The sequence below is a fragment of the Micromonospora sp. DT178 genome, from assembly GCF_049841695.1.
GTDB lineage: Bacteria > Actinomycetota > Actinomycetes > Mycobacteriales > Micromonosporaceae > Micromonospora.
In genome coordinates, this window is the sequence record NZ_JBNCKV010000029.1 from 1 (window position 1) to 56,866 (window position 56,866).

Annotated in this window: 51 protein-coding genes, 2 pseudogenes and 1 riboswitch (1 of these 54 cut by a window edge); of the genes and pseudogenes, 26 read left to right on the plus strand and 27 right to left on the minus strand. The window is 71.6% G+C overall.

The window, feature by feature from the left end; translation table 11 throughout:
• Positions 1 to 435 precede the first annotated feature (435 nt).
• From ACLQ22_RS30825 to ACLQ22_RS30835, 3 genes and pseudogenes are all read right to left on the minus strand, one after another.
• Entirely contained in the window at positions 436 to 750 is a 315-nt protein-coding gene (locus ACLQ22_RS30825) for a hypothetical protein (RefSeq protein ID WP_425695405.1), read from the minus strand.
• Positions 751 to 867: 117 nt separating this feature from the next.
• Positions 868 to 1,002 (minus strand): annotated as a pseudogene (locus ACLQ22_RS30830) (IS256 family transposase); the annotation flags it as partial.
• 635 nt (positions 1,003 to 1,637) lie between these two features.
• Positions 1,638 to 2,150: a hypothetical protein gene (locus ACLQ22_RS30835; protein ID WP_425695406.1), complete on the minus strand. Its 513-nt coding sequence runs from the start codon at positions 2,148 to 2,150 to the stop codon at positions 1,638 to 1,640.
• A 608-nt stretch (positions 2,151 to 2,758) separates the two neighbouring features.
• On the opposite strand from ACLQ22_RS30835, the gene ACLQ22_RS30840 reads away from it, so the two are divergent.
• Both ACLQ22_RS30840 and ACLQ22_RS30845 read left to right on the plus strand, forming a co-directional pair.
• The gene (locus ACLQ22_RS30840; protein WP_425695407.1) at positions 2,759 to 3,331 is read left to right on the plus strand and encodes a hypothetical protein; all 573 of its coding nucleotides are present in this window, start codon (positions 2,759 to 2,761) and stop codon (positions 3,329 to 3,331) included.
• Between the two features lie 154 nt (positions 3,332 to 3,485).
• Positions 3,486 to 3,701 carry a hypothetical protein gene (locus tag ACLQ22_RS30845; protein ID WP_425695408.1) on the plus strand — a complete coding sequence of 72 codons (216 nt, stop codon included), beginning with the start codon at positions 3,486 to 3,488 and terminating at the stop codon, positions 3,699 to 3,701.
• Positions 3,702 to 3,981: 280 nt separating this feature from the next.
• Here the strand turns inward: ACLQ22_RS30845 and ACLQ22_RS30850 are convergent, their stop codons facing one another.
• The 5 genes from ACLQ22_RS30850 to ACLQ22_RS30870 all read right to left on the minus strand — a co-directional run bounded on the left by ACLQ22_RS30850 (position 3,982) and on the right by ACLQ22_RS30870 (position 8,955).
• The gene (locus ACLQ22_RS30850; RefSeq protein ID WP_425695409.1) at positions 3,982 to 4,119 is read right to left on the minus strand and encodes a hypothetical protein; all 138 of its coding nucleotides are present in this window, start codon (positions 4,117 to 4,119) and stop codon (positions 3,982 to 3,984) included.
• Positions 4,120 to 4,424: 305 nt separating this feature from the next.
• Entirely contained in the window at positions 4,425 to 4,682 is a 258-nt protein-coding gene (locus ACLQ22_RS30855) for a hypothetical protein (RefSeq protein ID WP_425695410.1), read from the minus strand.
• A 308-nt stretch (positions 4,683 to 4,990) separates the two neighbouring features.
• The gene (locus ACLQ22_RS30860; RefSeq protein WP_425695411.1) at positions 4,991 to 5,632 is read right to left on the minus strand and encodes a hypothetical protein; all 642 of its coding nucleotides are present in this window, start codon (positions 5,630 to 5,632) and stop codon (positions 4,991 to 4,993) included.
• A 552-nt stretch (positions 5,633 to 6,184) separates the two neighbouring features.
• On the minus strand, positions 6,185 to 6,952 hold the full coding sequence (locus tag ACLQ22_RS30865; protein WP_425695412.1) for a DUF3800 domain-containing protein: 768 nt from the start codon (positions 6,950 to 6,952) through the stop codon (positions 6,185 to 6,187).
• Positions 6,953 to 8,553: 1,601 nt separating this feature from the next.
• Complete coding sequence (locus tag ACLQ22_RS30870) at positions 8,554 to 8,955, minus strand: winged helix-turn-helix domain-containing protein (protein WP_069088172.1); 402 nt, start codon at positions 8,953 to 8,955, stop codon at positions 8,554 to 8,556.
• A gap of 375 nt (positions 8,956 to 9,330) precedes the next feature.
• On the opposite strand from ACLQ22_RS30870, the gene ACLQ22_RS30875 reads away from it, so the two are divergent.
• Positions 9,331 to 9,549, plus strand: coding sequence for a flavin reductase (locus ACLQ22_RS30875; protein ID WP_327030197.1), 219 nt, complete (start codon positions 9,331 to 9,333; stop codon positions 9,547 to 9,549).
• 600 nt (positions 9,550 to 10,149) lie between these two features.
• Here ACLQ22_RS30875 and ACLQ22_RS30880 read toward each other — a convergent pair.
• Positions 10,150 to 10,992, minus strand: coding sequence for an SGNH/GDSL hydrolase family protein (locus ACLQ22_RS30880; RefSeq protein WP_425695413.1), 843 nt, complete (start codon positions 10,990 to 10,992; stop codon positions 10,150 to 10,152).
• Positions 10,993 to 11,391: 399 nt separating this feature from the next.
• On the opposite strand from ACLQ22_RS30880, the gene ACLQ22_RS30885 reads away from it, so the two are divergent.
• Entirely contained in the window at positions 11,392 to 11,796 is a 405-nt protein-coding gene (locus tag ACLQ22_RS30885; protein WP_425695414.1) for a hypothetical protein, read from the plus strand.
• A gap of 302 nt (positions 11,797 to 12,098) precedes the next feature.
• Entirely contained in the window at positions 12,099 to 13,817 is a 1,719-nt protein-coding gene (gene argS, locus ACLQ22_RS30890; protein WP_425695415.1) for an arginine--tRNA ligase, read from the plus strand.
• 291 nt (positions 13,818 to 14,108) lie between these two features.
• On the opposite strand, the gene ACLQ22_RS30895 is transcribed toward argS, so the two are convergent.
• A complete protein-coding gene (locus ACLQ22_RS30895; protein WP_425695416.1) occupies positions 14,109 to 14,573 on the minus strand; it encodes a DIP1984 family protein in 465 nt (154 codons plus the stop codon).
• A gap of 213 nt (positions 14,574 to 14,786) precedes the next feature.
• Here ACLQ22_RS30895 and ACLQ22_RS30900 point away from each other — a divergent pair, with 213 nt between their 5' ends.
• The 3 genes from ACLQ22_RS30900 to ACLQ22_RS30910 all read left to right on the plus strand — a co-directional run bounded on the left by ACLQ22_RS30900 (position 14,787) and on the right by ACLQ22_RS30910 (position 16,701).
• Entirely contained in the window at positions 14,787 to 15,806 is a 1,020-nt protein-coding gene (locus tag ACLQ22_RS30900; RefSeq protein WP_425695417.1) for a zinc-dependent alcohol dehydrogenase family protein, read from the plus strand.
• Positions 15,807 to 15,837: 31 nt separating this feature from the next.
• On the plus strand, positions 15,838 to 16,380 hold the full coding sequence (locus tag ACLQ22_RS30905) for a cyclophilin-like fold protein (RefSeq protein WP_425695418.1): 543 nt from the start codon (positions 15,838 to 15,840) through the stop codon (positions 16,378 to 16,380).
• 90 nt (positions 16,381 to 16,470) lie between these two features.
• Entirely contained in the window at positions 16,471 to 16,701 is a 231-nt protein-coding gene (locus ACLQ22_RS30910; protein ID WP_425695419.1) for an SDR family oxidoreductase, read from the plus strand.
• Positions 16,702 to 16,903: 202 nt separating this feature from the next.
• On the opposite strand, the gene ACLQ22_RS30915 is transcribed toward ACLQ22_RS30910, so the two are convergent.
• The 4 genes from ACLQ22_RS30915 to ACLQ22_RS30930 form a co-directional block, all read right to left on the minus strand.
• Positions 16,904 to 17,578 (minus strand): hypothetical protein, encoded by a 675-nt coding sequence (locus ACLQ22_RS30915; RefSeq protein WP_425695420.1) that lies wholly within the window; start codon positions 17,576 to 17,578, stop codon positions 16,904 to 16,906.
• 154 nt (positions 17,579 to 17,732) lie between these two features.
• Positions 17,733 to 18,209 (minus strand): MerR family transcriptional regulator, encoded by a 477-nt coding sequence (locus ACLQ22_RS30920; RefSeq protein WP_425695421.1) that lies wholly within the window; start codon positions 18,207 to 18,209, stop codon positions 17,733 to 17,735.
• A complete protein-coding gene (locus tag ACLQ22_RS30925; RefSeq protein ID WP_425695422.1) occupies positions 18,209 to 19,708 on the minus strand; it encodes a SulP family inorganic anion transporter in 1,500 nt (499 codons plus the stop codon). The genes ACLQ22_RS30920 and ACLQ22_RS30925 overlap by 1 nt, the downstream gene beginning before the upstream one ends.
• Positions 19,709 to 19,848: 140 nt before the next feature.
• Positions 19,849 to 20,712, minus strand: a complete 864-nt coding sequence (locus ACLQ22_RS30930) for an SDR family NAD(P)-dependent oxidoreductase (protein ID WP_425695423.1) — start codon at positions 20,710 to 20,712, stop codon at positions 19,849 to 19,851.
• A 119-nt stretch (positions 20,713 to 20,831) separates the two neighbouring features.
• On the opposite strand from ACLQ22_RS30930, the gene ACLQ22_RS30935 reads away from it, so the two are divergent.
• The gene (locus ACLQ22_RS30935) at positions 20,832 to 21,449 is read left to right on the plus strand and encodes a TetR/AcrR family transcriptional regulator (RefSeq protein ID WP_425695424.1); all 618 of its coding nucleotides are present in this window, start codon (positions 20,832 to 20,834) and stop codon (positions 21,447 to 21,449) included.
• 122 nt (positions 21,450 to 21,571) lie between these two features.
• Positions 21,572 to 22,078 (plus strand): hypothetical protein, encoded by a 507-nt coding sequence (locus ACLQ22_RS30940; protein ID WP_121397180.1) that lies wholly within the window; start codon positions 21,572 to 21,574, stop codon positions 22,076 to 22,078.
• On the opposite strand, the gene ACLQ22_RS30945 is transcribed toward ACLQ22_RS30940, so the two are convergent.
• Both ACLQ22_RS30945 and ACLQ22_RS30950 read right to left on the minus strand, forming a co-directional pair.
• On the minus strand, positions 22,022 to 22,513 hold the full coding sequence (locus ACLQ22_RS30945) for a GNAT family N-acetyltransferase (protein ID WP_425695425.1): 492 nt from the start codon (positions 22,511 to 22,513) through the stop codon (positions 22,022 to 22,024). The two genes, ACLQ22_RS30940 and ACLQ22_RS30945, sit on opposite strands and share 57 nt — an antisense overlap.
• A gap of 32 nt (positions 22,514 to 22,545) precedes the next feature.
• Positions 22,546 to 24,861, minus strand: a complete 2,316-nt coding sequence (locus tag ACLQ22_RS30950) for a glycoside hydrolase family 65 protein (protein WP_425695452.1) — start codon at positions 24,859 to 24,861, stop codon at positions 22,546 to 22,548.
• 263 nt (positions 24,862 to 25,124) lie between these two features.
• Here ACLQ22_RS30950 and ACLQ22_RS30955 point away from each other — a divergent pair, with 263 nt between their 5' ends.
• Positions 25,125 to 25,763 (plus strand): phosphatase PAP2 family protein, encoded by a 639-nt coding sequence (locus ACLQ22_RS30955; RefSeq protein ID WP_425695426.1) that lies wholly within the window; start codon positions 25,125 to 25,127, stop codon positions 25,761 to 25,763.
• Between the two features lie 61 nt (positions 25,764 to 25,824).
• On the opposite strand, the gene ACLQ22_RS30960 is transcribed toward ACLQ22_RS30955, so the two are convergent.
• Positions 25,825 to 26,583 (minus strand): prepilin peptidase, encoded by a 759-nt coding sequence (locus tag ACLQ22_RS30960; protein WP_425695453.1) that lies wholly within the window; start codon positions 26,581 to 26,583, stop codon positions 25,825 to 25,827.
• 601 nt (positions 26,584 to 27,184) lie between these two features.
• On the opposite strand from ACLQ22_RS30960, the gene ACLQ22_RS30965 reads away from it, so the two are divergent.
• The 12 genes and pseudogenes from ACLQ22_RS30965 to ACLQ22_RS31020 form a co-directional block, all read left to right on the plus strand.
• Positions 27,185 to 27,751: a hypothetical protein gene (locus tag ACLQ22_RS30965; protein ID WP_425695427.1), complete on the plus strand. Its 567-nt coding sequence runs from the start codon at positions 27,185 to 27,187 to the stop codon at positions 27,749 to 27,751.
• A gap of 95 nt (positions 27,752 to 27,846) precedes the next feature.
• Positions 27,847 to 28,734, plus strand: a complete 888-nt coding sequence (locus ACLQ22_RS30970) for a hypothetical protein (RefSeq protein ID WP_425695454.1) — start codon at positions 27,847 to 27,849, stop codon at positions 28,732 to 28,734.
• A complete protein-coding gene (locus ACLQ22_RS30975) occupies positions 28,731 to 29,390 on the plus strand; it encodes an SAF domain-containing protein (RefSeq protein ID WP_425695428.1) in 660 nt (219 codons plus the stop codon). Before ACLQ22_RS30970 ends, ACLQ22_RS30975 begins: the two co-directional genes overlap by 4 nt.
• Before the next feature lie 2 nt (positions 29,391 to 29,392).
• Positions 29,393 to 30,193, plus strand: coding sequence for a ParA family protein (locus ACLQ22_RS30980; protein WP_425695429.1), 801 nt, complete (start codon positions 29,393 to 29,395; stop codon positions 30,191 to 30,193).
• Entirely contained in the window at positions 30,183 to 31,718 is a 1,536-nt protein-coding gene (locus ACLQ22_RS30985) for a CpaF family protein (RefSeq protein ID WP_425695430.1), read from the plus strand. The genes ACLQ22_RS30980 and ACLQ22_RS30985 overlap by 11 nt, the downstream gene beginning before the upstream one ends.
• A 3-nt stretch (positions 31,719 to 31,721) precedes the next feature.
• Positions 31,722 to 32,624 carry a type II secretion system F family protein gene (locus ACLQ22_RS30990; RefSeq protein ID WP_425695431.1) on the plus strand — a complete coding sequence of 301 codons (903 nt, stop codon included), beginning with the start codon at positions 31,722 to 31,724 and terminating at the stop codon, positions 32,622 to 32,624.
• Positions 32,625 to 32,801: 177 nt separating this feature from the next.
• A complete protein-coding gene (locus ACLQ22_RS30995) occupies positions 32,802 to 33,671 on the plus strand; it encodes a type II secretion system F family protein (RefSeq protein WP_425695455.1) in 870 nt (289 codons plus the stop codon).
• A 26-nt stretch (positions 33,672 to 33,697) separates the two neighbouring features.
• Positions 33,698 to 33,901 carry a hypothetical protein gene (locus ACLQ22_RS31000; RefSeq protein ID WP_121397189.1) on the plus strand — a complete coding sequence of 68 codons (204 nt, stop codon included), beginning with the start codon at positions 33,698 to 33,700 and terminating at the stop codon, positions 33,899 to 33,901.
• A gap of 210 nt (positions 33,902 to 34,111) precedes the next feature.
• Entirely contained in the window at positions 34,112 to 34,519 is a 408-nt protein-coding gene (locus ACLQ22_RS31005) for a TadE family protein (protein WP_425695432.1), read from the plus strand.
• Positions 34,504 to 34,983: a TadE/TadG family type IV pilus assembly protein gene (locus ACLQ22_RS31010; RefSeq protein ID WP_425695433.1), complete on the plus strand. Its 480-nt coding sequence runs from the start codon at positions 34,504 to 34,506 to the stop codon at positions 34,981 to 34,983. Before ACLQ22_RS31005 ends, ACLQ22_RS31010 begins: the two co-directional genes overlap by 16 nt.
• Complete coding sequence (locus ACLQ22_RS31015) at positions 34,980 to 35,411, plus strand: pilus assembly protein TadG-related protein (RefSeq protein ID WP_425695434.1); 432 nt, start codon at positions 34,980 to 34,982, stop codon at positions 35,409 to 35,411. Before ACLQ22_RS31010 ends, ACLQ22_RS31015 begins: the two co-directional genes overlap by 4 nt.
• Positions 35,412 to 35,426: 15 nt before the next feature.
• Positions 35,427 to 36,602: pseudogene (locus ACLQ22_RS31020) on the plus strand (LysM peptidoglycan-binding domain-containing protein); the annotation flags it as partial.
• A gap of 505 nt (positions 36,603 to 37,107) precedes the next feature.
• Here the strand turns inward: ACLQ22_RS31020 and ACLQ22_RS31025 are convergent.
• Complete coding sequence (locus ACLQ22_RS31025; protein ID WP_425695435.1) at positions 37,108 to 37,959, minus strand: Rieske 2Fe-2S domain-containing protein; 852 nt, start codon at positions 37,957 to 37,959, stop codon at positions 37,108 to 37,110.
• Positions 37,960 to 38,068: 109 nt separating this feature from the next.
• Entirely contained in the window at positions 38,069 to 38,698 is a 630-nt protein-coding gene (gene bluB / locus ACLQ22_RS31030; protein ID WP_425695436.1) for a 5,6-dimethylbenzimidazole synthase, read from the minus strand.
• A 39-nt stretch (positions 38,699 to 38,737) separates the two neighbouring features.
• Positions 38,738 to 38,935, minus strand: a riboswitch (cobalamin riboswitch).
• 108 nt (positions 38,936 to 39,043) lie between these two features.
• Here bluB and ACLQ22_RS31035 point away from each other — a divergent pair.
• The gene (locus tag ACLQ22_RS31035) at positions 39,044 to 39,961 is read left to right on the plus strand and encodes an EamA family transporter (protein WP_425695437.1); all 918 of its coding nucleotides are present in this window, start codon (positions 39,044 to 39,046) and stop codon (positions 39,959 to 39,961) included.
• 40 nt (positions 39,962 to 40,001) lie between these two features.
• The gene (locus ACLQ22_RS31040) at positions 40,002 to 40,766 is read left to right on the plus strand and encodes a crotonase/enoyl-CoA hydratase family protein (RefSeq protein ID WP_425695438.1); all 765 of its coding nucleotides are present in this window, start codon (positions 40,002 to 40,004) and stop codon (positions 40,764 to 40,766) included.
• A gap of 116 nt (positions 40,767 to 40,882) precedes the next feature.
• Here ACLQ22_RS31040 and ACLQ22_RS31045 read toward each other — a convergent pair whose 3' ends face one another.
• From ACLQ22_RS31045 to ACLQ22_RS31080, 8 genes are all read right to left on the minus strand, one after another.
• Positions 40,883 to 44,575, minus strand: a complete 3,693-nt coding sequence (locus ACLQ22_RS31045) for a discoidin domain-containing protein (protein WP_425695439.1) — start codon at positions 44,573 to 44,575, stop codon at positions 40,883 to 40,885.
• 179 nt (positions 44,576 to 44,754) lie between these two features.
• Complete coding sequence (locus ACLQ22_RS31050) at positions 44,755 to 47,631, minus strand: discoidin domain-containing protein (protein WP_425695440.1); 2,877 nt, start codon at positions 47,629 to 47,631, stop codon at positions 44,755 to 44,757.
• 141 nt (positions 47,632 to 47,772) lie between these two features.
• Positions 47,773 to 49,449: a glycoside hydrolase family 13 protein gene (locus ACLQ22_RS31055; RefSeq protein ID WP_425695441.1), complete on the minus strand. Its 1,677-nt coding sequence runs from the start codon at positions 49,447 to 49,449 to the stop codon at positions 47,773 to 47,775.
• 99 nt (positions 49,450 to 49,548) lie between these two features.
• Complete coding sequence (locus ACLQ22_RS31060; protein ID WP_425695442.1) at positions 49,549 to 50,436, minus strand: carbohydrate ABC transporter permease; 888 nt, start codon at positions 50,434 to 50,436, stop codon at positions 49,549 to 49,551.
• 12 nt (positions 50,437 to 50,448) lie between these two features.
• Entirely contained in the window at positions 50,449 to 51,405 is a 957-nt protein-coding gene (locus ACLQ22_RS31065) for a carbohydrate ABC transporter permease (protein WP_425695443.1), read from the minus strand.
• Positions 51,406 to 51,484: 79 nt separating this feature from the next.
• Positions 51,485 to 52,864, minus strand: coding sequence for an ABC transporter substrate-binding protein (locus tag ACLQ22_RS31070; protein WP_425695444.1), 1,380 nt, complete (start codon positions 52,862 to 52,864; stop codon positions 51,485 to 51,487).
• A 365-nt stretch (positions 52,865 to 53,229) separates the two neighbouring features.
• Entirely contained in the window at positions 53,230 to 54,231 is a 1,002-nt protein-coding gene (locus ACLQ22_RS31075) for a LacI family DNA-binding transcriptional regulator (protein WP_366641329.1), read from the minus strand.
• A gap of 112 nt (positions 54,232 to 54,343) precedes the next feature.
• The gene (locus ACLQ22_RS31080; protein WP_425695445.1) at positions 54,344 to 55,801 is read right to left on the minus strand and encodes a dihydrolipoyl dehydrogenase family protein; all 1,458 of its coding nucleotides are present in this window, start codon (positions 55,799 to 55,801) and stop codon (positions 54,344 to 54,346) included.
• 92 nt (positions 55,802 to 55,893) lie between these two features.
• Between ACLQ22_RS31080 and ACLQ22_RS31085 the strand changes: the two genes are divergently transcribed.
• On the plus strand, positions 55,894 to 56,866 hold the 5' portion of the coding sequence (locus ACLQ22_RS31085; protein ID WP_425695446.1) for a serine hydrolase domain-containing protein. 92 nt of this gene lie beyond the right edge of the window; the window shows 973 of its 1,065 coding nt (coding positions 1-973); the start codon lies at positions 55,894 to 55,896; the stop codon falls past the right edge of the window.

The window sequence follows — 56,866 nt, forward strand, 5'->3', positions numbered from 1 at the left end:
ATGCTGGCGGTGACTCGGCCGGTTGAGCTGGTCCGGTGTCGGTGACGGTATGCCGGCCGGGGCGGGGACGGGGTCCATCCGCGAGGCGTGCCGGTCGACCAGGAGCCGGCTCCACAGCCGCTCAGGGTCAGATCAACCGCTCACCTGGGAGGGGGAGGGGTGGCCGCCGGCGGCCAGCTCCGACCCCCGGGAGCCGGGTCCGTGCCGGGCGAGGTTGGGTCAACTGCGCCACTGTGGCGGTGTCCGCCGGGGGCGCGGTCCGTGACACGAGAGCCGACACCGACTCAGGCTGTTCCGGCAGCGTCCGTCCGTGCGTCAAGGTCCGCTTGACGTGGCGGACCGGGCGGCGGCCCCTCCCCAGGAGGGCGGGTCGACGGCACACGGGATGGCGAGGCATCTCGGGGCTGCGAGAACGCAGCTGGGCGATCGTGGGCATCACGGCCAGTCGATCCGACCTAAGTCATCGATTTCCGCCTCGTCTTCCTCCAGTCGGTCGGCAATGTCGTCCAGCATCTCCGCCACATCTTTCCATTGGGCCAATGCGTCACCGGCCCGATAAAACTCCATCACGCAGCCGTTCTTTGGGCCGCCGCGTAGGTCCACGAATAGATTCCCCCCGCCGTGGTTGGTGGCGACGGGCAACCAGGCAGGCAGCCAGGTCTCGCAAACCGTTCCGGCCGGACGGTTGTTTTCCGAATTCACGAAGTCGTCCCACTGGTCGAGGGGTGTGACCTTCCGAGCGGAATCCATCCATAAGCGGCGACTCTGCAACGCTTGAGCGATCGGGTAAGGCACGAAGCCTGGCGGATTAGGGCCACGTCCGCGCTGGTGGTGTAAGAGACGGCCATCGCGGGATCCGGTCTGATGCTATGCGGCGATCGGTGCAGCGTCGGGCTGGTCGGTGTCGTGTTGGCCGGTGTCGATCGTGATCAGGCGGGCTTTGGCGAGTAGTTCCAGGCCCATGTAGCGACGTCCTTCGGTCCACTCGTCGGTCTGTTCGGCACGGAGAACTCAGGCATGGCGGCACGGTGCAGGGCTTGGGCGTCACGGCCGCTGGCAACGCCGGGACGGAACAGGTCGAGGGGTGTGGACACGACTCTCCTCACGGGGTGGCAGGGACGAAGACGAAGCACCACCAGCCGTGGGCGTTTGTCCGCTGGTGGTGTTCGTCGTGTCTCCTGGCACCGCCGGAAGGGCGGCTCACGCCGGAGGGCGGCTGGCTGGTGACGCCAGTTACCGCCGATAGGTCATGTCCTTTGCGCTCGTGGACTCGGTAATGAGGCCGGCACGGGTGGGCGCCTGGGATGTCGGCATCCGGTGGGTCGCCGCAGGCTGCCCCCACCCGTGGACGTGTAGCGAATCCGGGCCATCGTGGACGGCAGAGACGCCGTACTGGACCGCTCAGCGGATTCGGGGAACCGGCACAGCGGCCGGTGCGATCGAGAGCCGGCGGGACAGAGCCCGCATCAGCGGCAGGAAGGCCGCTCGGAATCTCCGACGCCGAGTCCAGCGGTCCGGCCAAAGGGCCGCGCTGGCGTAATCGACGAGCGTCAGAGTAGCACCGGGTACCGACACGTCAACCCGCCGTCACCGCGCCTACCGGATTGGCGAGCTTGATCCACCTTACGTTTTTGGTGTCAGCAGACGCACTCGAAGGACAAGCCGCTACTCGCTGGGGTCGCGATCCAGGCTGCACGGACAGGGGGATGCTGTTGCGTCTCCGCCCAGGTATCCGCCAGCGCGGCGGCGCGTAGCGGTCCAGTGGGAGCAAACCTGAACCCTGTGTCCCGAACGTCAAGGCTGTCCAGGTCAATCAGATCAGCGTCATCGTCGAAAGCCAATTCCAAATCGAGCTGCCATAGTTCGAGCTGCCCGTGAGAGTCGTCATGATCACGGACATCAGCGATGGCGACCTGCCGGGTGAAGGTCAGAATCAGACGGTTGTCGCTCCAGGACCGTCGGCCCCACTGGACGATGAAGCCGTCAGCATCGGAGTCCGGAGTCGGATCGATGCCGTCAATGTCCAGTTGCAGAAACTCAGCGAACGCACTCCATGCCGCCTGCACGTCGGTCACCGAGGCCTGCTCGATGCCATGCCGCCGCAGGATATGTGCGAACGCGTCAAGGCTGCTCCGCCAAGGGATCTGCATGTGCCCAGCATGCCCCGACGGGAAGCCCGGCTGCCGGCCGGTGTGGGAGGACTTTCTGTACGTCTATCAAGGCGGCCCTTGACGGGCCGCACGCGCCGCCGCCAGGGCGCGTGTCCGTCGCTGCGCTGGCGCTCCGACTCCGGCCACGCAGAACGCCCGGCGGCTGGCGCGGAGAGCGGGTAGCCCGGTGGGCCGCCCGATGACGACAGCAGGGTTGACCGGGTGGTGGGCCGGCAGCCGGCCGGGCCGCGCGGCCACGAGCCCGCGCGGCGTAGGGGAGCGCACGCCGGCCGCGTCGGCGAGTTGGCGGCGGTTTCGGGGTTGCGGTTACTGCGCCTCCGGCGGGGGCGCTCCGGCTCCAGGATGGCCGGGGCTCCGTCGGCGGCTCGCGGTCCGTGGGTGGTTGCGGTAGGCCATCCCGCCTGCCATCGACCCGGGCAAGCCGAGCAGACCACCGCCCGACCCGCCAGCGTCCGAACCTGCGTCAAGGTCCGCTTGACATGGCGGGTCGGGCGGCGGGTCGCTCCCCCAGAGGGCGGGTCGACGGCAGACGGGATGGCAGGAGCAAGTCTGTGGAGTCTTTGCCCTCCAAGTGGCAATCTCACATCATGGCCGACATTGCCCCCCACGCCGAGCTTGTTGAAGGTCTCTACCGAGCTATCGGACGGGTTGTCTCCGAAAGTGCGAAGTTAGAAAGAGTGCTGCGCAATACTTTATCTGAACTCGAATACACCGATCGTCTCATTATTTTATTCGAAGGCCAGTCGTGGGAGTGGCTAGCGCAGAGCGTGAAAGTTGTGCTTGATCAGTTCGTCTGCATCCATTGGGAGGGCGAGCGTAATGAAATGATTGGCCTGATAAACGAGATGACCGAGCTTCGCGATATGCGGAACTGGGTGGCTCACTCGACATGGCGAATCGACTGCTACTTCGAGGGTAGCGACGATGAAGAGTGCCTTCCGTCCGAAAGGGCGAGGTTGAGTCCCGAGAGTGCGTTCCACTTCAACCGAAGCAGATTTCGGAAGTGGCGCGCAGAAAGACAGCTTACAATTGAAGACGTCGAGGAAATCGCCGACAGGATACGAGATCTCCGTGAAAGGCTGTCTGACTGCAGTCGGCGGATCGACTTGCGACGACGGCACCTGCCAGACGTCGAGCCAGCAGCGGAGGCCGCTGGGTGACTAACTCTGGTGACGACGGAGGCAGGAAGGGACAAACACCGGTGGACGCTGGCGGACTGTTCGGCCAACTCGGCACGGCCGTTTCCGCAGTTCACCGACGTGTGATTGTTCCTTCACACCGAACAAACCGCCGTTCCAGGGAGGGAGTCGAGCAATGGAAGAGCGTGAGCTTCGTGCCAGGTGCCTCATCCTGGTGCGGCTGATACGAACGGCGACCGGATCCGAAAAGGACGGTGATGGGTACTTCCAAGAGCTGGAGCGCCTCAAGCCCAATCCGAACTGGGTCGACCTCATGTTCTACCGAACTCCGGATCTGTCTGACAAGGAGGTCGTCGACGAGGGGCTCGCCTACCGCCCAATAGCTCTTTAGGCCGGTGAGGCCGGCGAAGGGTGTGGCCGGCCTGTGAGGCGAGTGCCCAACAACCAGGGTTCGCGCCCCGTGTGATGTAGGGGTCTCTCAGACAGATGGGTGACTATTTGGGTGACGATCGGGACGGACACCAGCGGACTGTCGCGGACACTGGGGGATCATCCTGGCAGCTCAGCGACTTCAGAGCCGCAGGTCACCGTCCGGTGTTGGTTGCCTGGGGGTCAAACGCCGGCTTGACGGCCCGTAGGAGATCATCGGATGGCGACCAAACCCGAACGCATCAATCCCAGAGCGGCGGCTGGACAATTTCGCCGTTACTCTCGCGTCTCATGCGCGCCGTCAAATCCGAGGTCTCTCGCTCCCCCAATTGCAGGAGCAGCTTGATGGCGGCTGGGCCGAGTTCACGGATGGTGAACATGGCGTTTGTGTGGCCGGTAGCGGTTCCCGTAATGAAGTCCGCAATTAGATTGCGTCCACTCGTCATCGCTATTGCTGCACTATTCGCAATAGAACCACCCCGCGAAGCTAGGTGGCGGCCGCGGTCGGACGAGTGTGGACGGGGGCCGTCTTGGAGCCGGGCCCATCGGCGTCAGCGGACACTGGGGCCTTTGCCGAATCCGCCTTGTGAGCGAGACGTCACGGGGACGATCCGGCAAGCGCCCGTTGCGTGTAGGTCCCGCCGGCGAGCGCCAACGGCGATCAGGGACGAGATCGGGGAGATCTCTACTGTTTGGCCCAGTAGCGGAAGACCTCCTGGACCGAGCTGTGCCACGGAACGCCGCCGTCGTCGTAACCCTTGCCCGGTGCCCCTGTCTTCTCGTTGACTACCAGGGCTGCTAGCGAGGGTTCGCCCGCAGCGATGCACAGATCCGAGAGTTGATCGAGTACTGGTGGCATCTGGTGACCGAGAGGCACGCCAATCATGCCGATCGCTACGCCCAATTCCTTGTACGTCACCAGCGAGCGGCGGCGGGCTGCCATGATCAGGGCCCCTCGCGCCTGGAGGACCTGCTGTTGTCTCGTCGTTAAGGCCACAAGGGACATACTGCCGTCCGTGGCTCGTGCAGGGAAGGCCACTAACCTTCGGGCCCGCCGAGCAGCCAATCGAGCAGCCAAACCGGCGAGCAGCAGCGGACGATCGCGGACTGGGGCGCCAGGTCGAGGAGAAGGACCGGGCGGCGGACCAGCAGGCGGGACCGACTCGTAATGCGTAGATCGACGGTTGGTTGCCCTACTTGCAGCCAGGCGAGGAGCGGAAGTGCCGGTCAGGCGCCTGCGGTCGAGGGGCGTCAGACCCGCACCCAGTTGCCGCAGCCGCGGCTGGTGAACATCTCGTCCGACGACCGGATGGTCACCCGGACCTTCGTCGCCGCGGTGATGAAATTATTGGCGATGATCCGCCCGTTGGCGCCGGTGCGCTCCCAGTAGCAGTCGATCACCTTGCCGTCGAGCAGGTGCGCGGTGGTCTGGTAGGTGCCGGGCTTGACTTCGGATCCGACCTCGAAGCTGCCCTCGTCCATGCCGGTCTGCGCCTTCTTCCAGGTCGGCAGGAACTGCGGGCAGTCCTTCAGCCGCTTCGCGTCGACGAAAGTCTTGTTCTCAATGTAGGCGTCGAGCAGGCTGCCCTGCTTGTGGGAGGAGTATGAGGCGTCGCAGGCGTCGCCCGCGATGAAGTCGTCGTCGCAGCCGCCTTCGTAGTGCTCCAGGCTGGTGTCGCAGGGCGTCCACGCGGGGGTGGGGCTCGGCGGCGCCGGTGGGCTCGTGCTGACAAGAGGCGAGGGGGAAGGGGTGGCCAGAGGGGACGGACTGGCCGAGGTGGTCGCGGTAGACGGCTTCGACGCGGTGGCCGCTTGCGGCTCCCCGTCCGCGCCGCAGCCGGCGACGGCGAGCAGTGTGAGCGCAGTCGCCAGCACGGTGAGGTGTCGCTTCATGCCGTGATCATGGCTGTTTGGCCCGTTGTTTTGGGTCGCCCATCCGACTCGTGCCGAGCAGCATTCGGCGTGGCGGGAGTTCACACGTTAGGTGAGCAGCCGACAGATTGAGGCCGCCTCCCCCCGGCGGGGCCACCTTCAGTGGGCAGGGGGGCCGACAGCAGCGGCCTGACATCAGTCGTTGACATCAACGGTGGAGGCCGACGCTGGACGAGTGCGGACGGATGCCGTCGCCGAGCCGGACCCGGTGGATGCCAGCGGACGCTGCGACCTTTGCCGAAAGCGCCTTGTAAGCGAGATGTCGCCGGTTTGATCCCGAAAGAGGCTCTAGCGAGAAGACATGGCCGTCGGTCAAGGCAGCCGTGGCCTGTAGAGGGTCGAACAGCGCACCGGCGAGCCCAAAGACAGATGCCCCGAGCCTAGGCTCGGGGCATCTGCGTGCCTATGCTGTCGCTGCAGACCCGAAGTCCACGCGACTAGGCGCGGAGCGGCTGTCGCCGCTGGCGCTACAGACCCGAAGTCCACGCGCCTGCGTCAAGGATGCAGCCTCTGTCAAGACTTGTCAAGTTGACTCGATTGCAGGTCGTGGGCAGGCGATGGCTGTTGAGGGACGTTCGCCTGCGAAGCCAACCAACTCTGATGTTCATACACTCTCACACCGAAGTCTCTGCTCTTGTGGCCCTGCTGCAAGCTGACTATGCCCAACTCGGCCCTCAGATGCGCCGCAACTCGTCCCTTCAAGTTGTTGTGTTTCGCTAGCCCGCAATCGGCTCTAAAGCTATGCGCGACCGCACCAGTAAGAATGTCCACCAGTTGCAGGCCCTCGGTTGCACCCGAATCTACTTGGACAACAGAGACCACAGCTAGCCGCTGAAGTCGTCTGTTGCACTCTTCGCGCACAGTTGTCTCGAACGAGATGTGGTTCGGCGCTGAGTAATTGTCCGCGAGGACTGACACGAGTTCGTAGGGGCGGATGCTGCCTATTAGTAGCTGAGTCGCTAGCTTTCCGTAGGCTGCGAAGGTGTCACCGAATCGGGCTACAGGATCGGCTGTGTGTCGATCCGCTACGAAGCACGAGAAAGTGGCGGAGCTTAGCAATAAGTCAATCAGATCCGTCACCGCAGTTTTGTTCGACGCTTTTATGCTGGACCATTTGAACTCCTCCCAGTATTTGTGCGCCTTCCGTAGCTGCTTCACTTGCTTCAGTAGTGCGGAGTGGTCGGGAACGCGAAGGAGGCCCACCGTGAAAAAGCGATCACTGGAGATGGCGCCAGACTCATCGAAGAACGCGACCGACGTAGGGTGGCTTCTGTGGAGCATGCAGGGACGTCGGTGAGCCGGCGGCTTCGAGGGCACAGCACGCTCCTAGTCTAGGCAGTGTCCATTGTGGTCAGCAATCTAGCATCGCCCCTCAGCCGAGGGAAGCATCAGCTCGCTTGCGAGACCTGCGTCCCCGGATTCTGTTGCCCTGGCGCCTGCGCAGGCTGCTCGCGGTCGGGCATCTCCGCCAAAGAGTCAAGTCGGCTCAGGTCTAGGTGGTAGACGTTCCTAAAGCGCCTTAGCTCGAAGACGTCATTAGAGACGGGCCGGCGTCTTACTGTCACAAGTCCTGATCGTTTTAACTCGCCAAGACCAACGCTGCGCGTGTCTTCCGACAGTGAGTATCTTTGATCGGCAACTCTCGGACTGAACCATATCTCCCCTGCGGCGGACCCGCTATGCTCAGTGAGTAACACGAGCAGCATGGATAGTGCAGGCGCCGACAATGTTGCGAGCCATCCATTCGTGAAGAAATGTGGTGGAAGCTGAATGTATCGGTGTCTCGCTAGAATTTTGGGTTCTGCGCTTCTGCTCTTGGCGCGATTGTATGCCGCTCCTGGAACCCGATAGCTGCGTCCTGTTCCAGTCTCTTCCAGAAGAGTAATTCTGTTCGGGTGGCCGGGAACGCCTTCGACGGTTACAAACCTGTTTTCTTCAAGCCACACTACAGCGTCGTTGATCCGTCTTGCTCCCCTGCCGGAAGGGTCAGGCAGATCCAGCAGCGTTGCCCAAGCCCTAGCCGGGTAGGACACGTCGTGTGGCGGGGCTGCGGCAAGCCAGATTATTGAAAGGTACAGCTTCAGGCGCACAGCTCCACCGCGGCCGCCCCTCATCATCCGGGCGAGGGGAGTAGGCGCTGAGACGTCGGGCCGCTGGACGAAGAGTCGTCGTACTTGGGCAGCACGCGACCTGTTGCGGCGGGCTACGGCTTCGGCCGCTGCCAGCGCGTCAGGGCTGGGTCGTCGCATCGCCGGATCCTCCAACTCGTGTCGCCTGTGCCCGGGCGTGCGGGTATCTGAGGAGTGATTTACGGGTAATCATTAGGGGCTATCACATACTCCCGGTCACCAGAACTACCCACCTCCGGAGTGAAGGTGGGGGTATCTCCGGCCGCAAGACCACCGGCACCGGCCCAGAGGGGGGGCCTAAGCCGTTGTGACCGGGGGCCCCATCAACGGTACGCTACGAGCAACGACCTCAACGGCGGACCTAGATTGCTGAGTCCCTCGTCAGGCCAGTGGGCACGCTTGCTGAGATCGGGAGCAACGGAGCAGCTGTCGAACGGATCACGGTCTCTGCACGGGCGGAGCCGCCGGACGTACAGTCCGGGAGCCTCGCGGTGCCAGGGACCAAGCCCTAGCTTGGGAGGCTCCCGGCCGGTGTGCAACTGGCCTTGCCCGGAAGCCCAGGAGTAGTAGGGCGGGCCGCCGGCAGGGGCGAGGCAGCGAGGAGGCAGCAGAAGCCTTGATCCGGCTCGGTGCCGGATGCCAAAGGACAGCGGCCCACACCTGCTAGCCAGCATGATCCGCTAGGAGACGGCAACAGTCGGCAACTTCGGTCCGCATCCCCCCGACGGGCGTCGCTGGCGGTTGGGGACAGCGTCAGCGGCCGACGCGAATGCGGTCAGCGGCGTACAGCTCGCGTGAGCCGTCGGCGCGGAAGATCACGATGACCGGGATGCCCTCGCCCATCTCCAGCTCGCGTCGCTCGACGGGTGTGGGCATCCGAGCGGTGGCGGTGTCGCCCTTGAGGAGCGTCACCGTCTCGGTCGGCTCGACGGCGCGGACGAACGTGCCGCGCGGTGGTTCCACGATCACGAGCCCTTCCGACCGGAGTAGCGCTACCGCCTGTCGGACGCTCGTGCGACTCAGCCCGTACTCCTGAGCCAACCGCAGCTCACTGGGCAGCGATGCCCCGGGCGCTAGGTCGCCAGACGTGATCCGGTCTCGCAGGAGGTCCGCGAGCTGCCGGAACACGGCACGATCCGCACTGGGGTCGATCACGAACTTGACGCTATGCGTCCAACAGCCCTACATCTTATTGTATCTACAGTCCTACGTCATTACGGTGACGTGGCCTGCGGCATTGCACCGAGGGCCCGCCCAACGTGCTGTCCGCGATGTTGACCGACACCCGAGGAGAGACCTGGTGCCTCGCGTCTCGTACGAGGAGTACTTGGTAGCCGTCGCGCTCACTCTCGCCAGACGGCACCGGCCGGTCTGGTCATGGCGGCGATGGCGGAAGGTCTGCCGATGTGGAGGCGAGCTGCCCTGCCACACCAGGCATCGAATCCCGATCAACAGAGGGCACTGGCCGTCAGACCACGACCGGCAAGGCGCCCCGGCATCGAAGTGGCGGGCAGCGCGGAAGACGCTGCGATGACGACACACCTTCCGGTCACACCGGCTTGGGCGTGCGGCGACTGCGGTGCCGACTGGCCCTGCCAGCCCCGGCGGCGCGAGCTGCGAGCCGAGTACGAACGCGCCCCGGTGTCGTTGGCCCTCTACCTCGCCGCCCAGCTCGTCGACGCCGCCCAGGACCTGGCCCACATCCCCGCCAACCACCTGCACCACCGATTCCTCGGCTGGACCCGATGAGCATCCTGCGACCCGGCGACGAGAAGTTCCACTACAGCGACGGCTCCCACAAGTGGATCCCGCCAGACCCCCGACTACGACCAGGAGGTCTGGGACGAGCAGGTCCGCCAACACAAGGAAGGCCACCTCAGAAACGAGCAGCCCAAGGTCCGCATCCAGCGCCTCGTCTGACGCCAGCAGTACAGCAGCGAAGTACAGCAACCGTGCCAGCCGAACCGGACCGAGATGCGCGTCAACAGGCCGGACAACCTCGAACGACACACGATCCAACCGGCTCGCCGGCAATCCATAGGTTCAGGGTTCGAGTCCCTGGCGGCCCACCACAAACCGCCTCGGAGCTGTGAGAACGCCGGACGAAGATCATCGGGCACAATCAGGGCACAACTCAACTCCGATCTTGGTGCAAGTGGCGGTGCCGGAAGTACCGGTCCGACCACCGAGCCAGCCTGCCGGGTGACCAGACTGCGCGCGGCGCGGTTCACCACGTACTCGGTCTCGGCGGGCCTGACCGGATCCCTCCGGGTGGGACACGAACCGACCCTCCGGGGCGGCTGGCCGACCCGTGGGTGCCGGCCAGCCGACACCCACGGGTCACGCGACTCAGTCGACGTCGAAGACGCCCTGTCGGACGGCCTCGTCCCAGGCGACCTGGGCGATCTTGTTCTGCCCACTGATCGACGGGTGGAAGCCGTCGAGGACCGACAGGTCCGACGCCGTGAACGCGGCGTTGTGCACCGCGCCGTTGTCGTAGAACACGTTGGCCCGCTCCGCGGCGAGCTTGGCCAGCCGCTGGTTGTACTCGTCGACCCGTGCCTCCACTGCGGCGCGCCGCGCGTTCGCGGCGGACGAGGTGTCGGTCGGGTTGGCCAGCATGACCTCGCAGATGCCGATCAGGTTCCAGCGCGTCCGGATCAGGAAGTTCTGCTGGCCGATCCGGTAGAGCGACATCATGCTCGGCACCGAGGCCAACAGCACCCGGGTGTTCGGGTTCTTGGCCCTGATGATGTCGAGCGCCTTACGCACGTTTGCCTCGAAGGCGTCCGGCGGGGTGGTGCCCGACGGGGTCGAGGCGTAGCAGATGTCGTTCCCGCCGATCAGGATGGTCACGTAGTCGGCGTTGGCGTTGGCGAGGGCGTTGGTCGCCTGGGTGGCCAGGTGGACCGAGCGTTCGCCGCCCTTGGCGTAGTTGCCGCCGGTCATGTCGACCCCGTACGCCTCCAGGCGCCGCAGGTGCGAGTTGACCGCCGTACTGGTGCCGGTGGACCAGGAGTTCTGCGGCTGGGCGTTCTGGGTCCCGTCGGCGACGGCCGCCCGGGTGATGGAGTCGCCGAGCGCGACCATCCGCGCGCTCGAGGGCACTGCCGCCACCGCGGCCGGCGGGGCCAGGATCGCGGCGGTCACCACTGCCGCGACACTGGAGAGGAGGGTCCGGTGAGAGATCACATGGGCTCCGGAAGGTGGTCGAAAGGCTTGCCGCCGTCGGCCGAACCGCTGGTCCGGGGCGGGCAGCGATTGTCACCCGCGAGCGTAGAACTAGACGATCATCGCTGCCAGCAGTCGATGGCGATCGTTGGGCCGTGTTACGGAAACGACGCCAACCGGGCGTGTCCCGCCCCGGCCGTCGGCTTCCTCGGGCTGGTCACGGGTGAGCCGAACGGGCTGGACCGGCGGTAACCCCGGTACCCCCGGCGGTCGATCTCTGCGATACAAAGCCGGTCCACTGGCAGGACGGCTCCGCGAGGCGGGCGAGTCGTTGACGCATCTGGTCGACCGGAGCGTCAGGAACGCGTGACCTCGTGGCAGGGTCTTGCCCACCGTCTGGACCTGAATCCGAGGAGAACCATGTCGAAGGACGTCACCGTCGATCTCATCCGGTCGTTGATCGAGGCCATGGACGGACCGTCGTTGGCCAGGGAGATGCGCGGGCCTGTGAAGGGCTGGGAGTCGCTGGCGATGATCCTGGAGTTCGGCGAGGGCTATCGCAGCGCGCACGGGTACGCGTACTCGCCGGATGGCGTCATCACGGCCGTGTCCTGTGGCTGGTCGAGCATCGAATCGGCGGTCCAGGCGTACTTGGGGAGCCACTACGAGCCCGGTGATCTGCTGCCCGTGAAGATCCTCGTGCAGTTCGACCGGACGACCGGCAGGTACCAGGTGACGTTCGAGGACTCGGACGAGGAACGCTGGGCGGTGAAGCCGGCCAACTTTAGGGAGATGCGCGAAGCGCTGCGCCCGAAATTCGACTGACACAAGTCGTGACCTGGGCGTACTGCGTCCAGGTGTGCCCGCTCGCTGAGGGAACGGCGTTGCGCAACCCCCGCGCCGGCCGGTTAGGCTGCTGCCATGACCAGCTCGCCCGCGTACCCGATGACGTCCACCGACGTCCAGATCGGCGCGCGGCGACGCCGGCGGTTCCGCGACCGCCTGCGCTGAGTCTTCTTCTCCTGCGACCGGCGGATCGAGCCGCCGGTCATCGTCGATCGTCCTCGGTCCGCCCGCATCCCATCCGGTGATCCGCGCGGCGGATCCGAGCGAGATCGGCGTACCCCATGGATCTGGAAAAACTGCTGGCCGACCGGCTGGCGCCGGCGTTCGCGACGGTGGCCGGCGGGCCGGTGGACCCGGTCGTGCGGCGCTCCCAGCGCGCGGACTTCCAGTCCGACGCGGCGCTGGCGCTGGCCCGGCGGCTCGGCCGGCCGCCGCGCGCGATCGCCGCCGAGGTGCTGGACCGCGCGGAACTGGCCGACCTGTGCGGCGCGGCGGAGGTCTCCGGGCCGGGCTTCCTCAACCTGACGATCGCCGATCGGGCCCTCGGCGGACTGGTTACCGCGCTGGCCACCGATCCACGGCTCGGGGTGCCGATGGTCGCCGAGCCGGAGACGGTGGTGGTCGACTACTCGGCGCCGAACGTGGCGAAGGAGATGCACGTCGGGCACCTGCGGTCGACGGTGATCGGCGACGCGGCAGCCCGGCTGCTGGAATGGCTGGGGCACCGGGTGCTGCGGGCCAACCACCTGGGTGACTGGGGCACGCCGTTCGGCATGCTGATCGAGCACCTGGTCGACCTGGGCGGGGCCGAGGCAGCGCGCGAGCTGTCCATGGGTGACCTGGACTCGTTCTACAAGGCCGCCCGGGCCACGTTCGACGCGGATGAGGCGTTCCGGGAACGGTCCCGGCGGCGGGTGGTGGCCTTGCAGAGCGGCGATCCAGGGACGCTGCGGCTGTGGCGGTTGCTGGTGGAGCAGTCCGAGCGGTACTTCATGACCGTCTACGACCTGCTCGACGTGACCCTCACCGAGCGGGACTTCCACGGTGAGAGCAGCTACAACGAGCTGCTCGGCCCGGTGGTCGAGGAGCTGGACCGCCTGGGGCTGCTGCGGGAGAGCGAGGGTGCGGCCTGCGTGTTCCCGCCCGGCTCGGTGGGCCGTGACGGCGAGCCGCTGCCGCTGATCGTCCGCAAGTCCGACGGCGGGTACGGCTACCCGGCGACCGACCTGGCGGCGATCCGGCACCGGACGGGCACGCTGGGCGCCACCCGGCTGCTCTACGTGGTCGGGCTACCGCAGCGGCGGCACTTCGACATGGTCTACGCCGCCGCCACGCAGGCCGGCTGGCTGGCCCCGCCGGCCCGGGCCGAGCACGTCGGGTTCGGCTCGATCCTCGGGCCGGACGGGCGGATGCTGCGCAGCAGGGCCGGCGGCTCGGTGAAACTGGTCGGACTGCTGGAGGAGGCGATCGTCCGAGCCACCGCGCTGGCCCGGGAGCGGAACCCGAACCTGGGCGAGGCGGAGGCGTGCGAGGTGGGCCGGGCGGTCGGCATCGGCGCGATCAAGTACGCCGACCTGTCCAGCGACCGGCACAAGGACTACGTGCTCGACTGGGAGCGGATGCTGTCGCTGGACGGCAACACCGCGCCCTATCTCCAGTACGCGTACTCGCGGATCCGGTCGATCTTCCGGCGGGCCGGGGTGGCGGCCCGGCCGGAGGTGGCGATCTCGCTGGCCGATCCGGCCGAACGGGCGCTCGCGTTCGAGCTGGTCGGTTTCGGCGCGGTGGTCGGCGAGGTGGCGGACAGCCTGGAGTTCCACCACCTGACCGGATACCTGTACCGGCTGGCCGTCGCGTTCAGCGCGTTCTACGAGCGCTGCCCCGTGCTGCGCGCCGACGAGCCGGTCCGGGAGAGCCGGCTGGCGCTCTGCGACCTCACCGCCCGGGTGCTCCAGCAGGGGCTGTACCTGCTCGGCATCAGGACTCCCGAACGCATGTGATCCGTCCTATGCCGTACGCCCGCCGCGCCCTGCCGCTCAGGTCGATGTCGAGGCAGCAAGCTGCCGTACGAGGTTGCGGAAGTCCCCTGTCCCACCCTCGCCGTCGTGGATCTGCACCCGGTGGTGTGCCGTGCCCTGTGCGCCGTCACCTGTGTCCCGTGCTGGGCGTGCGATGTGTGTCGGGGAATCGAACCCCCGCGCCTGCCCTTGGCGCGCCAGGAGTGAGCCGGGTTACCCGCCGACTCTCGGGTTCGTGCACGCCTCCACGTCGGCTACCTGCTCCGCAACTCGTCAGTCCAGCAGGTCGACCTCCCAGTTCGTCCGCTGGATCAGCGTGTCGACCTCGCGCAGCTGCCGGGCGAGGTCGTCAGCCTGCCTGCGCAACTCCGCCACCGGCAGCGCCGGGACCATCTTCAGCTCCGACCGCAGCTGCCGGTACCCGCGCTGGCCCTCGCCGGCCGCGGCGTCCGCCGCGGAGGTGACCACGCTGTGCCGCATGCGGAGCACGTCGCGGCGCGCGAGCGCGTCGGTGAGCGTGCCACCCTCCACCAGGGTGGCGGCGTTGGTGCGGTTGATCCGCCGGATCAGCGCCTCCAGCTCGCCGAGCACCTCGCCCGCCTCGACGAGGAGAGCCGAGGCGTCCTCGGCGGGCGCCTCACCCTCCTGGTAGCGAGCGCTGGCAGCGATGCGGGCACGGAGTTGTTCGGCGCGACGCGCCGCATCCGCACGCAGCGCAAGTGCCTCAGCAAGCTTCATGGGCACCAGTATGGCCAGCGAAGATCAGCGCCGCTCCCCAATTCTTCCCGGGCCTCAGCGTCCATGCATCGAGCGTAGGCCGCGCGACACCGGGTAGGGGTTCCCTGTCAGTACACCCACCACCAGGGACTTCTCCCCGCTCGGGCGGGCACGTTGACTGGTTGCAGTGGCCTTGCGGGGCCGTCCCGATCGAAACGAACGGAGCGCACCAGGATGCGTCAGGTTGTCATGTACAAGCCCGGGGACGTACGCGTCGAGGAGCGCCCGGACCCGACGATCATCGAGCCGACCGACGCGATCATCCGCCTGGCCGCGACCTGCATCTGCGGCAGCGACCTCTGGCCGTACCGTGGCGCCGAGCCGGTCGACCACCAGGTCATGGGCCACGAATACGTCGGCGTCGTCCAGGAGGTCGGGTCCGAGGTTCGCACCGTCAAGGTCGGCGACTTTGTCGTCGGCTCCTTCTGGGCGTCCGACAACACCTGCGACATCTGCAAGGCCGGCTACCAGGCGTACTGCGTGCACCGCGTCCTGATGGGCGCCATCGGCACCCAGTCCGAGCTGGCCCGCATCCCGCTCGCCGACGGGACCCTGGTGGCGACCCCCGGCCAGCCCGACCCGGATCTCATTCCGTCGCTGATGGCGGCCTCCGACGTACTGGGCACCGGCTGGTTCGCGGCCGTCGCTGCCGAGGCCGGACCCGGCAAGACCGTCGCGGTCGTCGGGGACGGCGCGGTCGGCCTACTCGGCGTCCTTGCCGCCCGGCAGCTCGGCGCGGAACGCATCCTCGCCTTCAGCCGCCACCCCGACCGGCAGGCGCTGGCGCGGGAATTCGGCGCCACCGGCATCGTCACCGAACGCGGCGACGCCGGCGTCAAGAAGGTCAAGGAGCTGACCGGCGGCCTGGGCGCCCACAGCGTCATCGAGGCCGTCGGCACTCAGGAAGCCATGATGCAGGCCATCCACTCCACCCGCCCCGGCGGCCACGTCGGCTTCGTCGGGGTGTCCCACGATGTCGCCATCCCCGGCGACGAGCTGTTCATGGCGGGCGTCCACATCCACGGCGGCCCCGCCCCGGTCCGGCGCTTCCTACCCGAGCTGATCCAGCTCATCTGGGACCGCACGATCGACCCCGGCAAGGTCTTCGACCTCACCCTGCCGCTCGATCGGGCCGCAGAGGGCTACCAGGCGATGGACCAGCGCACCGCCACCAAGGTCCTACTCACCCTCTGACCCGGTGCCGGACCCAACACCGGGAGATGCCATGCCAGCCACACGCGCAGCCGTCCGCACAGCGCTGTCGGCGATCCTCGGCCTGACCCTTGCCGGCTGCGGCGGCGACGGTCAGCCCGGCGACACCGGCGAACGACCGTCCGCCACATCACCCAGCAGCGCCGGCCGGTCCACGGCACCAGCGAGCGGCACCGCCGCCTCCCCGGGAGAACAGGTGAAGATCCAGATCACCATCAACGACCAGCGCTTCCAAGCCACGATCTTCGACAGCGCCGCCGGCCGTGACCTGCTCGCCCAGCTGCCGCTGACCGTCAACATGATCGACCACGGCTCCGTCGAGAAGACCGGCCCGCTGCCCGCACCGCTGTCACTGAACGGCCAACCAGACGGGGCGGATCCCGACGTCGGCGACGTCGGATACTACGCGCCCGGCAACGATCTCGTCCTCTACTACGGCGACCAGTCGTACTTCCCCGGCATCGTGATAATCGGCCGCCTCGACGGCGATTCCGCCAGCCGCATCGCCGACCTCGACGGCGCCGTCACCGCGACCGTCGAGCCCTTCGTGGCCTGATCTCCACCCGAGCGTGCCGCCGGGAGACACAATGAACCCCACCTACGACTTCACCGGCCAGGTTGCCCTGGTCACGGCGCCAGCTCCGGCATGGGGCTGGCCACCGCGCAGGCGTTCGCCCATGCCGGAGCCGCGGTCGTCCTGGCCGACGTCAACGACGCGGCCCTGCAGGCCGCCACCGCGGCACTGGCCAACCAGCCCATCGGCCGATTCGGTCAAGCCGACGAGATCGCCTCCACCGTGCTCTGGCTATGCAGCCCCGGCGCCAGTTTCGTCGTCGGCGTCGCCCTCCCCGTGGACGGCGGATACACCGCGCAGTAGGGAAGACCGGCAACAGCCACACGGGGCACGTCCGTCCCCCGTTGCTCCAACCCCTGCTGCCGGATAGCGGCCCCTTCCGGATCCGGTGGGCTGTTCCATGCTGGAACAGCCCACCGGCAGGGCGGGTGCAGTCGGACGACGCACCACCGCACCCGCCCCCCACCGGCGCGGCGACGACACCCGCCGCGCGGGGTTGGAAGCCTCAGGGCGTGTACGGCGTGTCCGTGCGGCTGATCTCGACGAGCCGGCTGCCGCTGAGCTCGTAGACGGCCGTACGTCGCACGGCGACCTCCGCCGAGGACGCGTCCTCGGGGCGGGTCAGGTAGACCACCGTCGCCCGTCGCGACTTGATCGAGACCGACTCGACCGGCGTCCGGTCGCCGATGTCGACCATGGTGACGTAGACGGGCTGACCGTCGATGTTGCCGTACATCACGACCTGCCAGAACTTGCCGGTCCCGCCGCCGTCCATCAGCACCGGGACCAGCGCGTCGGCCGCCTCGTCGCCGGTCAGGTCGCCGACGGCACACGGCTGTTGCATGTGCACGACGGTGCCGTCCTCCCCGGACCACATGCCGTCGACCAGCGGGATCGGTTCGGCGTAGCCGTTGTACCGCTCGGTTCCGTTGCCGAGCGCGGCGGTCTTGAGCTGCTCGCAGGTGAGGGCCCGGAGCGTGGCGGGCGCCCCCGATGTGTCGGGTACGGCCGACGGCGCCGGGTCCGGGTCCGCTGTCCCGTCGTCCGCGCCGGCGGGGCTGGCCGTCGGCCGTGCGGAGGCCACCGGGTCCGGGGCGTCCGGCGGCGTGGTGATCGTGACGCATCCGCTCAGCGCCGCCACCAGGGCGAGTGCCGCGACGGGCAGCAGGGTCCTACGCATTGATCTTCTCTCTCCTCGGGTGGCCCGGAGCGTAGTGCGCCTCCGCCACGGTCAGCGGCCAGCGGACGGAGGGCGGCGCTGTCGGCTCCCGCCGGAGCGGGGAGGCTGACGGTAGGAGAGAGCGGGAGCTGGGCCGGGCCCGACGAGGTCCCGGTCAGGTGGGCGGGCCGCCGTGCTGGTCGAGCCTGTCGCGGAGCGTGCCGGCGAAGTCCTCGGCCATCGCGAGCTGGTCGCGCAGCGCGCCGACGCGTGCGGTGGCGGCGGTGTGGAACATGCCGAGCCGGTCGAGCAGGGCGGCCCGCTCGGCACCCCCGGCCGTGTCGAGGGCGTCGAGGACGGCGAGCAGGTCGCGCATCTCGTCGAGGGTGAAGCCGAGGGGCTTCATCCGCTTGACCACGGCGAGCCGGTCGAGGTCGGGCGCGGTGTAGAGGCGGAAGCCGCCATCGCTGCGGGCCGACGGGACGATCAGGCCGACGTCCTCGTAGTGCCGGATGGTGCGGATGCTCAGCCCGATCCGCTCGGCAACCTCGCCGATCTGCATCAGCCGCCCGCCGCCGGCGCCGGGGGCGGGCACCGACGCCGCGCCCGGGCCGGGGACGGGCTCCGGTTCGGCCGTACGGTCGCCGGCCATCAGTGGCCGACGCCGAGCCGGCCGGCGAGGGTGCCGTGGATGTGGGCGCTGGGGCGGTTCAGCTCGACGATCTCCACGGTCTTGCCGCGGGCGGCGTACTTGGTGGTGACGGCGTCGAGGGCGGCCACGGAGGAGGCGTCCCACACGTGGGCGTGCGTCATGTCGATGATCACGCTGTCGGGGTCGTTCGCGTAGTCGAACCGGCCGACCAGGTCGTTGCTGGAGGCGAAGAAGAGCTCGCCGTGCACCGAGTAGATCCGGGTCGTCCCCTCGGGGTCTAGGACGCTGGTCACCTCCACCAGGTGGGCGACCCGGCGGGCGAAGACGACCATCGCGGTGAGCACGCCGACGACGACGCCGACGGCGAGGTTGTGGGTGGCCAGGGTGGTGACGACGGTGGTCACCATGACGATCGTCTCGCCGTACGGCATCCGCCGGAGCGTGGCCGGGGCGACCGAGTGCCAGTCGAACGTCGACACCGCGACGATGACCATGACGGCGACCAGGGCGGCCATCGGGATCACCGCGACCACGTCGCCGAGCGCGACCACCAGGATCAGCAGGAAGACGCCGGCCAGGAAGGTCGACAGCCGCGTACGGGCGCCGGACGCCTTCACGTTGATCATCGTCTGGCCGATCATCGCGCAGCCGCCCATGCCGCCGAAGAACCCGGTGACGATGTTCGCCACGCCCTGCCCCCACGACTCCCGGGTCTTGCTGGAGGGGGTGTCGGTGATGTCGTCGACCAGCTTCGCGGTCATCAGCGACTCCATCAACCCGACCAGCGCGATGCCCAGGGCGTACGGGGCGATCAGGGTCAGGGTGTCCATGGTCCAGGGGATCTGCGGCAGGCCGAGCGTGGGCAGGCTGTCCGGCAACGCCCCCTCGTCGCCCACGGTCGGCACCGCCGCGTGGGTGGTCACGGTGACCACGGTCAGCACCACGATGGCGACCAGCGGCGCCGGGACGGCCCGGGTGAGCCGGGGCAGCCCCACCATGATCGCCAGCGCGACCGCCACGAGCGGGTAGACCAGCCACGGCACCCCGAGCAGGTGCGGCACCTGGGCGACGAAGATCAGGATGGCCAGGGCGTTGACGAAGCCGACCATCACGCTGCGCGGGATGAACCGCATCAGCTTCGCCACCCCGAGCACCGCCAGCAGGATCTGGATCGCGCCGCCGAGGATCACCGCCGCGACGAGGTGATCGAGGCCGTACTCCTTCGCGAGGGGCGCCACGACCAGGGCGACCGCGCCGGTGGCGGCGGAGATCATCGCCGGCCGCCCGCCGCAGATCGCGATGGTCACCGCCATGGTGAACGAGGCGAAGAGGCCCACCCGGGGGTCGACCCCGGCCAGGATCGAGAAGGAGATCGCCTCCGGGATCAGCGCCAGGGCGACAACCAGGCCGGCGAGGACCTCGGTGCGGAACACCTTCGGCGAGAGCCAGGACGGGCGGGGCAGGCGCGGACGGGAGGCCGCGGACAGCACAGACGACATACAGCCATTTCCACTGGGGGGACGGGCTCGCGCGGCGCGGCGGCCCAGCGGACCCTACTCTTCCGTTACGGAAGAGTTCCCGTCCGCGTGGCGATCGTCACGACCGCCGCGGGCACGCCCCGCCGAGCGCGCCCGGCCGGTCAGGTCGGCCCGGTGCCCGGGGCCGGGACCGCCTTCTCGGCGGCGCGGCTCACCTCTTCCCAGCCGGCCCAGACGTCCATGCGTCGCTTCGAGACGTCGAAGGCGAGGTCGTAGACCATGCTGCCCAGCAGCAGCCGCAGCGGCGGGTCGTCGCTGGAGACGAGCTTCATCAGCGCCTCGGCGGCCAGCCGGGGTTCGCTGTCGATCGACCCCGCCCACTGCCGTGCCAACTCCTCCCGCAGCGGGTCGTAGGCGGGCTGCGGGGTGGCCGCCGTGCTGCTGGTGTAGAGGTCCGTCCAGTAGCCGCCCGGCTGGACGATGGTGACCTTGACGCCGAATGCTGCGGCCTCGGCGGCCAGCGCCTCGCTCATGCCCTCCAGCGCGAACTTGCTCGCGCTGTAGAGCCCCGTGCTGGGAAAGCCGCCGAGGGCGCCGATGCTGGATATCTGCACGACGTGCCCGCCGCCCTGGGCGCGCAACTGCGGCAGGACGGCCTGGCTGACCCAGAGCGCGCCGAAGAAGTTGAGGTCCAGTTGGGCGCGGGCCTCGGCCTCGGTGAACTCCTCGACCATGCCCATGAAGAGCGCCCCGGCGTTGTTCACGACGACGTCGAGCCGGCCGAAGTGCCGCACCGCGCGGGCGACGACGTCGAAGACCGCCGCGCGGTCCGTGACATCGAGGCGCAACGCCAGCAGGCGGTCGGGATGCCGGGCGGCGAGGTCGTCGAGCGGCGAGACGTCCCGGGCCGCGCCGACGACCATGTCGCCGGCGGCGAGCGCGGCCTCGGCGAAGGCGCGACCGAGGCCACGGCTGGCGCCGGTGATGAACCAGACCCGCGGTGCGGCGGTGGCTGAGGCTTCCATGGGAACTCCTTCTCTGGCGAGACGGACCGTCTCGTCTTGTTGGCGCGAGTGACCCTACCCGATCGGGCCCCACTGTCAAGACGGACCGTCTCGTCTCATCTTCTTGCTAGATTGGGCCCGTGCCCACGCAGAAGGTCGCCCCCGACTCCAGCCGTCGCAGCGAGACGGCACGCCGCGCCATCCTCGCCGCCGCCTTCGACCTCGTCGGCGAGGTGGGCTACGCGAAGCTCAGCATCGAGGGCATCGCCGCCGCCGCCGGCGTCGGCAAGCAGACGATCTACCGCTGGTGGCCCTCGAAGGGCGCCCTGCTGTTCGACGCCTTCCTCGCGCTCACGACCGACGGCGGGCAGGACGGGCAGAGCGGAGCCCTGCCCGACACCGGCGACCTGGCCGCCGACCTGAAGCTGGTCCTGCGGTCCATCGTTGACGAGCTGAACGATCCGCGCTACGACCTGCCCATGCGCGCCCTGCACACCGAGATCGTCCACGACCCCGCCCTGGCCGCCGACTACGCGGAGCGGCTGGACGGGCCCATGCGGGAGCTGAAGAAGGAGCGCCTGCGCGCCGCCCGGCGCGCGGGGCAGCTCGCCGAGGACGTCGATCTCGACGTGGCCGTCGACCTGCTCTTCGGGCCGGTGCTCAACCGCTGGCTCCAGCGCACCGGCCCGCTGACCCACGAGTACGCCGACCAGGTGGTGGACACGGCGCTGCGCGGCCTGCGGCGGCACGAACCGTAGGCCCGGCGGCCGATCCCGCGTCACCGGGCGGACAACACCTGACCCCCGGTCGTCGTTGATCCGGTCGTACCCGCCCCACCCGCGTCGACGGTGCGGGCGCCGACCGTGGAGGAGGCACGCCGATGACCAGTCAGCGCGAGACCGTGGAGGTCGACCCGGTCCTGTTCCGGGCCGTCTACGACTCGCCCGCCTCACTGCCCGGCAGGCACCGGTGGACGACCCCGGAGTCCGACGTACGGCGGATCGAGAAGCTGCTCGGCATGCCGCTGCGCAGCATCGGCGCCCCGCTCTGGGTCAGCGGCGACGAGCCGGACTGCCCCAAGTGCGGCCGACGGGTGAACTGGTACGACATCGTCTCCTCCGCACTCTCCGGCGTACACGACCGGATGATGATCGCGACGGTCATCCTCGGCGACCGCAGGTACGTCAACACCGAGGTCCCGGACGCGATCGCCGGGGTGCGCTGCACCGACTGCCGCACCGCGATCGAAGGGCTGCGCAGCTTCAAGTGCCACAACTGGGCGTACGCCTTCGAGGCGCTGGAGACCGTCCGGCAGCGGATGTCCGGCGCGTCAGTCGTCGGCCGTCAGCTCTCGGGCGAACCGCAGCCCGGGGCGCCCGTCGAGTGACACCTCGCCCACCGGCGTGAACCCGGTGCGCCGGAGCACCGCGAGCGAGCCCGCGTTGTCCAGCGTGGTCCCGGCGGTCAGCCGGCACAGCCCGTACGCCCGGCGGGCCAACGCGGCGACGCGGCGGACACCGTCGGTCGCCACCCCGCGCCCGGCGGCCCGCTCGGCCACCCGGTAGCCCAGCTCGGCCTCGCCGTCGGCGACGTCGACCAGGTTGAACCGGCCCAGCACCGTCCCGTCCGCCTCGACCAGGACGTGGAAGTGGCAGGCGCTGGTCTTCTGCTCGGCGAGCAGTCCCGCGTGCCGCGCCGCGAAGTCGGCGAAGTACGCGTCGCCCCGGTCCGGCACCGACCGCGCGAACCACTCCCGGTTCTCCCGCTCGAAGCGCAGCAGCGCGGCGGCGTGGTGGGCGGCGAGCCGCTGGAGATCGGACACCGCGCCACCCTACCGAGCTGCGCCCGTACGCCTCAGCGGTCGCCGGCGGAGCGGCGGGCGGGTCGGCGGCCGGGCGGGGAGGGCGGCTCCGGCCCCGGGTCGGGCACCTCGGGCATCGGCCGGGTGACCGGCCCTGCCCCGGTGACCCGGAGCGGCTCGCCGTGGTGCCACACCTCGATGCCGGTCCCCGGGTCGGCGTCCGGCAGCTCGTAGCGGGCCTCGTCGGAGGTCAGGGTGACCCGCAGCCGGTGGCCGTGCCAGCGCAGGCTGAAGGCGAGCCGGTCGATCGCCGCCGGCAGCCGGGGGTCGAAGGAGAGCACCCCCCGGTCGTCGCGCAGCCCGCCGAAGCCCTGCACCAGGGCCAGCCACGCCCCGGCCAGCGACGCCAGGTGCAGCCCGTCGCCGGTCTTGTCGCCGAGGTCCGCCAGGTCCTGGAGCACCGACTCGGCGAACAGGTCGTACGCCAGGTCGAGGTGGCCGACCTCGGCGGCGAGCACGGCCTGCGGGGAGGCCGACAGCGACGAGTCCCGGACGGTCCGCGCCTCGTAGTAGGCGAAGTTGCGGGCCTTCTCGTCGGCCGTGAACTCCCCCGGGCAGCGCTGCATGGCGAGCACCAGGTCGGCCTGCTTGACCACCTGCTTGCGGTACAGCTCCAGGTAGGGGAAGTGCAGCAGCAGCGGGTAGTCGTCGTCGGAGGTGTCCGCGAACTCCCACTCCGGCTGCTCGGTGAAGCCGGCCGACTGCTGGTGCACCCCGCGCTTGCGGTCGTACGGGACGAAGACCGCGTCCGCCGCGGCGCGCCAGGCCGACACCTCGGCCGGGTCGACCCCGAGCCGGCCCGCCGCTTCCGGGTGCCGCTCGGCGGCGTCGGCGGCCCCGCGCAGGTTGCGCCGGGCCATCAGGTTGGTGAAGACGTTGTCGTCGACCAGGGCGCTGTACTCGTCGGGGCCGGTCACGCCGTGCAGGTGGAAGGTGCCGGTGTCGGACCAGTGGCCGAAGCCGTGCCAGAGCCGGGCCGTCTCGACCAGCAGTTCCAGCCCCGGGCCGGCGAGGAACTCCTCGTCGCCCGTGGCGGCGACGTAGCGCAGCACCGCGTCGGCGATGTCGGCGTTGAGGTGCAGCCCGGCCGTGCCGGCCGGCCAGTAGCCGGAGCACTCCCGCCCGCCGAGGGTCCGCCACGGGAAGGTCGCCCCGGTCAGCCGCAGCTCCGCCGCGCGCTCGCGGGCCTCCGGCAGGTGGGCGTGCCGCCAGCGCAGCGCCGAGCGGGCCAGCGGCGGGTCGAGGTAGGTCAGCACGGGCAGCACGTAGCCCTCCGTGTCCCAGAGCACGTGCCCGTCGTAGCCGTTGCCGGTCAGGCCCTTGGCGGGAATGGTCCGGTCGCCGTCCGCCCGGCCCGCCTGGAGCAGGTGGAACACCGAGAACCGGATGGCCTGCTGGAGTTCGGCGTCGCCGTCGAGCTGCACGTCGGCGGTCTGCCAGGCGACGTCCAGCGCCGCGCGCTGGCCGGCCAGCAGGGCGTCGAAGCCCTCCGCGCGGGCCGCGTCGGCCTCCGCGACGACCAGGCGGGCCAGCTCCTCCGGGGGCATGGCGTCCACCGGGGTGCACTCGTACGCGGCGAACTTGGTCAGCTGGAGCCGCTCGCCGGCGCGCAGCGTCCCGGTGAACGTGAGGCGGAGCCGGTCCGGGGTGCAGTCGACGCCGGGGGCGAAGCCGTCCGGCGCCGACACCTCGTGCGCGACGGCGACGGCGACCCGCTGCCCGCTGTGCCCGGTGCGGTGGACGAGGACGCCGTCGTGCCCGTTCCAGTGGCGGTACTCGGCGGTCAGCGGGTCGGTGATGACGGAGGCGGCACGGGGGTCGTCGGCGCGCTCGGGCACCCGCTCGTTGGCGAGCAGGTCGGCGCAGACCCGCACCTCGACCGTGCCGTCCAACGGCTCGACGGACCACCGCACGGCGGCCACCGGACGCCGGGGCAGGGAGACCAGCCGGACGCTGCGGACGCGTACGCCGTGCCCGGCCGGCGAGATCCACTCGGTGTGCCGCTCGACCACCCCGGCCCGCAGGTCGAGCACCCGCTCGTGGGTACGCAGCGTGCCCGTGCGCACGTCCAGCGGCTCGCCGCCGACCCAGAGGCGGATCAGGGCCGCGTTCGGCGCGCTGATCACCGTGTCGCTGAACTGCGGAAAGGCGTAGCCGTCCTCGGGGTAGTCGAGCTCCCGCCGCTCGTGGAAGCCGTTGAGGTAGGTGCCGGGCATGCCGTAGGGCGTGCCCTCGTCCAGGGTGCCGCGCCAGCCGACCCAGCCGTTGCCCAACGCGAAGATCGACTCGGTCTCGGCGAGGCGGTCCATGTCCGCCTCCGTACGCCGGATCCGCCAGGCCTCGTCGTCCCCCGTGACCTGCCCGGTCGGCGGCCGATCGGCGATGGGGGTGTCGTGCACAGCGCCTCCAGTGGAAGTCCGACGTACCGGGCTAATCGAAGCAGATGGGGCTGAGAGGTCGCTGAGACGAAAGTCGGGGTCGTCCCCCGACCAATGCACACTGCGCCCGACTTCCAGGTATTCCAGGGTTGTCTGGGAGCTAAACGAGGTATGAACGATCGGTGAGGTGAAACATGGTTGATGTGGACACGCCGGATGTTCCGAAGATCAGTGTCGAGTGGTACCAGGACATCGTCGACTTCGCCGCCGACACCCCGCAACCGGTGCAGTGGTTCGCCGAGCACTTCACCGAGGGCGCGATCCTGCTGCTCGGCGCGCTGTGGCTGATCGCGGCCGTGTCCCGGCTCGGGGGCGGGGCGCGCGACCGCGCGTACGCCCTGGTGTCGCCGGCGCCGGTGGTGCTCGCGTACGGGTGCAGCGAGTTGTTGAAGACGGTGGTGGACCAGGAACGCCCCTGCCGGGCGCTCGCCACCGAGCTCGCCATCATCGCCGGCGAGTGCCCGCCGACGGGCGACTGGTCGTTCCCCAGCAACCACTCCACGATCGCGGGCGGTCTGGCGGTGGCGACGCTCCTGCTGTCCCGGCGGGTCGGCCTGGTGGCGCTGCCGCTGGCGGCGCTGGCCGCGTTCTCCCGCACCTTCGTCGGCGTGCACTACCCGCACGACGTGGTCGCCGGTGTCCTGCTCGGCGCCCTGTTCGCCGCGCTGCTCACCCCGCTGTTCGCCCGCCCCGCCGCCGGGCTGCTGCACCGCCGCGCCCGGCAGGCCGAGCGCCCCGTCCGCGACCCGGCCACCCCGACGTCCCGCCGCTGACCGCTCACGGGGACGGTGGAACCGGCCCGGGCCGGGGGGCCTGAACGGGAGGCCGCCCGGGTCAGGCGAGGAGGACGGCCAGGGCGGCGAGGGTGCCGAGGACGAGGAACGGGCCGAAGGGGAGGTGGCTGCGCCAGCCGACCCGGCGGGCGGCCAGCAGCGCGACGCCGACCAGCCCGGACAGCAGCAGGGCGAACACCAGCCCGGCGACCAGCGCCGCCCAGCCGTACCAGCCCAGCAGCGCGCCGACGCCGAGCGCCAGCTTGGCGTCGCCGAGGCCGAAGCCGCGCCGGCCGAGCAGCAGCGTGGTGGTGGCGAAGAGGAGGGCCAGCGCGACGCCGGCGGCGGTGGCGCGCAGCCAGGGCGCCGGACCGGCCCCGGCGAGGGCGGCCAGCCCCAGCAGCAGCCAGGTCCCGGCCGCGGCGGGCAGGGTGAGCCGGTCCGGCAGCCGGCGCACGGCCGCGTCGACGAAGACCAGCGGGATCGCCCAGCCCAGCCACCACGCCGTGGCGGCCAGCACGACGCCGGGCGGCCCGAGCAGCACCAGCGCCCCGACGGCCGCCGCGAGGGCGAGTTCCACCGTGCCGGGCGGCGGTCCGACGCGCGCCCCGCACCGCCCGCACCGCGCCGTCGGACCCAGCGCCGGCCAGGGCCGGGCCAGCCCGACCGGGGCGGCGCACGCGTCGCACCCGGTCCGGGTCGCCACCCCCGGCGGTACGGCGTGCCGGATCACGGCGAGCCGCAGCGCCGGGGCGAGCGCGAGCACGGCCAGCAGCCGCGCCCCGCGTGCGGCGACCTTCGGTGCGGTCGGCTCCGCCACCGCCGGCGGCCCGGTCAGCGTCACGATCGCCCCCGGAGGCCGGCGCCGGCGGCGACCACGCTGGGTAGTGCGGCGACTGTCGGCCGGTAACGGGCGGAACGGCCCGCGCCCCTGCCGGACAAAGCGCGGCATCGCGCGCGGAAATGGCGCGTCCACATAGACGGGAATCCCATCCTGGCGGAATGTCGATGCGTCGGCGCGGGGGACGGATCGGACCAGACGCCACGTCCGGGACAACCGCCCGCCACCGCGACGACACCTCCCCCACCGCGCGCGCTTCCCACGCCGCCGATCCGCCGATCCCCGCCGACCGACCCGCCCGCACCAGCCGAGACCACCCGCCGCCACCACCTCTCATCACTCACAGTATCCGAACGAATTGCCTCTGTTGCATCGGCGAGCGTCAGCCTATGCTCGCCCCTTGGGTGTGGTGCAACCCACAGCGAAAAGACGGGACGACGCGGGACATCGCTTTTGTAGAGATCAGTAACGGCAAATGCATCGGCGCTTTCCGACAGGTCCGGATGGCCCCATCCGGGCGCGCCGTCGCATGCCCGGAGGCCGCCAGACCGGCCCCGGGCGGCCACCGAGGAGGCACGACGTGCGCGGACGGCGATTCAGCCGATGGGCAACCTGCCTGCTCGCCATCGCGGCGCTCGGCGCGTCCCCGGCCTGCGGCGCCGAGCCGGGAACGGCCCCCCGGGCGGCGACCGCCGGGGACGCTCCCGCCCCCACCCACCGGGCCGCCGACGAGCAGGCGGCGAAGAAGGCGGCGCTGACCGCGTACGCCGGATATCTCGCCGCCTCCCGCAAGGCGAGCGGGCGCGGCGACCCCCACCACCCGGAGCTGTCCCGGTTCCTCGCCGACCCGCTGCTGACCCGGGTCCGGCTGACCATCCGCAAGGCGAAGGAGCACGGTGCGATGCGTACCGGCACGTTGGTCTCCGACCCCACCGTGACCTCGGTGAGCCTGGATTCGAGCCCGCCCACCGTGGAGATCCAGGACTGCCTGGACGCCACCGGCTACCGGCTCGTCTACGCCAGGGACAAGCGGGTCGTGCCCGGCACCGGCGGAACGCGGCACCTGGCCACCGCCACCGCCACCCGCTTCCCGGACGGCCGCTGGCTGATCAGCGCCGGCGCCGCCCACGAGGACCTGCCGTGCTGACGCGGGCGGGACGGGACGCCGGGCCGGACGTCGTCCGTACCGCCGACGGTGGTGACCGGAGCGGGACGGCCCGCCGGTCGCTCGCGGGCGTCGGCCTGGCCCTGCTGCTGGCGCTCGGGGCGGCCGTGCCCGCGATCGCCGCGCAACGCGCGGACCCCGGCGCGGAGTGCCCGCCGGGGCAGAGCGACTGCAGCGTCTGGGACGACGATCCCGGCGCCCCGGGCGATCCCGGCGGTGGCGGGGACGACGGCGGGGGCGGCGACCCGGGCGGCGGAGGCGGCAGCGCCAAGTGCCAGTGGAACGGCCGCACCGTCAAGTGCTACGACAGCGTGCTCGGCTGGTTCAACAACGGCGACGGCTGCTACTACAAGCTCGCCGAACCGCAGCCGGAGGCGCCCGAGGGCCAACAGTGGTACGTGCGCACCTGCAACGGCGGCGACCTCGGCTCCCAGACCACCGTCCTGCGCGACGCCCCGCCGCCCGGCTTCGGCGCGCCGCCCGACCCGGAGGAACTCGCCCGCAGGGCGCTGGCCAAGATCACCATCGCGGCGCCCCGGATCGCGGTCGCCCCCCGCCGCAGCAACGGTCCCGGCCTGGTCGGGCTGCCGGTCTGGATGTGGGGCCGCAACGACGACCGGAAGTACTTCGGGCCGACCCAGGAGGCGTCGGAGAGCGAGCGGGGCCTGACCGTACGGATCACGGCGAAGTTCGACCGGATCGTCTGGAACATGGGCAACGGCAGCACCGTCACCTGCTCCGGCGCCGGCACCCCGTACCGGGCCGACGGCCCGCTCGCCGGCCGCCCCTCCCCCGACTGCGGCTACGCCAAGGGCTACCCGAAGGCCGGCGACTACCGGGTACGGGCCACGACCTACTGGACGGTGACCTGGGCGGGCGGCGGCCAGAGCGGCGTCATCCCGGTCAACCGGACCACGGGAACCGTCCCGGTCCGAATCAACGAACTACAGGTGGTGGCTCAATGAGTGTGGCGACCAGGAACGGGACCGGGCCGGTGGACGCGCCGGTCGCCCCGCCCCGGGTGGTCCGGCAGCGCCGGATGCGTCCCGGGCTGCTCGGCCTGGCCGTGCTGCTGATCGCCCTCGGCGGCCTGGGGGCGGCGTTCGCGGTCACCTCGGTACGCGCCACCGGCAGCTACCTGGCGGTGGCCCGGCCGGTCGAGGTCGGCCGGCAGGTCAGCGCCGACGACCTGGTCCCGGTGCAGGTGGCCGGCGGCCAGGGGCTGTCCCCGGTGCCCGCCGGCCGGCTCGACGAGGTGGTCGGCAAGCGGGCCGCCGTGTCGCTGACGCCCGGCACGCTGCTGACGATGGCCCAGCTCACCGACGACCCACTGCTCGGGCCCGGCCAGCAGCAGCTCGCGCTGGGCCTGGGCCCCGCCGAGGTGCCCGCCCGCAGGCTCCACCCCGGCGACAAGCTCCTGCTGGTCAGCACGCCGGACGGCGACGACGACCGCCCGGCGGGCGCCGCCACCCGGTTCGAGGCGACGGTCATCGACGCCGTCACCTCCGACGACGACGACGAGGTGGTGGTCTACCTGGCGCTCGCCGTCCGGGACGTGCCGGCCGTCGTCGCGTTGTCCAGCCAGGAGCGGATCGCCCTCGTACTGACCGAGGCGGCCTGACCGTGGCGATCATCGCGCTGGTGTCGGCGAAGGGCTCCCCGGGCGTCACCACCACCGCCCTGGCCTGCGCCCTGACCTGGCACCGGCGGCTGGTGCTCGCCGAGTGCGACCCGGCCGGCGGGTCGATCCTCGCCGGCTACCTCGGCGGCGCGCTCGACGGTCCCCGGGGCATCGGCGAGCTGGCGGTCGGCGAGTTGCGCGACGGCAACCTGGAGTCGGCGTTCTGGTCGCAACTGGTCGACCTGGACGCGCCGAAGCGGGAGCGGCTGCTGCTGCCCGGCGTCGTCGACCCCGCCCAGGCCGGCAGCGTCACCCCGCTCTGGCAGCGGTTCGCCGACTTCTTCGGCAGCCTGGAGGGCGGCGACCCGCCGTACGACGTGGTGGTGGACTGCGGGCGGCTGCACGTCGTCGGTCCACCGTGGCCGATCCTGCGCGCCGCCTCGGTGGTGCTGCTGGTCAGCGGCGCCCGGCTCCCCGACCTCTCCGGCACCCGGGCCATGGCCAAGACGATCGAGCGGGACTTCGCCGAGCACCGGGTGCCGCCGGGCACCCTGCGGCTGCTGCTGGTCGGCGACGGCCACGGCAGCGGCGAGATCAGCAAGGCGCTGCGGCTGCCGGTCATCGCCCGGATGCCGCACGATCCGCGTACGGCCGAGGTGCTCGGCCTCGGCGGCACCGTGCGGGCCGGTCGGCCCCTGATGCGCGCGGCCGGGGCCCTGGAGGTGCCGGTCGGGGCGCTGCTGGAACGCCGGCGCGCCCGGCTGGCCTGGCCCGTGTCGCAGGGGGTGCCGGGTGCGGTTTGAACCGGTCTCCGGCGACCCGCGCCGGCAGCCGCCCGGCGCCACCTCCACGGCGCCGCCGCTGACCCCGCCCAACGGCCGGCACCACCCCGTCCCGCTGCCGGTGCCGGTCACCGCGCCGCAGCCGGAGCAGCCGCCGCCCCGGCCCCGGGTCGACTTCCAGGTGGTCCGCGAGCTGCGCCGGGAGCTCAGCGAGCGGCTCGCCCTGTGGCAGCGCGGCCGGGAGTTCACCGTCGACGAGGAGGACACCGAGCGCGCCCGGCTCGCGGTGACGGTGGTCGCCGAGTACGCCGACGCGGTGCGCCGGGCCGGCACCCCGATGGCGGCCGGCGAGGAGCGTCTCCTGCTCGATCAGGTGACCGCCGAGCTGGCCGGGCTCGGCCGCCTCCAGACGCTGCTGGTCGACGACACCATCGAGGAGGTGCACATCCTCGGCTGCGACCAGGTGCGCGTCACCCGCCACGGCGGCGGGGTCGACTGGGTGGAGCCGATCGCCGACAGCGACGACGAGCTGGTGGAGATCCTCCAGGCGGCGGCCCGCCGGGCCGGGGCCACCGAACGCTCGCTGTCGACGTCCAAGCCCACCCTCGACCTGCAACTGCCCGACGGCAGCCGGCTCGCCGCGGTGTTCCTGGTCAGCCACCGCCCGTACGCGGTGATCCGCAAGCACAACACGCTGGACGTGAGCCTCGACGACCTCGCCGGGGGCCGGGGCGACCTGGACGAGATGATCGACCCGCTGGTGCGCGACTTCCTCCGCGCGTCCATGCGCGCCGGGCTGAACATCATGGTGGCCGGCCTCGCGGGCGCCGGGAAGACCACCGTGATCCGGGCGCTGATGGACGAGATCCCGGCCGACGAGCCGTACGTGCTGCTGGAGGAGAGCCGCGAGCTGCTGCCGGCCCGCCGCCGGCTCAAGCACCGGGCGGTGATGAGCTTCGAGTCCCGGGAGGGCCACGGCGAACGCGGGGCGGACGGCCGCCCGGCCGGCGAGGTGAGCATCGCCGACCTGATCCCGGTCTCCCTGCGGATGGGCGTGCTGCGGATCATCGTCGGCGAGGTCCGGTCCCGGGAGATCGTCCCGATGCTCCAGGCCATGACGACCAGCCGCGGCTCGATGTGCACCATCCACGCGCGTACGCCCGCCGGGGTGAGCGAGCGGATCATCGAGCTGGCGCTCGCGCACGGCCGGGAGATGACCGTCGACCAGGCCCGCCGGATGGCCGGCAACGCGCTCGACCTGATCGTCTACGTCACCGTCGAGGACGAGACCGCGATCGGCGGGCGCAAGCACCGCTTCGTCTCGCACGTCGAGGAGGTCATCGGCGTCGGCGACGGCAACCGGATCACGACCACCCAGGTGTTCGGGCCCGGGCCGGACGGGCGGGCCGTACCCCGGCACCTGCCCGAGCGGGTGCGCGCCCAGCTCCTCCGGGTCGGCTACGACGCCCGGCTGCTCAGCCGGTGGATCGAGGCCGGCACGGGCGCGTGGCGGCGGCCCCGGCACACCCGGCTCGGACGGCGGTGACCGGTGCTGGACAACGTCGAACTCGTCGCGGTGGCCTCCGGTGCCGCCTGCGTGGCCGGGCTGCTGCTGGCGGTCGTCGCGCTGGTCGGCACCCGACGGCCTCCCGGCGGCGGGCCCGGCGCGGGCCGTGGGCTCGACCGGCTGTGGAAGGGCCCGGGCACCACCCCGCGCGAGCAGCGGGCCCACCAGGCGCTGCTGGTCGCCGCCCTGGTCGCGGGCGCGCTGGCCTTCCTGGTCACCGGCCTGCCGGTCGTCGGCCTGCTGGTCGTGGTGGCCGTCCCGGGCACCCCGTGGCTGTTCTCCGTCGGCAAGGCCGAGCAGCGGGCCATCGCTCGCATCGAGGCGGTCGGCGAGTGGACCCGCCGGCTCAAGGACGTCTCCGCCACCGGCCAGGGACTCCAGCAGACGATCATCGGTACGGTCGCCACCGCTCCCGAGGAGATCCAGGAGGAGGTACGGCTGCTCGCCGCCCGCCTCCAGGCCGGCTGGCTGGCCCGCTCCGCGCTGCTCGCCTTCGCCGACGAGATCGGCGACCCGGTCTGCGACCAGGTGGTGGCCGCGCTGATCCTGCACGTGACCGACCGGGGCGAACGCCTCGGCGACGTGCTCGGCTCGATCGCCGGAGCGGCGGCGGCCGAGGTGGCCACCCGCCGGGAGATCGAGGCGAAGCGCACCCAGCCCCGCTTCGCGGTCCGCTTCCTCACCGGGATGACCCTGGCCACCGTCGCGTACGGGCTGCTCAACACCGAGTACATCAGCCCGTACGGCACGCCCTTCGGGCAGCTCGTGATGGCGGCGCTCGGCGCGGCCTTCGTCGGCCTGCTGGCCTGGGTGCGGTCGATGAGCCAGCCCCGCCGGCCGGCGCGCTTCCTGCCCGCCCCGGACCCGGAGGAGGTGCTCGGGTGAGCGCGAGGAGTGAGCTTGCGAGCCCCGCAGTCGCGAACGAAAGGCCGGCCCCGTGAGCGCGAGGAGTGAGCCTGCGAGCCCCGCGGTCGCGAACGAAAGGCCAGCACACGTGAGCGCGAGGAGTGAGCTTGCGAGCCCCGCAGTCGCGAACGAAAGGCAAGCCCCGTGAGCGCCATGATCCTCAACTGGCAGCTCGCCGTCGCCGTCTGCGGCGGGGCGACGGTCGGGCTGGGCGCCTTCCTGGTGGTCCGCGAACTGGTGCCGGCCACCCCCGCGCTCGGGCCCGCGCTGCGCCGGCTGCACCAACCGGCCGGCGCCGGGCAGCTCGCCACGCCCGCCGACCGGCGGCTGGAGTGGCTCACCGGGCTGTCCCGCTGGCTGCGGCCACCGCACCGGCAGCTCGCCCTGATCGACCGGACACCCGAGCAGTACGCCCTGTCGATGCTGCTCTCCGCGCTGATCGGGCTCGCCGCGCCGACGCTGCTCGGCGTCACCCTGTTCGCCGTCGGCATCCGGCTGCCGGTGGTCGTACCCGTGCTCGGCAGCCTCGGGCTGGCGCTGCTCTGCGCCCTGATCGCGCACCGGTCGGTGCTGGACCGGGCGGACAAGGCGCGCGACGAGTTCCGCCAGGCGGTCTGCACCTACCTCGACCTGGTCGCCCTCCAGCTCTCCGCCGCGCACGGGCCGGTGCAGTCGCTGGAGCGGGCCGCGGCGGTCTGCGACGGCTGGGTCTTCGACCGCATCTCCGAGTCGCTGCGGATCGCGCAGATGCAGATGCACTCGCCGTGGGACGAGCTTCGCGACCTCGCCGAGCGCATCGGCATCGCGGAACTGGGCGACGTCGGGGCGATCATGCGCTCCTCCGGCAGCGAGGGCGCGCAGGTGCACGAGACCCTGCGCAGCCGCGCCGACTCGCTGCGCGACCAGATCCGCACCGACAACCTGGCAAGGGCCGAGGGGGTGACCAGCCGGCTCGACATCCCCGGGGCGCTGCTCGTCTTCGTCCTGCTCGGCTTCGCCGTCTATCCGTTCATCGCCCGCCTGTGATCCGCCCCCGAGAGAAGGAGCACGTCATGTCCGTCATCACCCGCCTGCACGTCGCGCTGTCGACACGCCTGGCCGAGCTGCGCGAGGACGGCGAGCGGGGCGACAGCCCCGTACCGACCGCAGTGATCATCTTCGGTCTGGTCGCCGTCGCGATGGCGGTCACCGCCGCCGCCCTCGGTGCCGCCAACGACTGGATGGACAACATCCCGACCCACCAGGACCCGAAGTAACGCCGGGCCGTGCGCCGAGCAGACTCCGTCCCGGGACACCGGGCGGCCACCGCCGCCCGGCGTCCCGTCCCGGCTGCCGCCCGGCTCCCCGGCCCGGCCGCCGGCCAGCGCCTTGTGCCGGGGGCCGGCCGGGGCCCTGTGCCGGGGGTCGGCCAGAGCCTTGCGCCGGGTGCCGGGCGGGGTCCTGCGCCGGGGGCCGTCCGGCGCCTTGTGCCGGCCGTCCGGCGGCGGCTCGTGGTCGGCGGGGTCGACCGGGGGGCCAACCCGGTCGAGTTGGCGGTGGTGATGCCGGTGATCCTGCTGCTGCTCTTCGCCTCGATCCAGACCGCGGCCTGGTTCGTCGCCCGCTCCACCGCGCTCAACGCCGCGCAGAGCGCGGTCAACGCGCAGCGGCTGCACCAGGCGCCAGCCGGGGCCGGTGAGGCCCGGGCCGTCCGGTTCCTGCGGGCAGCCGGCGGCTGGCTCGTCGGCTGGGACGATCCCGCGCCGAGCTGCCAGACCACCACGACGGAGGTGACCTGCACGGTGCGCGGGCGGTCCCTGTCCGTCGTACCCGGGGTCAGCTTCCCGGTGCACCAGACCGCGCACGGAACCGTGGAACGGTGGACCACGCCGTGAGCCGTACCGCCGAGCGGGGCTCGGTCTCGATCGAGGTGGCGGTGCTCGCCCCGGCCTTCATCGCGCTGATCGTGCTGGCCGGCGTCGCCGGGCGTACCGCCGTGGCGGCCGAGGCGATCGACGCCGCCGCCCACGACGCCGCCCGCGCCGCCTCGATCTCCCGGGACGCCCGCACCGCCCGCGCCGAGGCCCGGGACGCGGCCCGCCGGCAGCTCGGCTGGCGCGGCCTGAACTGCGCCGGCACTCCCGAGGTGACCTTCAGCGGCGCGGTACGCGGCGCCCCCACCAGCTTCGACGCGGCGTTCCGCAGCCCGGCCGGGCAGGACGCCTCGGTCACCGTCCGGGTCGCGTGCACCGTCTCCTACGGGGACCTGCACCTGTCCGTCCTGCCGGGGATGCCCGCCGGCAAGCGCGTGTCGGCGAGCTTCACGTCGCCGCTGGACCGCTACCGGAGCCGGGGATGACCGCCGTGGCCGGCCGGCACGACCAGGGCCGGGTGAGCATCTTCCTCGCGGTGGCGATGGTCGGCGTCCTCTCCGTCATCGGCCTGGCCTTCGACGGCGCGGGCCAGCTGCGCACGTTACAGCGGGCCGACAACCTCGCGGCCGAGGCCGCCCGCGCCGGCGGCCAGGCCATCGACCGGGCCACCGCCATCGAGGGCGGGCCGACCCGGATCAACCGTCCCCAGGCCCGCCGGGCCGTCGCCGACTACCTCGCCGCCGCCGGCGCCGCCGGCCACACCGTCAGCTTCCCGGTCGTCGACGGGGAGACCCGGGTCCGGGTACGCGTCACCGTCACGCACCGCAGATCCATGCTCGGCCTGTTGGGCTTCGACGAGACCGTCACCGTCTCCGGCGAGGCGACCGCGCGGCCGCTCACCGGGGCACCGTAGGAAGGGAAGGCAGCCATGGCCGCATCGGGGCGTTCCGCCGTACGGCGGACCGGACGCATCCTGACCGGGTTCGGCGCGCTCGTCGTGCTCTGCGCGGTGCTGGTCGGCGCGCCGGTGGCGCTGCTCGCCCTCGCCGGCAACCCGTTGCCCGATCACCTGCCCACCGTCGCGGAGATCGGCTCGACGTTGACCAGCCGCGACGACGGGCGGCTCTTCCTGCGGGCGCTGGCGCTGGCCGGCTGGTTCGGCTGGGCCACGTTCGCCTTCTCCGTCCTGGTCGAACTCGGCGCGCAGGCGCTGCGCCGACCCGCGCCCCGGCTGCCGGGAATGAGTCGCCAGCAACGGGCCGCCGCCGCGCTGGTCGGTTCGGTCGCGCTGATCCTCGCGGCCAGCCCGGCGGCGAGCGCGGCGACGGCGGTCGCCGGCCCGTACGCCCTGCCGGCGGCAGCGGCCGCGACCGCGCAGCCGGCTGTCGCGGAGGCCGCCTGGCCTGGTCCGGCCGCGCACACCTGGTCCGCCTCGGCCGCCCAGGTCGCCCGGCCCGCCTCGGCCGCTCCGCCCGCCCTGCCGCTGTCGGCCGCCCGGCCTGCTCAGCCCCCGACGACTGTCCCGGTTGCACGGCCGGCATCGGCCGCCTCGTCCGCGCCGGCCGACCTGTCCGCGCCGGCCGACTCGGACGACGGTGTGGCGGTCTACCGGGTGGCCCGGGGCGATCACCTGGGCGCCGTCGCCCAGCGCTACCTGGACGAGTTCGCCGACTACCGGGAGTTGGCAGAGCTGAACCGGCTCGGCGACCCCGACCGGATCCACCCCGGCCAGTTGTTGAAGCTGCCCGGGGACGCCGAGGACCGGGGGGCCCGCCGGCACGCCACCGGCCGCCTCGTCGCGCGCCCGACCCCGCCCGCTCCCACCCGGCCGGCCCCGCAGCCGGCGCCGGGGAAGGTCGCTCCCGAGCGGGCGACGCCGCCCCCGCCGGCCGCCGAGGCCCCGGTGCCGCCGCCAGCGGAGTCGGATGCCGGTCAGGCCCCGACGGTGACGGTGGGAGCCGCCCGGGCCGGCGAACCCGATCGGGTGAACAGGCCCCTCGCGGTCTCCGCCGTCCTGGCGGTGGCGAGCATCGTCGGCGCGCAGATCGGCGCGGTCCTGGGCCTACGCCGCCGACCGGGCCACGTACCGGCCGGCGCCGCCCGGACCACGGCCGCCGCCCGCCGTGGCACCGCAGCACGCGGCACCACCACGACCAGGCGCGGCCCGGGTCGCCGGGACATCGGCACCACCCCGCGCGGCAGCGCGACCTCGGCAGACCGGGGCGGTACGGACACCGGCACCCACGACTCCGCACACCCGACCGGTCACGGCTCCGCGTACGCCAGCGGCATCGTTCGCGCGGGCACGACCGCCCCCGGCACGGCCACCGGCGCCGGCACCTACGACGGCGGGCTGACCGCTGGCGCCCGCGACGGCGATCTGACCGGCCACGGCCGAACCCACCCGGGTCCGTCCCGCGACACACCGATCGGCCGCCACCGCCGCCCGTGACCCACCCACCCGGCTCGCACCTGCCCAACCGATACCGCTCTGGTGATCAAGAGGTTTGGTCACGGCAGGGAGATCGAACTCGACCCAAACCTCTTGATCGACATCGGAGGCCAGGGCCGGAGAGCACGGGAGCCGGGCGGGCGGCGCAGGGTGTTGGTCAGGGGAGGCGGGTCTCCAGGACGCCGTTGACGACGCGGGTCGGCAGGATCTGCTGGTCGTTGCCGGACGGGCCGTGCACGACCTCGCCACCGTTGAGGCGGAACGCGCTGCCGTGCCACGGGCAGACCACGCACGCGTGCCCGTCGATCTCCTGCACCTCGCCCTCGCCCAGCGGGCCGCTCTGGTGCGGGCAGCGCTCCAGCATCACGGTGACCTCGTCGCCGTGCCGGTAAAGGATCACCGAGACGTCGTCGACCTCCCGGGTGATCAGCTTGCGCTCCGGCAGGGCGGCCATGTCCGCGATCGAGTGCCAGCCGTCGCTCATCCGGTGCAGCTCGGAGATGCTCTGGTTGACCTGCGCGCCCTGCTTGTACGCCAGGTGCCCGCCGAGGTACGCGCCCATGCTGGCGGCGCCGAGCCCGAGGAAGCCGAGCGTACGGCCGAGGTTGTGCCGGCCGGTCATCCGGGCGGCCACCGAGCCGGCGTAGAACGCCAGGCCGACGCTGTTGGAGGCGGCGTGCACCAGGCCGACCCGGCGCTGGTCGCGGGCCAGTGCCGCCCAGTCGTTGAGGCCGGCGACCGCGGCCGGGAGGGCGCTGACGGTGCCCACCGTGCACAGGGTGGTGGCGGCCCGGCGCTGTCCCGGCATGAGGTCCAGCACCGCCGTGCTGATCCACGCGCCGACCGGCACCTGCACCATCGCCGGGTGCAGCGGATGGCCCAGCCAGACGCCGTGCAGCAGGTCGCGGACCCGCTGCGGTCGGAGGGTGGCCTGGACGGCGCGCTGCAACCGGTCGCCAACCCGGTCCAGGCCGGATGCCTGCTCGATCTTCGTCAAGAGTGCTCGCACCCGTACCGACTTCCCGGCAGGAGCCGCCGCAAACCGGTCGGCGGTGACGGATCCGCAGCCGTACGTGATCGGGCCCCCGCAGGCCCGTAACGGGACGCCCTCACCGAGGTCAGCGCTCCCGTGCCGCCCAGCGGTCGTGGTGGATCGCGTCGGCCAGCGGGCGCTTCTGCCGCCAGCCGTGCCGGGCCAGGTCGGGTACGGGCTCGAAGTGGGTGACCGGCCCGAGGCAGAGCCACGCCACCGGCCGGATCCCGTCGGGGATGCCGAGCAGCTCGGCGAGCCAGGGCTCGCGGTAGAACGACACCCAGCCCACCCCGAGCCCCTCGGCGGTGGCGGCGAGCCAGAGGTTCTGGATGGCGAGGCAGGTCGAGTAGAGCCCGGTGTCGGCGATGGCGTGCCGGCCGAGCACGGCGGGGCCGCCCCGGGACTGGTCGTGGGTGACCACCACCGACAGGGTCGACTCCAGGACGCCGTCGATCTTGATGCGGGCGAACCGCTCGGCCGCCTCCCCGTCGAGCGTCGCGGCGAACGTGTCCCGCTCGGTGCGGACGTGCTCGTGGAACCGGCGGCGCAGCTCCGGGTCGCGCACCAGGACGAAGTCCCAGGGCTGCGAGTAGCCGACGCTCGGCGCGGCGTGCGCCGCCGCCAGCACCCGGTCCAGCGTCTGCTCGGGCACCGGCGCCCCGGTGAACTGGGCGCGGACGTCCCGGCGGCGGTGGATGACGTCGTACAGATCCAAGGCAGGCTCCCGCTGCGCTCGGCCCACGCCACACCTGACGCGGGCACCGGACGCGAGGCCGGTCTTCGGACTCCCGGATCGACGCCTGGCCGTCCGCCTTCCCGGCCCGGGCGGGCCAGTGGCTGCGCGTACGCGTGGACGGTGGCTCCCCGGTCACCGCGGCGGGCCCGTGCCGGATTCGCACCGGCTTCCCGATTCTCCCCGCTCGCGCGGGGCACCTCACATGATCGTGCCATCGGGATGCTAGCGCCGCCCGGCCCGTCCCGGTCCGGCGGGCAGCGCGGTGCACCCGCGGCAGTGGAAATCCGGTCGCGGGCCGCCCGCCGCGGTACCACTGTGGTCCGGGTGTACGCACTCTCCTCCCGCCCGCTGCCGGCCGGTCGACCGGCGACCCGACTGACTCTCGCGCTGGGACAGCCCCGGGCCGTGCCGCCCCCGTTGCTGATGCTGCTGGGCATGCTCTCCACCCAGGTCGGGGCGGCCGTCGCCAAGCAGCTCTTCGGCAGCACCAGCGCCGGCGGTACGACCACGTTGCGGCTCGGCTTCGCCGCGCTCATCCTGCTGGTCCTGGTCCGGCCGGGGCTGCGCCTGGGCTGGCGCACCGCCGGTCTGGTCGGGGCGTTCGGGCTGGCCCTCGCGGTGATGAACCTCGCCTTCTACGCGGCCCTGGAACGGGTGCCGCTGGGGGTCGCGGTCACCATCGGCTTCGCCGGGCCGCTGCTGGTGTCGCTCGCCGGCAGCCGCCGGCTCGCCGACGTGGCGTGGGCGGCGCTGGCCGGCGGGGGCGTGCTGCTGATCAGCGGGCTCGGCGGGACGGGGGTGGACCGGCTGGGGCTGCTGTGCTGCGTGGCCGTCGCGGTCGGCTGGGCCGCCTACGTGCTGCTCGGCAAGGCGGTCAGCGCCCGGGTGCCGGGCAGCCGGGGCCTCGCGCTGGGGATGGCGGTCGCCGCGCTGGCCGTGCTGCCCTTCGGGGTCGCCGGCAGCGGTACGGCGCTGCTCGACCCGTGGACCCTCGCGCTGGGCGCGGCGGTGGCGCTGCTGTCGTCGGTGCTGCCGTACTCGGCGGAGATGGCGGCGCTGCGCCGGATGCCGGCCCGGGTCTTCGCGGTCCTGCTCAGCCTGGAGCCGGCGATCGGGGCGCTGGTCGGGCTGGCCCTGCTCGGCGAGCTGCTGGCCTGGCCGCAGGCGGTCGGCGTGGCCTGCGTGGTCGGCGCCGCGCTGGGCGCCACCCTGGTCCGCCCGGGCCGGTCCGCCCCGCACTGACGCCTGGCGCCGCCGGCACCGCCGGGGGCATGCTGTCGCAATGGGGGTACGCGTCGAACGCGCCGCGGCGGTGACCACGGTGATCCTGGACCGCCCGGCGGCCCGCAACGCGGTCGACGGGCCGACCGCCCGGGCGCTGGCCGACGCGTTCCGCGCCTTCGAGGCCGACCCCGACGCCTCCGTGGCCGTGCTCTGGGGGGCCGGCGGCACGTTCTGCGCCGGGGCCGACCTGAAGGCCATCGGCACCCCGAGCGGCAACCGCGTCGAGGCGCAGGGGGACGGCCCGATGGGCCCGACCCGGATGACGCTCAGCAAGCCGGTGATCGCCGCGATCTCCGGTCACGCGGTTGCCGGCGGGTTGGAGCTGGCGCTCTGGTGCGACCTGCGGGTGGCCGAGTCCGACGCGGTGCTCGGGGTGTTCTGCCGGCGCTGGGGGGTGCCGCTGATCGACGGGGGCACGGTCCGGCTGCCTCGGCTGATCGGCGAGAGCCGGGCGATGGACCTGATCCTCACCGGCCGGCCGGTGCCGGCCGAGGAGGCGTACGCCATGGGGCTGGTGAACCGGCTGGTCGGGCCGGGCGAGTCCCGGGCGGCGGCCGAGCGGCTGGCCGCCGAGCTCGCCCGGCACCCGCAGACCTGCCTGCGCAACGACCGGGCGGCGCTGCTCGCCGGCGCCGGCCTGCCGGAACCGGCGGCGCTGGAGGTGGAGCTGGCGTACGGGATGGAGTCGCTGGCCGCCGACGCGGCGGCCGGCGCGGCCCGGTTCGCCGCCGGCGCCGGCCGGCACGGCACCCCGGCCCACTGACCGGGCCGAGGCCCGACCAGCGCGACCCGAACGACGGGTCGGGCGGTGCGGCCACCGGATGTCCGGTGACCGCACCGCCCGAAAGATCGGCCGCCGCCCGGGGCGACCGGGGTGGGTCAGTTGCGGTTGATGGTGAACGTCGAGGTGGTGTTCTGGATGTCCACCGCGTTGTTGCTCAGGCGAAGGTTGTTGAAGGTGACCGACCCGACGGCCGGGCCCTGCCCCGACTCCGGCATCGGGTTGGCCCAGATGCCGAAGCCGGACTTCGCGTCGTAGGCGTCACCGCTCTTGCGGGCGCCGCTGATGGAGACGTTGGTGAAGACCGTGTCGGTGATCGGGAACTGCGGCTGCCCACCCACGTAGTTGGTCTGGAACATGATGCCGCTGTAGGTCGGGTCGACGATGTCGACGTCGCTGACCCGGATGCCCTGGAACACCTTCGAGGCGGAGAAGACCCAGATCGCCGGGAAGGTCTGCGCGCCCCAGAAGTGCCCGCCGGCTCGCACGATCGAGATGTTCTCGAACCGCGTGGGCGGGCTGGCGCCGAAGCCGTTCATCGGGTAGCCGAAGTCGAGCGAGCTGATGGTGATGCCGGAGTAGACCAGCGTGTCCGCGATGTAGATGTTGCGGAACGTGTTGCCGTAGCCGCCATAGACGGCCACGCCGGCGGCCCGCCAGGTCAGGGTCGAGGTCAGGTTCTCGTAGATGTTGTCCTTCATGTCCGCGCCGCCCGCGTCGATCGCCGAGAACAGCGCGAAGCTGTCGTCACCGGTGGCCCGGGCGTCGTTGTTGCTGACCAGGTTGTTGGTGCTCCCGTTGGTCATGTTGATGCCGTCGGCGAACATGTTCCGGATCCGGGAGTTCTTGATCGTCATGTAGTCGGTGTTCGCGCCCCAGTAGAGGCACACCATGTGTTCGTTCCAGATGTTGTCGATCACGATGTTCGACACGTTGGAGAAGTCGAACACCTTGCCCGGCCCGTCGATCCGCGACGTGTAGTTGCCGAAGTAGGCGAAGTTCGCGAAGGACGATCCGGCCGCCGAGTTCTCGGCCCGGAAGCCGATGTCGGTGTTGTCCTGGCCGGACGGCGCGTTGAACCGGGTGTACCAGGGCCCGGCGCCGGTCACCTTGACCCCCTTGCCGTACACCTGGAACTTCGACGCGGTGGAGTAGTTGCCCGCCGGCAGGTACACCCCGACGAGGTTGCCCGTGGTGTCCATCCGCACCCGGTCCAGGGCGTTCTGCACGTCCTGGTGCGTGAAGCCGGTCGGCGTGGTGTAGCGCGCCGGGTCCGGGTTCGCGATCGGCGCCACCTGCTCGGTGTTGATGAAGTCGATGGCGTACGTGGTGGTGTTGGCCGGGTCCTTCTGGAGCCGGATCCGGCTGCCGGCCGGCACCGTGGAGTTGAGCATGACGTTGGCTTCGTCGTAGATGTGCCGCGGTCCGCCCGCGCTCGGCGAGTTGCCCGGGCTGGCCTCGTTGCCGTAGAGCCAGGCGTACCGGGACGTCAGGTCGATGGCCTTGTGGAAGCTGCCGTTGACGTAGACGTTCAGCGTCGAGTTGATGCCGCCGCCGCCCGGGGCGTCCGGGATGGAGAAGCGGGTGACCAGGGTGTTGGTGCTGGCCCGGGTGGTCCACTCGACGTAGCTGCCGGTCGAGTTGAGGGTCACCGCCCGCCGGCCGGACGCCTCACCGGCGAGGTCGCCGACGGTCCGGTTCGGCCCGACGACGCTGGCGCCGCCACCGACCACGCCGTCCTCGGCCTCGTACATGTCGTACGGCATGTTGGCGCCGCGCCCCACGAAGAGCGCGCGGTCGCTGGTGTTGTTGGCCTGCTTGACCGGCAGCTCGTTGCCGTCGGCCGCGAGCACCACCCGGACGGTGTACTTGCCGTTCGCGGCGGTCCAGGTGCCCAGGTTGACCGGGCCGACCGTGGCCCCGGCGTTGATCACGCCGGAGTACGAGCCGGTCAGGGTACGGACGACCGTGCCCGCCTCGTTGAGCACGGTGAGCGTGATGCCGTGCGCGCCGGACGCGGAGGCGATGCTGCCGGCGTTGCGGACCGACACCGAGAAGCTGACCGTGTTGCCGGCCGCCGGGGTGCCGGGCGACCAGGCAACCGCGGCGGCGACCAGGTCGGAGCTGGCGACCGGGCTGACCACCAGCGGGCTCGGGTTGGTGTAGCTGTTGTTGGTGTCGTCCTGCTCGACGACGGTGTTCGACTCGTCGACCTTCGCGCTCAGCGGGTAGCTGCCCGCGTCCCGGGTGCCGATGTTGGCGGTGACCGTGGCCGAGGCGCCGGCCGCCAGGCCGCCGACCGGCGCGGTGCCCACCCGGTTGCTGCCGAGGTAGAAGTTGACGTTGGTGGCGCCGGAGGCCGCCGAGCCGGCGTTGCGGACGGTGGCCGAGAGCGTGACGGCGCTCGTCTCCACGGGCGCGGACGGGCTGAACGACATGCCGGTCACGGTCAGGTCCGGGTTGGGCGCCGGGGTGCCGATGACCTGGAACTCGGCGATCTGCCCGGCCGGGGCGCCGGTGTTCGAGGCGATCGAGAGCCGCACGTCGGCCGCCGCGCCGGAGACCGGGATGGTCACGGTGTTGCCGCTGGTCGGGTTGAAGCTGTAGTTCGCGGCACCGACCCGGGTGGTGAAGGTCGAGGAGCCCTGGTCCCGGCCGAGCACGGTGATGTTCTGGGTACGCGCCCCCCAGGCGGAGTCCGGATTCAGCTTCAGCACGACCTGGCTGAGGCTGGCGTTGGCGCCGAGCTGCACGGTCAGCGTGCTCGGGTTGCCGTTGCCCTCCCAGTAGGTGGCCACGTTGTTGTCGTTGGCGTTGCTCGCCACGAACGTGTGCACGTGCCCCGAGGCGGTGATCGGCTTGCCGACCGCCAGGTTGGTGCCGACGGGCGGGTTGCCGGTGCCGGTCCGGGTCACGGTGTTGCTGTTCGCCGACTGGTTGCCGGCCGCGTCCTTGGCCCGGACGTAATAGGAGACCGTGGCGCTGTCCGGCTGGCTGTCGGTGTACGTCAGCGTGGAACCGTTGACGCTGCCGCGCAGCGCGCCGTTGGCGTAGACGTCGTACCCGGTCACCCCGACGTTGTCCGTGGACGCGGACCAGGCGAGCCGGATCTGCCCGCTGGCGGGCTGGGTGTACGCCAGGTTGCCCGGGACGCTGGGGGCCTGGGTGTCGGGGTTGCCGGCGGCGCCGTAGACCTCGACCTCGGACAGTTGGGCGGCCGGCCAGCCGGTGTTGCCGGTGACCTGCACCCGCACGTACCGGGTGCTGGTCGCGGCGAAGCTGACGGTGACGGTGTTGCCGGTGGCCGGGTTGAAGGTGTAGCCGCCGGACGCCTTCAGGGTGCTGAACGACGAGCCGGTGGTGGAGCCGAGCACCGACAGCGTCTGGGTGCGGGTCTGCCAGTCCGACGACGGCGGCAGCTTGAGCACCACCCGGTCGACGCTGACGGTGGCGCCGAGGTCGGCCTGGATCCACTGCGGGAACGCGTTGTTGGCGCTCTCCCAGTAGGTGTCAGCGTTGCCGTCGTTGGCGTTGCTCGCCACGTAGTTCTGGTTGTGGCTGCTGGCGCTCATGGTGGCGGAGAGCCCGGCGAGCAGGGCGGCGCGGGCGGCGGTCGCGGCCGGGTCCGCCGGTGGCGCGGCGGCCGCCGGGGTCACGGCCGGGACGGCGGTGAGGAGCAGCCCGGCGAGCACGCCGGCGAGCAGCCGTCGGTTGGCCGGGCGGGTGGACCGGGGGACGGGACGGCGCGCGCCGGTCGGCGCGGTCCCGGATCTGGTGCCGAGTCTGGACATGGGGTCGCTACACCTCTTTCGGGGGTGGGGTGCGGGTGCGTTGCCCGGCGACGGGCGCAGGGGTACGCCCGTCGTGCCGCGACAGGTGGGGGACGGTGCGGGACGGGGGTCGGGGCGGCGCTGCGCCGGGCCGCCCGGACCGGGGTGGCCCCCGCCCGGGACGGGCGGGGGCCACCGGGCTAGCTGGAGTAGACCTCGAACTCGCTGAGCTGGCCGGCGGGCCAGCTGCTGTTGCCGGTGAACGTCAGCCGCAGGTACCGCTGGCTGGTCGCCGCGAAGGTCACGGTGACCGTGTTTCCGCTGGCCGGGTTGAAGGTGTAGCCGGCGGACGCCTTCAGGGTGGTGAACGACGAGCCGGTGGTGGAGCCGAGCACCGACAGCGTCTGGGTGCGGGTCTGCCACGCCGAGGACGGCGGGAGCTTCAGCACGACCCGGGACACCGTCCGGTTGGCGCCCAGGTCCACCGTCACCGACTGCGGGAAGGCGTTGTTGGCGCTCTCCCAGTAGGTGTTCGGGTTGCCGTCGACCGTGTTGGCCGCCACGTACACGTCGGCGTGGCTGGTCTCCGCGGCCGGTCGGCCGAGCGCCAGGTTCCCGGTCGGCGGCGGCGTGGTCGGCGGCGGCGTCGTCGGGGGCGGGGTGGTGGGGCCGCCGCCGTACACCTCGAACTCGGAGAGCTGCGCCGCCGGCCAGCCCGTGTTGCCGGTGACGGTCAGCCGGACGAACCGGCGCTCGCCGGCCGGCACGCTGATCGACACCGTGTTGCCGCCGGCCGGGTCGAACGTGCGCCCGGCCGACCCGGCGAGGGTGGCCCACGAGGAGCCGTCGGTCGAGCCGAGCACCGACAGCGTCTGGGTCCGGCGCTCCCAGCCGGCGGGCAGCTTCAGCACCACCCGGTCGACGGTGCGCGCCGCGCCCAGGTCGACGGTCAGCGACTGCGGGAACGCGTTGTTGACGCTCTCCCAGTAGCTGGCCGCGTTGCCGTCCACCGCGTTCGCCGCGCCGTAGTTCTGGTTGGTGCTGGTCGCGGTCGCCGGCCGGCCCTGCGCCAGGTTCCCGCCGGTCGGGGGCGGGGTGGTCGGCGGGGGCGTGGTGGGCGGCGGGGTGGTCGGGGGCGCGGTGGTCGGCGTCGTCGTCGGGGGCGGGCTGGTCGGCCCGCCGCCCCACTGCGGCTCGGGCCACGGCCCGCAGTACGGCGTCGACGTGTACCAGCCGGAGTTGCCGGTGCCCTGGGTGATCTGGAAGCCGCTGCCGACGCAGTTGTGCATCGGGTTGGCCTGGGCGATCCCGGTGGCCCGCACGTTGGTGAAGGAGACCTGGCTGGGCGCCTGCACCTGGAGGGCGTACGTGCCCGCGCCGTCGATCCGTACGTTGTTGAAGCTGATCCCGCTGGACTGCCCCTCGATCCAGTGCAGCGCCGCGTACGAGCTGTCCAGGATGTCGGTGTCGGTCACGTTGATCGCCGCACCCTGGATGGGCTCGTTGAGCGCGGAGAACCAGATCGCGCCGACGCCGAAGCGCCAGTTGTAGTCCGAGTTGCCGTTGCGGATCAGGGTGTTCCGGGCGACGGTTATCGTCCCGGAGACGGCGGTCGGGCCGGTCACCCCGGGGTAGCGGTTGGCGACGTGGATGCCGCCGCCGTTGGTGACCGAGTCGGCGGTGACGTTGTCGGTGATCTTGATGTCCCGCCCGCCGTAGGTCACCAGGTGGTTGGCGAGGATCGTCACGCCGATCGTGTTGCGGGTGAAGGAGTTGTTCACGTTCGGCACGCTCTGCGCCCACATGGCGAGGGCGTCGTCACCCGTGTTGCGCACGAACGTGTTGGTCACCGTGGAGTTGGTGACGCCCCAGTGGAAGTTCACCCCGTCGGCGGTCTGGTCGAGGATCCGGCTGTTGCGGATGGTGAAGTTGTCCATCGGGCCGTCCATCCAGGCCCCGACCTTGGTGTGCTGCATCCAGACGTTGTCGACCACCGAGTTCGACATCGCCCCGCCGATGGCGTTGACCTGGTCGTCGTCCACCCGCTCCCGGATGTCGCCGATGATGGCGAAGTCGCGCAGCGTGACGTTGCGGCTGGGACCGCCGGCCTCGTGCGGCCGGATCTCGCCGCTGTAGCCGCCGCCGGGGACGTACTTGCCGTAGATGCCGGCGGCCCGCTTGCGGTCGGTCGGGTGCCGCCCGCCGAGCACCGAGTACCACGGGCCCGCCCCGCGCAGGGTCACCCCGTCCACGACGACGTGGTCCCAGAGGGTGAACGTGCCGGTCGGGATCCAGACGGCCCGCCCCTGGGCCCGGCCGGCGTCCACCGCCGCCTGGAACCTGGCGGTCGAGTCGGTCGCGCCGGTCGGGTCGGCGCCGAAGTCGGTGACCACGTCGAGCACGCCGGTCGGCTTCGCGATGGGCGCGCCGACCAGCTCGAAGTCGGCCAGGTCGATGGTGAACGTCGGCGACTGGGCGGTCGAGGAGACCTGGAGCCGGATCTTCGTGCCGGCCGGGTACGTGGTCCCGAACATGGTCCGGGTCTCGTCGTAGAAGTGGTGCGGGTTGGTGTCGCCCGGGTTGTTGTTGAACGGGTAGCCGCCGTAGTACCAGCCGTACCGCGAGGTGACCGGCACCGCCTTGACCAGCGTGCCGTTGGCCCGCAGGTCGATGCTGGCGTCCCGGCCGGTGCCGGCGGCGTTGTCCGGCAGGCTGTAGCGGAAGGTCACCGCGTTGGCGGGCGCGGTGAGGGTAAACTCGACGTACTCGCCCACGGCGTCGAGGGTGACGGCCTCCCGGCCGGACGCCTCGGACGGCAGCGTGCCGTAGCGCCGGTCCGGGCCGATCCTCGTGCCGGTGTGCGCGACCTCCTCCGCCTCCTGCTCGACGAACGGGACGGTGGCGCCCCGCCCCGGGATGTCGAACGGCGAGAGTCCCGCCGCGCGGGCCGGGGTCGCGGTGGTGGTCAGCGCGACGACGGAGATCGAGGCCGCCGCGAGGGCGGTTCCGGTGAGGGCGGCGAGCCCCGCGCGGATGCGGTGTCTTCGCTGGTGGTGCGGGGTGGTGTGGTCGGCCATGAGCGGCGCTCCCTTTCCTGAGGTGGCCAGGTCCCCCGTGTCGTGCGGTGCGGTGTGCGTACCTCCCTGTCGGCCTCGGTTGGCGCGGGGCCTGCGGGTGGGCGGTGCCGGCGGCCGGGACGGGCCGCCGGCACCGTCGGATCAGGCCGTCCCGGGCGTCGGGTCCGTCCCGGGCGTCGGGTCGGGCCCCGCCTCGGCGGTACGCAGCCAGACGGCGGTGTCCGGGGGCAACCGGTCGTCGTCGAGCGGCCCGCTGACCAGCAGCCGGTCGGCGTGGGGCGGCAGCGGCACCGCCGTGTCCGACAGGTTGACCAGGCAGACGAAGCCGGGTTCCCGCCGGAACGCGAGCACCCCCTCGGGGGCGGGCAGCCAGCTCAGCGCCCCGTCGCCGAGTGCCGCCTCGGCCCGCCGGACGGCGAGGGCGGCCCGGTACAGCTCCAGCATCGAGTGGACGTCGCCGGTCTGGGCGCGGGCGGTGCGGTCCTTCCAGTCGGACGGCTGGGGCAGCCAGGGTGCCGCCGTCGCGTCGTCGGGGCTGAAGCCGAACGGCGGCGTCTCGCCGGACCAGGGGATCGGGACGCGGCAGCCGTCCCGGCCGGGGTCGACCCCGCCGGAGCGGAAGTGCATGGGGTCCTGCCGCAGCTCACGCGGAATGTCCTCGACCTCCCAGAGGCCCAGTTCCTCGCCCTGGTAGACGTACGCGGCGCCGGGCAGCGACAGCGACAGCAGCGCGGCGGCCCGGGCCCGGCGGGTGCCCAACTCCAGGTCGGTGGGGGTGCCCTCGCGCTTGGCGGCGAAGCTGAACGTGGTGTCCTCCCGGCCGTAGCGGGTGACGTGCCGGGTGACGTCGTGGTTGGAGAGCACCCAGGTGGCCGGGGCGCCGACCAGCGCGTGCGCGCTCAGCGTCCCGTCGATGCTCTCGCGCAGCGCCGAGGCGTCCCAGGCGCAACCGAGGAAGTCGAAGTTGAACGCCGCGTGCAGCTCGTCCGGGCGCAGGTAGTTGGCGAACCGCTGCCGGTCCGGCATCCACACCTCGCCGATCAGTGCCCGGTCGCCGGGGTACTCGTCGGCGATCCGCCGCCAGTCGCGGTAGATCTCGTGCACCCCGTCGAGGTCGCGGAACGGGTGCGGCCGGTCCGGCAGGGTCTCGGGCAGCGTGCCGTCCTTGACCAGCAGCCCGGCCGAGTCGATCCGGATGCCGTCCACCCCGCGGTCGAACCAGAACCGCAGGATGTCCTCGAACTCGGCCCGCACCCTGGGGTGGTCCCAGTTGAAGTCCGGCTGCTCCGGGGCGAACAGGTGCAGGTACCAGTCGCCGGGGGTGCCGTCCGGGTTGGTGGTCCGGGTCCAGGTCTCGCCGCCGAACTCGCCGACCCAGTCGGTGGGCCGCTGGTCGCCGTTCGGGCCCCGGCCGGGGCGGAACCAGAACAGGTCCCGCTCGGGCGCGTCCGGTCCGCCGGCGAGCGCCGCCTGGAACCAGGGGTGCGCGTCGGAGCAGTGGTTCGGCACCACGTCGACGATGGTCCTGATGCCGAGGGCGTGCGCCTCCGCGATCAGCGCCTCCGCCTCGGCCAGCGTGCCGAAGACCGGGTCGATGTCGCGGTAGTCCGCCACGTCGTAGCCGGCGTCGGCCATCGGGGACGGGTACCAGGGGCTGAACCAGATCGCGTCGACGCCGAGCGCGGACAGGTAGTCCAGCCGCGACCGGATGCCGGCGATGTCGCCGATGCCGTCGCCGTCGCCGTCGGCGAAGCTACGCGGGTACACCTGGTAGATCACCGCTCCACGCCACCACGGACCGTTGTCTGCTCTGGACACGAGCACCTGCTTTCTGCGTCAGTGCGTCGGCGGGTTCGCCGGACCTTGATGTGTCCCGGGCGGACAGTCGTTGTCCGCCGCGGAAGGTTGCGCCGAGGGCTATCCCTTGAGGCTGCCCGTGGTGAGGCCGGACATGATGTTCCGCTGGAAGATCAGGAAGACGATGACGGTCGGGATCGCGGCGATGACCGAGGCCGCGACCACCACGTTCATGGGCGTACCGCCCGAGAAGGCGTAGATGCCGACGCTGACCGTCCGGGTCTCGGGTGACGGCATGACCAGCTTCGGCCAGAGGAAGTCCTTCCAGACCGCGGTCACGGCGAAGATCGAGACCACGCCGAGGATGGGGCGCGACATCGGCAGGATGATCGACCAGAGCGTGCGCAGCGGGGTCGCCCCGTCCATGAGGGCCGCCGCCATCAGCTCCTCCGGGATCGAGTCGAAGAACCGCTTCAGGAGGAAGATGTTGAACGCGTTCGCGACCAGGGGCAGCCAGATCGCGAACGGCGAGTCGAGCAGGTTGACGTGCAGGATCGGCAGGTCGATCACGGTCACGTACTGCGGGACGATGAGGACCATCGCCGGGATCATCAGCGTCGCGAGCATCAGGCCGAGGATCACGTTGCCGAAGATCGGGCGGAGCTTCGACAGGGAGTACGCCGCGGCGGTGTCGAGGACGAGCTGGAACAGCACCGCGCCGGTCGCGTAGTAGAACGTGTTGAACAGCAGCTTGGCGAGATCCAGGTTGTTCCACGCGTCGACGTAGTTCTGCCACTGGGGATCCCGCGGGAACAACGACGGCGGGGTCTGCGCGATCTCCTGGCCCGACTTGAGCGCGCCGGTGACCATCCAGTAGAGCGGCCCGAGGAAGACGAGCGTGAATCCCGCCACGACGACGGCGAGCAGCGTCCAGTAGATCACCCTGCCGCGCCCCCGCCTGAGCTGGGCGGCAGAGACGAGTGTCCGGGTCCCGGAGTCCTGTGCCATTCCGCGTCCGTCCTAGTCCTGTTTCGCAGTCAGCCGCACGTAGACGGCGGAGAAGCCGGCCAGCACCACGAGCATGATCACGCCGAGCGCGGCGGCGCCGTTGAGGTCGTTCTGGAAGAAGCCATGCTGGTAGATGAGGTACGCGACCGAGGTCGCCGAGTCCTCCGCGCCCGCGCCGTTGGCGAGGATCAGCGGCTCGATGAAGAGCTGCATGGTGGCGACGATCTGGAGCATCGCCAGGAGCGCGAGGATCAGCCGGGTCTGCGGGATGGTCACGTGCCGGATCCGCCGCCAGATCCCGGCGCCGTCCAGCTCGGCCGCCTCGTAGAGTTCGCCGGGGATGTTCTGCAACGCCGCCAGGTAGATCAGCACCGCGCTGCCCATGTTCATCCAGGTCGACGCGAGCACCATCGCGGGCATCGTCATCTCGGGGGACTGCATCCACTGCGACGTCGGCAGGTGCAGCGCCTTGAGGATCGCGTTGAAGAGCCCCGCGTCGCTGGGGTCGTACGCGTAGAACTTGAACAGGAAGAGCGCCGACGCCGGCGGCAGCATCACCGGCAGGTAGACCAGGATCCGCAGGTACCCCTTGGCGTGGCGGAACTCGTTGAGCAGGATCGCCACGAAGAACGGCACCACGTAGCCGAGGACGAGCGCGAGGACGGTGAAGGAGAACGTGTTCTTCCAGGCCGTCCAGAAGCTCGGGTCGGCCATGATGCGCGTGTAGTTGTCCCAGCCCACCCAGGTGGTCTCGCCGCGCCGGGTGCGCTGGAAGCTCATCACGATGCCGCGGATCATCGGGTACCAGGAGAAGACCGCGAAGCAGAGCACCGCCCCGATCAGGAACGCGTGCCCGGTGAGGTTGTCCCGCACCTTGCGGCCGAGGCTCGTACGCTGCGGCCGTACCGGGGGCGGCGGCGCGGGGCGACCCGGGGCTCTGGTGGCCCCCGGGGCGGAGATGATCGCCAAGGCAACTCCTGGTGAGTCAGTGACCGGACGTGCGGTGCGGACTTCGGTGGGGGCCGGCGCGCCGGCCCCCACCGTCGGATCAGCCCTCCGCGGCGAGGAGCTGGTTGACCTTGTCTTCGGCCGTCTTGAGCAGCGCGTCGATGTTCGCGTTCGGGTTGGTCAACACCCCGGACATCGCCGCGTCGAGCACCGCGTAGATCGCCTGCGCGTTCCGCGGTTCGCCCTTGATCGGCACCGGGTTGGCCTCGAAGAGCGCGAAGTTCGCGGTGTCGACGTTCGCGTTCGCCTTACGCAGCTCGAGCTCCTGCTTCTGCGCCTCGCTGCCATTGGCGAAGAGCAGCGGCTGGGGCAGGCCGACCGGGTAGTTCTGCGGCTTGGCCCGGACGTAGTCGAACTGGCCCTTGCCCGGCGTCAGCTTCTGGTAGGCGATCCACTTCAGACCGGCCTTGACCTGCTCCGGGGAGAGGCCCTTCTTGAAGAAGTAGCCCTCGCCGCCACCGAGCGTCGCCTTCCCCGGGCCGTCCTGGCCGGGCAGCGGCGCCATCGCCCAGTCCTGGAACTTGCCCTGGAACTGGCTGACGATCGCCTGGGTGGCGTCCGGCGCGCCGATGAACATGCCCACCTTGCCCGCGGCGGCGTTGGTCAGCAGGTCGCCCCACTGGAGCAGCTGGCGGCTGCCCATGCTGTTGTCGCCGTACCGCATGTCCTTGAGGTTCTGCAGGACCTGCTTGCCCATCGCGTTGTTGAAGTCGGCCTTCTTGCCGTCCTCGGTCAGCACCTGGCCGCCCTGCGAGTAGAGCAGGGAGGTGAAGTGCCAGCCGCCGGTGTTGCCGGCGCTGTACTCCGAGTAGCCGGCGATGCCGTTGCCGAGCGCGGAGATCTTCTTGGCCGCCGCCCGGACCTCGGGCCACGTCTTGGGCGGGTTGTTGACGTCGAGCCCCGCCTGCTGGAACAGGGCCTTGTTGTAGACCAGGCCCATCGAGTAGTTCTTCGCCGGGACGGCGTAGAGCTTGCCGCCGTCGCTGAAGACCTCCTTGAGCGCCGGGTCGACGCTGTCCCAGGTGGGGACCGTGTCCTTGTTGGCGTACTCGGTGATGTCCATCGCCTGGCCGGAGTCCAGCACCTGCTGGAGGTCGGTCATGTACCCGTAGAACAGGTCGGTCACGGTGCCGCCGGCCAGGCGGGCGGTGAAGTCCGGCGGGTTGTTGCACTGCTCGCCGACGCTCACGCTCTTGATGACGATGTCGGGGTTCTGCCGCTGGAATTCGGCGACGTCGTCGTTCCAGTTCTTCAACAGCTCTTTCTGGGAGCCGACCGGCTGGCAGTCGACGGTGACGGTGACCTTGCCGCCTGCGCTGCCTGTCGCGTCGTCGCTCTTCGTCGAACAGGCCGCAAGGCTGAGCCCCAGGCCGGCCACGAGCGCCAACGCCGCAGTCTTCCGGTACTGCGGTACGGACATCTGTCCATCCCTTCGGGAACGGTGTCTCCATGACCTGCGCTGATGCCCGGTGGTCGTCACCGCGCCGATGCGCCGTCACTGATCTGCATCTGCTGAGCGGCCTGGCCCCGGGCAGCTGCGTCGGGGCCAGGTGTGAGTGGGGTCACTGTAGCCAAGCGAACTTGTTCCAGCAAGGTATCGATCCCGTGCTGAAAAGACGAGACTTTGAAACGGCAGATTCTGACAGGATCTTGGAAGGCCGCCGAGTTGCGGCTTTGGCCCGGTTGGTTCCGGTCAACGGGCGCCGCCAGACGACGGAACGGCCGCCGACCGCGGTCAGCGGTCGACGGCCGTTCCGTCGTTCAGGTGGGCGGGGCGCTCTCGGGTCAGCGGCCGGGGGCGGGCGCGGTGGAGCCGCGTACGACCAGCTCGGGCTCGAACAGCAGCTCGTCGTGCAGCACGCCGGCGCCCTCGATCTGGGTGACCAGCAGGTCCACCGCGGCCTGCCCCATCGTCTCGATCGGCTGCCGCACGGTGGTCAACGGCGGGTCGGTGCAGGTCATGAAGGCGGAGTCGTCGAAGCCCACCACCGACACGTCGGTCGGCACCACACGCCCCAGCCGCCGGGCGGCCCGGATGGCGCCCAGGGCCAGCACGTCGCTGGCGCAGATGATGCCGGTCACGCCGCGCTCGACCAGCTTGGTCGCGGCGACCCGCGCCCCTTCCATGGAGAAGCTGGAGCGCTCCACGTACGTCGTGTCGTCGCCCCAGCCCGCCGCCTGGGCCATCGCGTCCAGCTTGCGCCGGGACGGCACGTGCCCCTCCGGGCCGAGCACCATCCCGATCCGGTCGTGCCCGAGCGAGCGCAGGTGCCCGTACGCCTGCTCCACCGCCACCGCGTCGTCGGTGGAGACCCGGGGGAAGCCCAGCTCGTCCACACCCGCGTTGACCAGCACCACCGGCAGGCCCCGGTCGGTCAGCCGGCGGTAGTGGTCGTGCCGGGCGTCGGCGAGCGCGTACGAACCACCGGCGAAGATCACCCCGGAGACCTGGTGGTCGAGGAGCATCTCCACGTAGTCCATCTCGGAGACACCGCCGATGGTGCGGGCGCAGAGCGCCGGGGTGAAGCCGCGCTGGGCGAGGGATCCGGTGACCACCTCGGCGAGCGCCGGGAAGATCGGGTTCTGCAACTCGGGCAGCACCAGCCCGACCAGCCGGGCACGCTCGCCGCGCAGCTTGGTCGGCCGCTCGTAGCCGAGCACGTCCAGCGCGGTCAGCACGGCCGTCCGGGTCGCCTCGGAGACCCCGTCCCGACCGTTGAGCACCCGGCTGACGGTGGCCTCGCTGACGCCCGCCTTCTTGGCAACTTCGGTCAACCGTTTCGTCACGGCCGCAATCGTACGTCACCTCGGTGAAAGAAATGGGCAGCCATCTGCCGGGCGATTGCGTTGCGCTGCCGCGCGCTGCCCGCCATCCGGCATCCGACGTGCGGCCCGCCCGTCAGGACATGTCGCGCAACGCGTCCTCGATCGCCCGGTGGAAGGTCGGGTACGCGTAGATCATCTGCCGGAGGCGGGCGATCGGCACGGCCGCGTGCACCGCCACCGCCAGACCGGAGAGCACCTCGCCACCGGCCGGCCCCACCGAGGTCGCGCCGATCAACACGCCCCGGTCGGCGTCCGCGACCAGCTTGACGAAGCCCTCGTTGCCGGCCTTGTGGATCCAGCCCCGGGCCGACGACGGCAACCGGGCGAGGCCGACCTGCACGTTGACGCCCCGCTCGCGGGCCTGCGACTCGGTGAGGCCGACCGCGCCGACCTCGGGGTCGGTGAAGGTCACCCGGGGCAGCGCCCGGTAGTCGGCGCGCGGCACCGCAGCGGCGGAGCCGCCCACGCCGGTGGCACCCGACGCGCCGCCCGTCGCGTTCGCGGTGCCGCTGGGGTCGGGCCCGCCGTCGGCGCGCCGGGCGTGGGCGAGCACGTCGGCGACGACGATTCCCGCCTGGTACATCGCGACGTGCGTGAACGCCCCCTCGCCGGTGACGTCGCCGACCGCCCAGATCCCCTCGGTGACGTGCAGCCGGTCGTCCACCGTCAGGTAGCGCCGGCCGGCGTCCACCCCGACGGTGTCCAGGCCCAGCTCGTCCAGGTGGGCCCGGCGGCCGGTCACCACCAGCAGCCGCTCGGCGGTGAACTCCGCCCCGCCGGCGGCGTACAGGGTGAAGCCCCGCCCGTCGTGGCCCACCCGCTGCGCCTGCACCCCGGTGTGGATCTCCACCCCGTCGGCGCGCAGCGCGGCGGCGGCCACCTCGGACGCCTCGGGCTCCTCGACGGCGAGCACCCGGTCCAGGGCCTCGACCACGGTGACCCGGACCCCGAACCGGGCGAAGACCTGCGCCAGCTCCAGCCCGATCGCCCCGCCGCCCAGCACCAGCAGCGACTCCGGCAGCTCCTCGACCTCGATCGCCTGCCGGTTGGTCCAGTACGGCGTGTCGGCCAGCCCGTCGACCGGCGGCACGGACGGCTTGGTGCCGGTGCCCAGCACGATCCCGTGCCGGGCCTGGAAGACCCGCTCGCCCACCCGGACCCGGCCGGGGCCGTCGAGCCGGGCGCTGCCCCGGACGAACCGCCCGCCCTTGCCGGTGAACCGCCGCACCGCGACCGTGTCGTCCCAGGTGTCGGTGGCCTCCTCGCGGATCCGCTTCGCCACCGGCGCCCAGTCGGGCCGGACCTCGGCGGTGCCCGCGAGCCCCTCCACGCGGCGGGCCTCGGCGATCGCGTTGGCCGCGCGGATCATCATCTTGCTCGGCACACACCCCCAGTACGGGCACTCCCCGCCGACCAGGTCGCGCTCGACGCCGACGACGGTCAGCCCCGCCTCGGCGAGCCGCCCGGCCACCTCCTCGCCGCCGACCCCGAGCCCGATCACGACCACGTCCACCAGTTCCGGATCCGCCATTCCGCCAGCATCGCGCACCGCCCGACGGCCGGCCAGCCGGTCGCACCGGAAATCCGCTGCCCGCGGACGTCCCGGCCTCCTACCGTGACCGGATGCGCACCCGCTTCTCCGCCGTGCACGACTGCTTCGCCGAACTGCTCGCCGAGGGCCGGGAGACCGGGGCCGGCCTGGCGATCTGGTACGACGGCGAGCCGGTGGTCGACGTCGGCGGCGGCGAGCGGTCACCGGGGCGGCCGTGGCTGCCGGACACGCTGGTGAACGTCTACTCCGTCGCCAAGCCGGTCGCCGCGCTCTGCCTGCTGGCGCTGGTCGACCGGGGCCGGCTCGACCTGGACGACCCCGTCGCCGACCACTGGCCGGGCTTCCGCGCCCCGGCCACCGTCCGCCAGGTGTTGACGCACACCGCCGGGCTGCCGGCCTTCCCGGTGCCCCGACCGGCCGCCGCCGTCGCCGACTGGGACCTGCTCTGCGCCGACCTCGCCGCCGCCGAGCCGGAGTGGCCGCCGGGGTCCGTCGCGGGCGAGCACGCCTGGACGTACGGGCACCTGGTGGGCGAGCTGGTGCGGCGGGTCGACGGGCGGTCGGTGGGCCGCTTCCTGGCCGAGGAGATCGCCGGGCCGTGGCGGCTGGACCTCGGCTTCGGCCTCGGCGCGGCGGACCAGCGGCGCTGCGCCGACCTGCGGTACGGCGATCCGGGGTGGCCGGACCGGGTGGCGGGCGAGCCGGGTTCGCTCTGGGCGCGGGCGCTGGACAACCCGCCCGGCGGGCGGGACCTGTCGGTGGTGAACAGCCCGCTCTGGCGCGGCGCCGAGGTGCCGGCCGTCAACCTGCACTCGACGGCGGGCGCACTGGCCCGCCTCTACGCGGGACTGCTCGCCGGCGGCGTCCTCGACGGCGTACGGCTGTTCAGCCGGGAACTGGTGGCCGAGGCGACCCGGGTCCAGTACGACGGCGACGACCTGCTGCTCGGCCGGCGGACCCGCTGGACGCTGGGCATGCAGTGGGAGGAGGACGGCAGCTGGGGCATGGGCGGGATCGGCGGCAGCTCCGCCTGGGCCGATCCCG

Coding starts and splice junctions, on each gene's coding strand:
- ACLQ22_RS31040 (WP_425695438.1), top strand. CDS start 40,002: ATGGGGGTACGCGTCGAACGCGCCGCGGCGGTGACCACGGTGATCCTG.
- ACLQ22_RS30885 (WP_425695414.1), top strand. CDS start 11,392: ATGTCGAAGGACGTCACCGTCGATCTCATCCGGTCGTTGATCGAGGCC.
- ACLQ22_RS30840 (WP_425695407.1), top strand. CDS start 2,759: ATGGCCGACATTGCCCCCCACGCCGAGCTTGTTGAAGGTCTCTACCGA.
- ACLQ22_RS30925 (WP_425695422.1), bottom strand. CDS start 19,708: ATGTCGTCTGTGCTGTCCGCGGCCTCCCGTCCGCGCCTGCCCCGCCCG.
- ACLQ22_RS31050 (WP_425695440.1), bottom strand. CDS start 47,631: ATGGCCGACCACACCACCCCGCACCACCAGCGAAGACACCGCATCCGC.
- ACLQ22_RS30910 (WP_425695419.1), top strand. CDS start 16,471: ATGGGGCTGGCCACCGCGCAGGCGTTCGCCCATGCCGGAGCCGCGGTC.
- ACLQ22_RS31070 (WP_425695444.1), bottom strand. CDS start 52,864: ATGTCCGTACCGCAGTACCGGAAGACTGCGGCGTTGGCGCTCGTGGCC.
- ACLQ22_RS30900 (WP_425695417.1), top strand. CDS start 14,787: ATGCGTCAGGTTGTCATGTACAAGCCCGGGGACGTACGCGTCGAGGAG.
- ACLQ22_RS30865 (WP_425695412.1), bottom strand. CDS start 6,952: ATGCTCCACAGAAGCCACCCTACGTCGGTCGCGTTCTTCGATGAGTCT.
- ACLQ22_RS31045 (WP_425695439.1), bottom strand. CDS start 44,575: ATGTCCAGACTCGGCACCAGATCCGGGACCGCGCCGACCGGCGCGCGC.
- ACLQ22_RS30930 (WP_425695423.1), bottom strand. CDS start 20,712: ATGGAAGCCTCAGCCACCGCCGCACCGCGGGTCTGGTTCATCACCGGC.
- ACLQ22_RS30950 (WP_425695452.1), bottom strand. CDS start 24,861: ATGGACCGCCTCGCCGAGACCGAGTCGATCTTCGCGTTGGGCAACGGC.
- ACLQ22_RS30975 (WP_425695428.1), top strand. CDS start 28,731: ATGAGTGTGGCGACCAGGAACGGGACCGGGCCGGTGGACGCGCCGGTC.
- ACLQ22_RS30825 (WP_425695405.1), bottom strand. CDS start 750: ATGGATTCCGCTCGGAAGGTCACACCCCTCGACCAGTGGGACGACTTC.
- ACLQ22_RS30845 (WP_425695408.1), top strand. CDS start 3,486: ATGGAAGAGCGTGAGCTTCGTGCCAGGTGCCTCATCCTGGTGCGGCTG.
- ACLQ22_RS31060 (WP_425695442.1), bottom strand. CDS start 50,436: ATGGCACAGGACTCCGGGACCCGGACACTCGTCTCTGCCGCCCAGCTC.
- ACLQ22_RS30835 (WP_425695406.1), bottom strand. CDS start 2,150: ATGCAGATCCCTTGGCGGAGCAGCCTTGACGCGTTCGCACATATCCTG.
- ACLQ22_RS30920 (WP_425695421.1), bottom strand. CDS start 18,209: ATGGCCGGCGACCGTACGGCCGAACCGGAGCCCGTCCCCGGCCCGGGC.
- ACLQ22_RS30905 (WP_425695418.1), top strand. CDS start 15,838: ATGCCAGCCACACGCGCAGCCGTCCGCACAGCGCTGTCGGCGATCCTC.
- ACLQ22_RS30955 (WP_425695426.1), top strand. CDS start 25,125: ATGGTTGATGTGGACACGCCGGATGTTCCGAAGATCAGTGTCGAGTGG.
- ACLQ22_RS30895 (WP_425695416.1), bottom strand. CDS start 14,573: ATGAAGCTTGCTGAGGCACTTGCGCTGCGTGCGGATGCGGCGCGTCGC.
- ACLQ22_RS30855 (WP_425695410.1), bottom strand. CDS start 4,682: ATGGCAGCCCGCCGCCGCTCGCTGGTGACGTACAAGGAATTGGGCGTA.
- ACLQ22_RS30860 (WP_425695411.1), bottom strand. CDS start 5,632: ATGAAGCGACACCTCACCGTGCTGGCGACTGCGCTCACACTGCTCGCC.
- ACLQ22_RS30940 (WP_121397180.1), top strand. CDS start 21,572: ATGACCAGTCAGCGCGAGACCGTGGAGGTCGACCCGGTCCTGTTCCGG.
- ACLQ22_RS30850 (WP_425695409.1), bottom strand. CDS start 4,119: ATGTTCACCATCCGTGAACTCGGCCCAGCCGCCATCAAGCTGCTCCTG.
- ACLQ22_RS30915 (WP_425695420.1), bottom strand. CDS start 17,578: ATGCGTAGGACCCTGCTGCCCGTCGCGGCACTCGCCCTGGTGGCGGCG.
- argS (WP_425695415.1), top strand. CDS start 12,099: ATGGATCTGGAAAAACTGCTGGCCGACCGGCTGGCGCCGGCGTTCGCG.
- ACLQ22_RS31000 (WP_121397189.1), top strand. CDS start 33,698: ATGTCCGTCATCACCCGCCTGCACGTCGCGCTGTCGACACGCCTGGCC.
- ACLQ22_RS31080 (WP_425695445.1), bottom strand. CDS start 55,801: ATGGCGGATCCGGAACTGGTGGACGTGGTCGTGATCGGGCTCGGGGTC.
- ACLQ22_RS31015 (WP_425695434.1), top strand. CDS start 34,980: ATGACCGCCGTGGCCGGCCGGCACGACCAGGGCCGGGTGAGCATCTTC.
- ACLQ22_RS30875 (WP_327030197.1), top strand. CDS start 9,331: ATGACGACACACCTTCCGGTCACACCGGCTTGGGCGTGCGGCGACTGC.